The sequence below is a fragment of the Cereibacter sediminicola genome (genome assembly GCF_007668225.1).
GTDB lineage: Bacteria > Pseudomonadota > Alphaproteobacteria > Rhodobacterales > Rhodobacteraceae > Cereibacter_A > Cereibacter_A azotoformans.
In genome coordinates, this window is sequence record NZ_VDEK01000022.1 from 1 (window position 1) to 54,740 (window position 54,740).

Sequence of the window (54,740 nt, forward strand, 5' to 3'; positions counted from 1 at the left end):
AAATTGGACGCCGATCACCCCGCCTGGGGGGTCAAAATTGCACGCCGAAACACAGGCGAGGGCGAGCCTGCCGCGGCGCAACGGAACCCTGTACCTGCTCCACCGCCCGGAATCGTCGCGCTCGACGCGCCGCTGGACCAGGAGGGACTTGCCGCCATGCTCGCCGATCTCGACATGTCGTCCCTGAAGATCGTGGACACGGACGGAGATGCCGATGCCTGACGAGGTGGTCGTGGTCGCGCACGGGACGCCGAGGCCGCAACCGCGGCCTCGGATCTGCGGTCGTCGGGTCGTGTCCACCGCGAACCCTCTCGCGAAGGAGTGGCGGGAGGTGCTGGCGCTGGCCGTCACCCGCGCCATGCCCTCAGGCGGCGTCAGTTGGCCCTCCGGCGTCGATCTCGCGGCGACCTTCGTCTTCTCCACCCGCGACCGCAAGCGCCACGGCAGGCACCACCTCATGCGTCCGGACGCGGACAACCTCGCGAAACTGGCGATGGACGTTCTTCAGGACGGAGGCCTGCTTCCGGATGGGGACAGCGACGTCGCGAGCATGAGCGTCCGGAAGGTATGGGGTCGGCCGGGCGAGGAGGGGGTCGTCCTGCGTCTCCGCCCTTCTCCCGAGACCGCCGAATGTCCGGCCGAACTTTGCCTTCCGTGTTGATCGTGCCTTGCAGGTTTGCGGAAATACTTTATGTGTATCCCATGAAATGTTGGCCGCGGAGACAACGACATGGGATCGACCCCTTACTATTCACCGCCTCCGGCTGACGGCACTCCGCAGGAGTGGGACCCGGCGGCGGGCTACCCCCCGGAGTATGTGCGGGTCGCTATTGGCCGCCGCATTCAAGCGGCCCTGGATGAAAAAGGCTGGAAGCAGTCGGAGTTGGCGAAGCGGGCGGGCGTCGGCCGGGACTCAATCTCTCTGTATATCAGGGGCAAGAACTCCCCCACCCACGCCAGCCTCGTCAAAGTGGCAAGAGCCCTCGGCAAGGACATCGGGGACATCGCCCCCGAGCTCAAATTGGCTACGGTCGAGCGGATCCGCGCCGCCGGCACCCGCGAGGCAGACGTCGAGCTGACCTCCATCGGGGATGGCCGGGCCCGCCTCCGCATCGATCGCATCGTGTCGATGTCCGACGCGGCTCGCATCCTGGCCATCCTTGAGAAGGTGGAGCAGTAGGTCACCCCGACCGACGCTTCCTCGTCTTCGGCGGCAGTTCGTCCCCCTCGTCGGTCGGCACGTCATGGTCGGAACCTGGGGCTGGCGGCGGCGCGAGCCGGTCGAGCCAGTCCCAGCCGGACCACTTGTCCCCCGTCTGCCTGAGGTGCGAGTAGCGCTGCAGGGACTGCCATGAGCGGTGTCCCGACACGCCGGCCACCCTGGGAATATTCCAGCCCATCTCGAACAGGCGCGAGACGCCCTCGTGCCTCAGGTCATGGAAGTGCATGTCCTGGATCTCTAGGAAGGCACAAGCCCTCGTGAAGGCAGCGCTGACCGCGTCTGTCGAGTAGGGAAGGATCCTCGCGTCAGTCTTCGGCAGCGTCTCGATGATCCGCAGCGCTTCCGGAGGCAGGTCGCACCATGTGTGGTTGCCAACTTTCGCACCCGGATGCTTCATGTCGCGGACGAGGATCCGCGAGTGCTTTACGTCCAGGTCATCCCAGCGCATCTTCAGGAGTTCCTCCTGCCTGCGGGTCGAGAACATCGCGATGGCGCAGATGATGTGCATCGGGTTGCTGGCTGGCCGGCGATGTTGGATTCCAGCGAAGTGCTCCATGATCCGGTCCATCTCATCAGCGGACGGCCGCCGGTCCCGCTTCGCGCTCTTCCGCGTGAGGCCAAGCCGCCTGGTCGTCTCGATCGCCGAATTCACGGTGTCGGCGTCGACGTCGTAGCCGTATGCGCTCCTCGCAATCGAGAAGATCCCTCCGAGGTGGCTGAGGTAATTCTGAACGGTCTGGGGCTTCCTGTTGTCGCCCGAGAGCTGGCGAGCCAACTCGACGACGTGGTGCGCGCGGATTTCGCTCATGGCCATCTCGGCGATCGGGAAGTCTTTCAGCGACCGAAGCACCTGCGCTTTCGTCCGGCCGATCGCCGTCACATCGCCGGTGTAGAGGTCGATGGCGTCGGAGAGCGTGCCATTCGGCGCCGTGGCCCTCTCGAGCGCGCCAGGCTGGTCGAGTTCGTGGCGCCGGCGGGCGAGCCAGCCCTTCGCGACGGACTCGCGCTCGAACGTCTTCGATTCCGAGAAGACCGTCTTGCCCCCTCGCTTGATGCGGACTTGCGCGGTATAGGATGCGCTGCCGTCGGCCTTCACGTGCTTCCGGATCATCTGGGACTACAAACCTCGGGTCGGGACTACATTGTAGGCCGACCCTACCCGGAAGGGTCGCAAACAGGCAAGAACCGACTGGAAACAGGACTACAAGGCGTGTGGACAAGCCATTGAGCGGAAACAAAATGACCGAAAATTCAACTGGTTGCGACCACCATCGTTTGAGCGTCGCCCCGATGCTGGACTGGACGGACCGCCATTGCCGGTTCTTCCACAGGCTCATGACCCGGCGCGCGATGCTCTACACCGAGATGGTGACGGCTCCGGCCGTCATCCACGGTCCGCGTGACCGGCTGCTCGGCTTCTCGCCCGCCGAGCATCCGGTGGCCCTGCAACTCGGCGGCTCCGACCCGGCCGAGCTTGCGCAGGCGGTGCGGGTGGCGGCGCCCTACGGCTATGACGAGATCAACCTCAATGTCGGCTGCCCGTCCGATCGGGTCCAGTCCGGCTGCTTCGGCGCCGTGCTGATGGAGCGCCCGGCTCTGGTGGCCGACTGCGTGGCCGCCATGATCGCGGAGAGCCCGGTGCCCGTCACGGTCAAGTGCCGGATCGGTGTGGACGAGCAGGAGCCGTCCGAGATCCTGCCCGCCTTCCTCGAGACCGTGGCCGCCGCCGGCGTCCGCCATTTCGTGATCCATGCCCGCAAGGCCTGGCTTCAGGGCCTCAGCCCGCGCGAGAACCGCGAGATCCCGCCGCTCGACTATCCGCTGGTGATCGCCATGAAGCGGCGCTTCCCAGAGCTGACCATCTGCCTCAACGGGGGCGTGGCGAACCTCTCGCAGGCCGAGGAGCTGCTGGCGCAGGGTCTGGACGGGGTGATGATCGGGCGCGCCGCCTACAACGAGCCCGAACTGCTGCTCGGTGCCGACAGGCTCTGGGGATGCGAGCCGCCGCGGGATCTGGACCGGGTGCTGGCCGACATGCGGCCCTACATCGGCGAACATCTGGCGGCGGGCGGACGTCTTCACCAGATCACGCGGCACATGCTGGGTCTCTTTGCCGGCCGCCCCGGCGCGCGGCACTGGCGGCGCATCCTGTCCGAGGGCGCCTCGCGGCCCAGGGCGGGACTGGACCTCTTCGACGAGGCGCTCGAGGCGGTGCGGCCGCAGGCGGCCTGACCCCCCGCGCCTCTGGCCATCGGGACGTTCTGGCGCTATGGCGGGGTGCTTCCTTGCGAAAGGCCTGACATGCCGGATCCCTCGCTCCTGCTGCCGATGCTGGCGCTCCTCCTCGCCATCGGCGCCTTCGCCGGCATCATCGCCGGGCTCCTTGGCGTGGGCGGCGGTCTGATCCTCGTGCCGGCCTATCTCTACGCCTTCGAGGCGCTGGGCTATGGCGGCCCGGGCCTGATGCGCGTCTGCCTCGCAACGTCGCTGGCCACGATCATCGTGACCTCCTTGCGGTCGGTTCATGCCCATCACGGCAAGGGCGCCGTAGATCTCGGGATCCTGCGCCAGTGGGGGCCCTGGATCGCGCTGGGCGCGGTCGCGGGCACCCTCGCGGCCTCCGGCCTCCGCTCCGGCGTGCTTCAGGCGATCTTCGGCACCGTCGGCGTGGCGGTCGGCCTCTACATGGCCTTCGGAAGGGCCAGCTGGCGCCTTGGCGAGCACATGCCGCGCGGTGCGGCGCGCGGCGCCACCGGCACCGGGATGGGCTTTCTCTCGGTGCTCATGGGGATCGGCGGCGGCACCTTCGGCGTCCCGCTCATGAGCCTCTTCAACGTGCCGATCCACCGGGCGGTCGCCACGGCCGCAGGCTTCGGGGTGATCATCGCCCTGCCGTCCGCCCTGCTCTTCCTGCTCACACCCACCGATGCCGCCCCGCCCTGGACGGTGGGATCCGTGAACCTGCCGGCCTTCGGCATCACCATCGCCACGACACTCCTGACGGCGCCGCTCGGCGTGCGCCTCGCCCATGCGATGGACCCCAAGCCCCTCAAGCGGGTCTTCGCCGTCTTCATCATGATCGTGGCGCTGAACATGCTGCGCAAGGCTGCGGGCTACTGACGGGCCCGCCATCCGGCCCCTTCATTCTCGCACAAATATCCCCGCCGGAGGCGCACGATTCCTCCGGCGCAACCTTGCCCATCCGCAGGCGGCCCGTGGCCTTCCTCCGCGGCAGCGCCGGCGAGCGGGGGCTCGATGCCCCCCGAGCCGGCACCTCCCGGAGCGTCAGTAGGCCTCGATCCCCTGCTGCCAGGGCCGGACCAGATTTCCGAACCGGGTGAAGCGGCCCTCGAAGCTCAGTTCCACCGAGCCGATCGGCCCGTGACGCTGCTTGCCGATGATGACCTCGGCCTTGCCGTGCACCTGCTCCATGATGGCCTGCCACTGGGCCATCTTCTCCATCTCGTGGTCGCCCGGCTTCTCGCGCTCGCGGTAATATTCCTCGCGGAACACGAACATGACCACGTCCGCGTCCTGCTCGATCGAGCCCGACTCGCGCAGGTCGGACAGCTGCGGCCGCTTGTCGTCCCGGCTTTCGACGCTCCGCGACAGCTGGCTCAGCGCCACCACCGGGATGTTCAGCTCCTTGGCGATTGCCTTCAGGCCTTGCGTGATCTCGGACACTTCCTGCACCCGGTTGTCGCGCGACCCGCCCGAGCCCTTCAGGAGTTGCAGGTAGTCCACCATCAGCACATCCAGCCCATGGGTCCGCTTCAGCCGCCGCGCCCGTGCTGCGACCTGGCTGATCGGCAGCGCCGGCGTGTCGTCGATGTAGAGCGGGCAGGCCTCGAGCGCCTTCGCCGCCTCGACAAAGCGGCGGAACTCGGCCTCGGTCATGTCGCCGCGGCGGATCTGTTCCGAAGGCACTTCGGCCGCCTCCGACAGGATCCGCGCCGCCAGTTGCTCGGCGCTCATCTCGAGGCTGAAGAAGCCCACCACGCCACCTTCGACCGCCCCTTCGGTCCCGTCCGGCAGCCGGCCGCGCCGGAAAGCCTTGGCGATGTTGAAGGCGATGTTGGTGGCCAGCGAGGTCTTGCCCATCGAGGGCCGGCCCGCAAGGATCAGAAGGTCCGACGGATGCAGCCCGCCCAGCTTCTTGTCGAGATCGGCGAGGCCCGTCGAGATCCCGGCCAGGCCCCCGTCGCGCTGGTAAGCGGCGTTGGCCACGTTCACCGCATCCGTCACCGCCTTCAGGAAGCTCTGGAAGCCGCGCTCGGCATGGCCCTGCTCGCCGAGGCGATAGAGCTTCTGCTCGGCCTCGACGATCTGCTCCTTCGGCTCCGAGGCCACATCGACCCGCGCGGCCTTGGCGGCGATGTCGCGCCCCAGCCCGATCAGCTCGCGCCGCACCGCCAGGTCATAGATCATCTGTGCATAGTCGCGCGCGGCAAAGGCCGAGATCGCGGCACCCGCCAGCCGCACCAGATAGGCCGGCCCGCCCAGTTCCTTGAGCCCCGCATCCTCCTCCAGAAACGCCTTGAGCGTCACGGGCGAGGCGAGCGCGTTCTTCTGGATCCGCGCCGCCGCGATTTCGAAGATCCGCTGGTGGACGGGATCGAAGAAATGCTCGGCCCGGATCACCGAGGCAATGCGGTCGAAGATGTCGTTGTTGGTCAGGATCGCGCCAAGCAACTGCTGCTCGGCCTCGATGTTGTGGGGAAGAACTTCCGGAGTCTTCTCCGGCTGCGACTCACGTAGCGCCCTGACCTCGTTCACGGATCTGCCCTCTGCTCTCGTTTGCGGGCGCCACCTTCAGCGGGCGCCCTTGGATGCGCGGTGCCACCTGATACCCCCGAACGGCGGCGCCGGGCAGGGGGTATAGTCCTGGGGGCGAACCGGCCCGAACCCTGTGGAAAGGCTGTGGATCGTTTCTGCGCCCCGAAACCCTACCATATCTCGCGGAAGGTGCAGCCGGAAAACGCAGCCGGTGGCCTGCGCCCGGCGCGCCGCGCGGATTCGTCCCCAGACCGGTTCCGACGGCCGGTCAGAGGCGGGCAGCCGGATCGGCTGGTTTCCGCGCGTCCTGCCAGTCCCGCGGGTTCGACAGGAAGCACTCGACCTCGGCCAGCGTGCCGGCGTCGAACGCATCCGAGGCCCGCGCCTCCGCCAGCACGTCCCACCAGGTGCACAGATGGTGCAGCGTCACGCCGTGGGCCTGAAGCCGCCCGATGGTCTCGGGGAAGATGCCGTAATAGAAGATCACCGCCGTGTGGGCGCAGCTCGCCCCGGTCTCGCGGATCGCATCGACGAAGGACAGTTTCGATCCGCCGTCCGTGGTCAGATCCTCGATCAGAAGCACGCGCTGGCCTTCCGTCATCACGCCCTCGATCCGGGCGTTGCGACCGTAGCCCTTGGGCTTCTTGCGGACGTAGGTCATCGGCAGGGCCAGCCGCTCGGCCACCATCGCCGCGAAGGGAATGCCTGCGGTCTCGCCGCCCGCCACATTGTCGAAGGCCTCGAAGCCCGCGTCGCGTAGCAGCGTGACGGTCAGGAAATCCATCAGCGTCGCGCGGATGCGCGGATAGGAGATCAGCTTGCGGCAGTCGATGTAGGTGGGCGAGGGCAGACCCGAGGCCAGGGTGAACGGCTCGTGCGGGCGGAAATGCACCGCCTGGATCTCGAGCAGCATCCGCGCGGTCAGGCGAGCGATCTCCTCGCGGGGCGGGAAGGAGGTGGGGATCATCGGGATCGTCCTTTCATCGGGGGCCGCCGGGGCGGGAAGGGGTCAGCTCTCGACGTGCCACAGCAGCGGAAAGCCGGGATCGAAGAGCGTCACGGGGCCGGCGCCGGTCTCGATCCGCGCGGGCAGCACGAGCGGTTCGCCCTTGCGCAGCGTGATCCGCTCCTCGTTCGGCGGCAGGCGGTAGAAGGCGGGCCCATTGAGCGCGACGAAGCCCTCCAGTCGGTCGAGCGCGCCCTCCTCTTCGAACACATGGGCCAGGATCGAGAGCGTGTTGGTCGCCGTGAAGCAGCCCGCGCAGCCGCAGGCGGACTCCTTGGCTGCGTCCACATGGGGGGCGCTGTCGGTTCCAAGGAAGAAGCACGCCTCGCCGCCGGTCGCCGCCTCACGCAGCGCCAGCCGGTGCGTTTCGCGCTTCGCGACCGGCAGGCAGTAGTAGTGCGGCCGGATGCCGCCCGCGAGGATATGGTTGCGGTTGATGATGAGGTGATGCGTTGTCAGCGTGCCCGCCATGTCCGGCCCGCCGCCGCGCACATAATCGAGCCCATCCCGCGTGGTGACATGCTCCAACACCACCCGCAGCCCCGGCGTCGCCCGCCGGATCGGCTCGAGCACCCGCTCGAGGAACACCGCCTCGCGGTCGAAGATGTCCACCGCCGGGTCCGTCACCTCGCCATGCACGCAGAGCGGCAGGCCGAGCTCGGCCATCGTCTCCAGCACGCCGCGCACCCGGTCGAAGTCGCGCACCCCCGAGGCCGAGTTGGTCGTGGCCCCCGCCGGATATAGCTTGACCGCCTTGACCAGCCCCGAGGCCGCGGCCGCGCGCACATCCGCAGGATCGGTCGTCTCGGTCAGGTAGAGCACCATCAGCGGCTCGAACCGGGCGCCCGCGGGCAGGGCGGCCATGATGCGCTCGCGGTAGGCCGCGGCCTCGGCGCCCGTCACCACCGGCGGCACGAGGTTCGGCATGACGATGGCGCGGGCGAAATGCCGGGTGGTTTCGGGCAGCACCCCCTCCAGCATCGCGCCGTCGCGCAGGTGGAGGTGCCAGTCATCGGGGCGGCGGATTGTGAGGCTCTGGGTCATGCCTGCCGCCTACTGCAAAGGACGCACCTTTTCCAGTGAGTCGAGCCCCGGGAACGTGCGGCCCTGCCGCACGTTCGCCCCGGAAAGGAGACGCCATGCACAGACTGCTCGAAGCCTGCGCCTTCGCGGCGCGCCTGCACGCCAGCGCGCGGCAGAAGGGCCATGCCGCCCATCCCTACATCAACCACCCTATCGATGTGGCGCTTCGGGCGTCCCGCAGCCCCGCCGCCGACGAGGTGCTGGTGATCGCGGCCCTCCTGCATGACACGGTCGAGAAGGCCGGCGCGACGCAGGAGCAGATCGAGGCGCTCTTCGGGCCCGAGGTGGCGCGGCTGGTGGCCGAGGTGACCGATCCGCCCGAGGAGGACGCCCGCGGCCTCTCACCGTCCGCGCAGCGCCTGAGGCTCGCGGACAAGGCGTCGAACCTCGCGGCCCTCACCTCCAGCGGGCCGGGAGAGTGGGACCCCGAGGCGCTGGCGGCCTATCTGTCGCGCGCGGATCAGGTGGCCGGGGCCTGCCGCGCCGCGGATCCGGTGCTCGCCGCCGCCTATGACGAGGCCGCCGCGGCGGCCCGTGCGGCCCTTGCCCGCCCCGGACCGGACAGCCCGGCCTGACCGCACCCACGGGCCTGCGGCGGGCACCCCCGCCCGCCGGTTCGGACTTAGGAAGGCGCCGCCCGCTTCCCTCCGGCCGTGCCCCCACCTTGGTCGCAGAGCCGCGGCCGGCGCTTGACCGCTCCGGGCCACCTCGGCCAACCTCGCGCCTGCAACCGGAGTGCCGTCTTGACCCAACCTCTGCCCGCCTCGATCGACGCCGCCGCCGCTCTCCTGGCCGAGCAGGGCTACGTGAGCGACCGTGCCCTCGCTACGGTCGTATTCCTGGCCCTCCGGCTTGGCCGACCGCTGTTCCTCGAGGGCGAGGCCGGCACCGGCAAGACCGAGATCGCCAAGGCCCTCGCCGCCGCGCTGGGCCGCCGCCTGATCCGGCTTCAGTGCTACGAGGGGCTCGACGCAGCCTCGGCCGTGGCCGACTGGAACTTCGCCGCGCAGATGATCGCGATCCGCGCCGCCGAGGCGTCGGGGGGCGCTGATCGCGACAGCCTGCGCACCGAGCTTTTCACCGAGGCCTATCTGATCGAGCGCCCGCTCCTGCAGGCCATGCGTCCCCAGCCCGGCGGCGCCCCCGTCCTGCTCATCGACGAACTGGACCGCACCGACGAGCCCTTCGAAGCCTTCCTGCTCGAGGCGCTCTCGGACTTCCAGGTCACGATCCCCGAGCTTGGCACCATCCGGGCCCCCGAACCGCCCATCGTGATCCTCACCTCGAACCGGACGCGCGAGGTGCATGACGCCCTCAAGCGCCGCTGCCTCTATCACTGGGTGGACTACCCCGACTTCCCGCGCGAGGCCCGCATCCTCGCCGCGCGCGCCCCCGAGGCGCAGGAGGCGCTCAGCCGCGAGATCGTGGCCTTCGTCCAGCGTCTGCGCCGCGAGGATCTCTTCAAGCGCCCCGGCGTGGCCGAGACGATCGACTGGGCCAAGTGCCTGCTCGCGCTCGACGTGATCGAACTCTCGCCCGAACTCATCGCCGACACGCTGGGCGCGCTCCTGAAATACCAGGACGACATCCAGAAGATCCAGGGCTCCGAGGCGCGCCGCCTCCTGGACGAGGCCCGCCGCGACCTCGCCCCGGCATGAGCCTCTTTCAGTCTCGTCCAAATATCCTCGGGGGGGCCTCCGGCCCCGGCCGGAGGCGCGGGGGGCAGACAGCCCCCCGGCGCCCGCTCCACCGGGCCTGAGCGATGGAACTCCAGGCCCCCGCCGACGGCAGCCTCACCCGCAACATCCTGTGGTTCGCCCGCGCGCTCCGCAAGGCGGGCCTGCCCATCGGCTCGGGCCGCGTGGCCGATGCCGTCCGCGCGGTCGAGGCCACCGGCTTCACCTCGCGCGAGGATTTCTACTGGACGCTCCACGCCTGCTTCGTCTCGCGCCCCGAGCACCGGGCCACCTTCGCGCAGGTCTTCCGCCTCTTCTGGCGCGACCCGCAGTTTCTCGAGCAGATGATGAGCCTCCTCCTGCCGCAGCTGCGCGCCGCGCCCGAGGATCGCCCGCCCGATCCCGCCGAGAAACGCGCGGCCGAGGCGCTGCTCGATGGCGCCCCGCGACCCGAGCGCGCCGCGCCGGAGCCTGAGGGCAGCCTCATCGAGATCGACGCCGCCGAGACCGCCTCCGAGCAGGAGCGGCTGAAGCGGCTCGATTTCGAGCAGATGTCCACGGCCGAGATGGACGAGGCCCGGCGCATGCTCGCACGGCTGTCGCTGCCGGTGCCGCCGATCCGCTCGCGGCGTCTGGTGGCCGCCGCGGGCGGGCCGCGGGTCGATCTGCGCCGGACCCTTGCTCGGGCGCTGCGGCAGGGCGGCGAGATCCCCGCGCTCGCCCGCCGCCGTCCGGCGCTGCGCTGGCCGAACCTCGTCGTGCTCTGTGACATTTCCGGGTCCATGTCGCGCTATTCGCGGCTGGTTCTCCACTTCATCCACGCGGTGGCCAACCGGAAGGGGCAGGGCTGGGCGCGGGTCCATGCCTTCACCTTCGGCACGCGGCTCACCGACATCACGCGCCACCTGCGCCGCCGGGACGTGGATGCCGCTCTCGCCGCCGCAGGGGCCGAGGCGCAGGACTGGTCCGGCGGCACAAGGATCGGCGACTGTCTCCACGTCTTCAACCGGGACTGGTCGCGACGGGTGCTGGGGCAGGGGGCCGTGGTGCTTCTCATCACCGACGGGCTCGACCGCGGCGACCCGGCCGACCTTGCCCGCGAGATGGAGCGTCTGCATCTCTCGGCCCGGCGGCTCATCTGGCTCAACCCGCTCCTGCGGTGGGAGGGCTTTGCCCCACGGGCGGGCGGAATCCGCGCCATGCTGCCCCATGTGGACAGCCTGCGTGCCGCCCATTCGGTGGCCTCGCTCGAAGCCCTGGCCGAGGCGCTCTCGCGGCGCTGACCATCCGGCGGACGCGTCTCCTTTCACACATCTGTTATCCGCCCCCGTCAGCCCGGCTGGAACGCTCCGGTCCTCGGCCGGTTGAGGCGCCATGCAGATCCGGGCCCGACAGGCCGGGATCACAGACAGAAAGGAACGACGATGAGCTCCAGACTGCTCCAGACGACCGCCGCCCTGTCGCTTGGCCTTTTCGCGCTTCAGCCGCTGGCCGCCGCCGCGCAGACCACGACCACGGACGAGTGCATCCCCTCCGCGACCGTGACCTGCCCGCCGGGAGCCGCTTCGGTGCCGGGCGCCGAGTCCCCGGACGGAACGGATGATTCCACGTCCGCGCCTCCGGTCGATCCGACCGGCTCGACCGGCGGAGGTGTCTCGGGCAATACCGAGATGACGCCGATGGTTCCGGGCTCCGAGACGCCCGGTGGCGCGGATGACTCGCAGTCTGCCACTCCGGTCGATCCGTCCTCCACCGGGGGTGGTGTGGTGACCGATGGCAATGCCCCGGCGGTTCCGGGCGCCGAGCAGCCCGACGGGACGGACGACTCGCAGAGCGCGGTTCCCGCCCAGTAATCGGTAGGGTCCGCCCGAAAAGCCGCCGCTCGGCAAGAGCGGCGGCTTTTTTCATGGCTGTGACAACAGCCGGTGGCGCAAGAGGCCGGTCAGGCGCGGGAACAGGCAGCGCCTGTTGAGGCGGCTCGGGAACGAAACGACGGGATCGAGGGTTTTTCAGCAGCACGAACGGTCCGGCTCCTGACGCCGGATCAGGAATGAAAGGAATTTCCGATGAAGAGCCGTCTTTTGACCACAACGGCCGCCCTGTCGGTGGCGCTTTCGACGTTCCAGCCGCTGCCGCTCGTCGCGCAGGAAGATGCGGCCGCGCGCTGTGCCGCCAACCCCGAGGAGTGCCCGCCGGGGCTGGAGCCCGCCGAAGATGCTGAGGCACCGGCCGGGGAGGACTCGCCCGAGGATGGCGCCGACGAAGCGGAACCCGCCGCTCCTGCAGCCGAGGAGGGAGCCGAACCTGCGCCAGCGGTTGAGGACGCGCCGCCCGCTGACGCTGAAGCCGCAGGGCAGGCCGAGGATGCAGGGCCTGCCGGGGCCGCAGACGATGCGGCCGACCAGCCCGCCGAGCCAGCGCCGGATGCGGATGCCGCAGACCGGCCGGATGCAGCCGTGCCGGAGGGGGCTGAAGCGGACGGGGCCGAGACGGAAGCCGAGGCCGAAGGCTCGGGCTTCAGCCGCATCCTGAACAGCCCGGAGGAAGCGGCGCCCGCAGCGGAAGAAGAGGCTCCGGCCGGGGCCGAACAGGCGGGCGAGGATCCTCAGCCCGCCGAGGGCGCGGCGCGCAGCCCGGATGCGCCTGAAGATGCGGCGGCCGACGCCGAACCCGTGGGCGAGGCCGATCAGGAGCGTGCGGTCGAGCAAGAGGCCGCGCCGGATGCGGACGAACTTCGCCGCCGTCTCGAGGCGGATGCCGAGCCTCCGGTCGATGCGGCGCAGGACGAAGGTCAGGACGGTGCCGCCGCCGCCACGGCGGGTGCGACCGCGGCCGGCGAGGATGACGGAGCCGCCGAAACCGCGCCCGGGGCCGAGGTTGAGGCCGAAGGCGAGGGCGCCGGGCAGCCCGGCGGTCAGGCCGAAGCCGAAGACCCCGAGGCCGCGCCTGCGGCCGACGCGGACCGTGCCGCGACCGACGACGAAGGCGGGGCCGGTGCGGACCGTGCCGGCGCCGAGGCCGACGCGGCACGCACGGACGGCGACGCGGCCGCCGAGGCCGATCAGACGGCCGCCGGGGCCGAGGAGGCGGAACGCTCTCCGGCCGATCAGGAAGAGGCGCGCAGCCTCCTGTCGCGCATCCTCGAGAGCGAGGAAGCCGGTGCCGAGGCCGCCGCCGCGGCCGCCGCCTCTGCCGATGATGCCGGCGATGCCGCCCGCGAGGCGCGTGAGGCCGCGGGTCGTGCCGAGCAGATCACCGAAGACAACAGCCGCTCGAGCAACGAGGAGTTCCGCACGCTGCTGGATACCAACCGCGAGCAGACCGAAACCGGGGGCGACCGTGACAGCGGATTGTCGAACTTCGAGAAGTTCGGCCTGCTGGCGCTGGGTGGCCTCGCGGTGGGGGCGCTGCTCAACAACCGCGACGAGGTGGTGTCCAACAGCGGCGACCGTGTCGTGGTCCAGCGTTCGGATGGCACCTATTCGGTGCTGAAGGATGACGACACGCTGCTGCGCCGGCCGGGGTCCGAAGTCGTGACCCAGAGCTTCAATGACGGCTCGACGCGGGCGGTCGTGACGCGCGCCGACGGAACGCAGATCGTCACCATCCGCGATGCGGCCGGCCGGGTGCTGCGCCGGACCGCGATCGACCGCGACGGACGCGAACTTCGGCTGATCGACGATCTGGCTCCGGTGGAGCGGGTGGATGTCTCGCGCCTGCCCGAGCCTGCGCCGGTCTTCAGCTTCGTCGAGACCACAAACGAGCGCGAATTGCGGCAGGCGCTGGAACAGGCCCGGAGCCGGAACCTCGACCGGACCTACAGCCTGCGCCAGATCCGGGAATACCGCGAGGTCCGGGCCCTGGCCCCGGCCATCGACGTGGACCAGATCACCTTCGCGACCGGCTCTGCCGCCATTGATCCGGGACAGGCGGAACGGCTTGCCGTGCTCGGGCAGACCATCGCCGACATGGTGGCCGAGCGTCCGGGCGAGGTGTTCCTCATCGAAGGGCACACGGATGCCGTGGGCGATGAGGCCTCGAACCTCGCGCTCTCGGACCGTCGGGCCGAATCGGTGGCGCTGGCGCTGACCGAGTATTTCGACGTTCCCCCGGAAAACATGGTGGTCCAGGGCTACGGCGAAGGCGATCTGCGCATCGACACCGACGGGCCGGAGCAGCGCAACCGTCGCGTGGCGGTGCGCCTGATCACGCCGCTGATGCAGACGGCCTCGAACTGATCCGGGGCACTCGATCGGGCCGCCATGCCACCTTTTGGCAGTGGCGGCCCCGGCATCGACCGTCGCATGATCCGCCCAAGCGACGGGAGATGCCCTTGACCGGCCATGATGACATTCCGGAGACCGCCCTCGACTGGCACCGCGCGCGCAGGGGGGCTGTCCTTGCGACCGTGATCGAGACCTGGGGCTCGGCGCCGCGCCCTGCGGGCAGCCAGCTTGTGGTGGCCGGGGACGGCGCGATGATGGGCTCGGTCTCGGGCGGCTGTGTCGAGGGCGCGGTCATTGCCGAAGCCGCCGCCGCGCGCGAAGATGGGCGCCCGCGGCTGATGACGTTCGGCGTGTCGGACGACGAGGCCTTTGCCGTGGGCCTCGCCTGCGGCGGCACGATCCGCGTGCTGGTCGAACCCATCGGCACGGCCCTGCCCGAGGCGCTGCTGGCCGATCTCGTGGCGGCGCGCGCCGCCCGGCGGCCGATCGCGCTGCTGGTGCATCCCGAGAGTGGCGCGCATCGGCTGGCGGGGCCCGAGGAGGCCCGCGTGGCCACGCGCCTGCGCGCGGACCGCTCGGGTCTCGAGGAGGATGGCTGGTTCATCGGCATCCACAACCCGCCCTTGCGGATGATCGTGGTGGGCGCGGTCCACATCGCCCAGCCGCTTCTGGCGATGGCCCGGATCGCCGGCTTCGAGCCGACCCTCATCGACCCGCGCAGCGCCTTCGGCTCTGCCGCGCGGTTCCCCGGCGAAACCATCCTTGAGGATTGGCCGGACGAGGCGCTTGCCCGCCTTGAGCCGGATGCCCGCACGGCGGTGGTGACGCTGACGCACGATCCAAAGCTCGACGATCCGGCCATCCTCGCCACCTTCGCCACGCCGGCCTTCTACCTCGGTTGCCTCGGCTCGCCCCGCACCCATGCCCGGCGCGTGGAACGGCTGCGGGCGGCGGGCGTGGCCGAGGATCAGATCGCGCGCATCCATGCGCCGGTCGGGCTCGACATCGGCGCGCGCAGCCCGGCCGAGATCGCGATTTCGATCCTCGCCCAGATCACCGAGCGGCTGAGGCGGGGCTGATGCGGTTCGGCGCGGTTCCGCTGGACGAGGCCGAGGGCGCGATCCTCGCCCATTCGCTCGTCCTGCCCGAGGGGCGGCTGCGCAAGGGTCTCGTGCTGGGGCCGGCCGAACTCGCGCGGCTGCGGGCGGCGCAGGTGGCCGAGGTGACGGTGGCGCGACTGGCCGCGGGGGATGTGCCCGAGGATGCCGCCGCCGCGCGTCTTGCGGCCGCGCTGGTGCCCGACGAGGACGAGGCCCGCTTGCGCCGTTCGGCGGCCTTCACGGGGCGGGTGAACCTGAACGCCGCGGCGCCGGGGCTGGTGGCCCTCGACGTCCCGCGCATCCATGCGCTGAACCGGATCGATCCGGCGCTGACGCTCGCCACGCTCGCGCCGCTCACGCGGGTCGAGCCGGGAATGCTGGTGGGCACGGTGAAGATCATCGCCTATGCGGTGGAGGAGGCGGCGCTGGCGCGGGCCGAGGCGCTGGCGCGGGCCGCGATCCGCATCCTGCCCGTGGTGCGCAAGAGCGCGGGGCTGCTCTGCACCGAGGTGCCGGGGCAGGAGGCGAAGCTGACCGCCAAGGGCCGCCGCTCGGTCGAAAAGCGGCTGTCGGCGCTGGGGATGGAGCTTCTGGCCTGCGAGGTGACGCCACACGAGGCCGGCGCCATGGCCGACGCCCTCCGGCGCCTGCCGGGCGAGATGCTTCTGATCCTGACGGGCTCGGCGACCTCCGACCTGCACGACACCGCGCCCGAGGCGCTGCGGCTGGCGGGCGGGCGGGTGGCCCGGTTCGGGATGCCGGTCGATCCGGGAAACCTGCTGTTTCACGGCAGCCTCGGCGCGCGCCCGGTGATCGGCCTGCCGGGGTGCGCCCGGTCTCCGGCGCTGAACGGTGCGGATTGGGTGCTGGAACGGCTTGCCTGCGGGCTCGAGGTCGATGACGAGGCCATCGCCGCGATGGGCGTGGGCGGGCTTCTGAAGGAGATCCCGCTGCGCCCGCAACCGCGCGAACGGCGGGAGCGGACCTGAAAAAGGGGGCCGATGGCCCCCCTGTTCCGCCGTGCGAGGCGCCCTTACTTCGGGGCGATCATCATCACCATCTGGCGGCCTTCGAGCTTCGGCATGGCCTCGACCTTGCCGGCCTCGGCCTCCGACACCTGCGCGGCGACCCGGTTCAGAAGCTCGAGCCCGAGTTCCTGGTGGGCCATCTCGCGGCCGCGGAAGCGCAGGGTGACCTTCACCTTGTCGCCCTCGCCGAGGAACTTCAGCACCGAGCGCATCTTCACGTCGAAATCGTGGGTATCGGTCCCGGGGCGGAACTTGATCTCCTTGATCTCGATGATGTGCTGCTTCTTGCGGGCCTCGGCCTCGCGTTTCTGCTGCTCGTACTTGAACTTGCCGAAGTCCATGATCTTGCAGACCGGCGGTTCCGCGTTCGGCGAGATCTCGACGAGATCAAGCCCCGCCTCTTCGGCCATCGACATGGCGCGCGAGGGGGTGACGATCCCGATGTTCTCGCCATTGGCGCCGATCAGACGGATCTCGGGGCAGCGGATGCGCTCGTTGACACGGGGGCCCGTTTCGCGTTGCGGCGGGGCGTTGTGGGGTCTGCGGGCTATGGTGGCGTTCCTTGTGCGGTTAACAAATGTGCGGCGCAAAATAGTGTCCCTACCGCTCCCTTTCAACCGGATTCGGGGCTTTTCGCGGTGTCTTGTGGGGGAACGGCCTGCGGCATCGCGACGTTGCCACGGTGGCAGAGGTGCCGCAGCGTGAAGGACAGGGAATGAACAGGATTGCGATCATCGTCGGGCTCGTGCTGCTCGCGGCGGCGGGCGTCGGCTGGTACCAGTATGGCTACCTGCCGCAGCAGGAGGCGGCCGAGACGGCCCGGTCCGCCGAGGATGAGGCGACCCGGGCGGCCGAAGAGGCCCGTCTTGCCGCCGAGGCGGCGCGCGAGGAGGCCGCCGAAGCCGCCCGCGCCGACGAGAATGCCGCCGCCGAAGCGGCCGCCGCCGCTGCCGCCGCGGCCGATGCGGCGACCGAGGCCGCTTCGGATGCCGCTGCCGCCGCCGCCGCCGCGACCGAAGAGGCGGCGCGCACGGCCGGAGAGGCGGCCTCTTCCGCGGCCGATGCGGCGGTCGAGGCCGCGCGTCAGGCCGCCGCCGCCGCGACGCTTGCCGCGCGCAACGCGGCCGACGCGGCGGGTGAGCTGCTTCCCGAAGACCTGCTGCGGGTCGAGACCTATGACCGCGCCCGTGTCGATGCCATGATCGACTCCTCGGATCTGGACCCGGCGACCAAGGAGCGGCTGAAGAACACGATCGAGGCGGCCGAGGCGACCCCCGAACTGCTTGGATCGGCGCTTGAAACGGTGCGGACATCGCTGGGGGTGGGGGCGCCCGCGGCCGACGCGCAGTAAGGGGCGAACCCGGCCGCGTCCTTCACGAAGCGCGACATGCAGTAACGCCGCGCGGGGGCCGCGCGGCGTTCCGACAGCGGTTGCCGTGGTCAGATCCCGTCGCCCACGAAGGCCTTCTCGACCACATATTCCAGCGGCTCGGAGTTGGCGCCCTCGCGCAGGCCAAAGCCCTCGAGCACGGTCTTGACGTCGAGGTTGAACTGGAGCGAGCCGCAGACCATCGCGCGGTCCTCGTCCATGTTCATCTGCGGGATGCCGAGGTCGGCGAACACCTTGCCCGAGGTCAGGTTGTCGGTGATCCGGCCCATCCGGTCCGACGTCTCGCGCGTGGTGGTGGGATAGTAGAGCAGCTTGTCGCCCACCATCTCGCCGATCAGCGGATCGTCCTTCAGGCTCTCGACCAATTGCCGGCCGTATTCCAGCTCGGACTTCTCGCGGCAGGTGTGCATCATGATCACCTGCTCATACCGCTCGTAGGTCTCGGGATCGCGCATCAGCGAGGCGAAGGGCGCGAGGCCGGTCCCGGTCGCCAGGAACCAGATCCGCTTGCCGGGAAGAAGCGCGTCCAGCACGAGCGTGCCCACCGGCTTCGGGCGCAGGATGATCTGGTCGCCCGGCTGGATGTGCTGGAGGCGCGAGGTCAGCGGCCCGTCCGGCACCTTGATCGAGTAGAACTCCAGCTCTTCGTCCCAGTTGGGCGAGGCGATGGAATAGGCGCGCATGATCGGCTTGCCGCGCTCGTCGAGCAGCCCGATCATCACGAACTCTCCCGAGCGGAAGCGCAGCGACTGCGGGCGCGTCACGCGGAACGAAAAGAGGCGGTCCGTCCAATGCTGCACCGTGGTCACGGTCTGCGCATCGGGCAGGGTCTTCACAATGGCGGCATTCTGGTTCATGGCTCGGTCCCCTTGGTCCGCTCTTTCAGTAAATCTTCGCACCCTGCGAAGAAAGGCCGGAATCAGCCTTTAAGCTGCGACTGATAGTCATGGTTTTGCCAGTTGGCGCGGAAGAGCCACTGATCCTCGGGCTGGCGGGCGGCAAGATCGTCCGGGATTTCCACCTCGTCGAAGCCGGAACGGCGGGCCATGGCATATTGATCCGCGATCAGCGGCCCGAAGGCGCGCAGTCGCCCGCGGTAGCCCATCCGGCGCAGCCGCCTGGCCAGCGTGAAGCCGCGCCCGTCGCTGAAGGACGGAAAGACGATGCGGATGAGGCCGAGCCGCTCGAGCCGGTTGCCCAGCCGCGCCGGATCGTCGGTGTTGGCCAGATCCACCGCCTCGGCCCCGTCGGCCAGCGCCTCGAGCGGGGCGATCTCGCCCGGCCAGTCGTCCGCCACGAAACCCTTGTCGGTGACGATGACGCTCATGCCGCGTCCTCCTTGTTCACGGGCCCGCGCACCGCACGGCCGTCGATGAAATGGATGCCGCACTCGGTCTTGGCGCTGCCGCGCCAGCGGCCCGCGCGCGGGTCCTCGCCCTCGGCCACCGGCGAGGTGCAGGGCTCGCAGCCGATGGACGGGTAGCCCTTCGCCACCAGCGGGTGCCGGGGGAGGTTGTTGTTGGCGATGTAATCCTCGAGATCCTCGCGCCCCCAGTGGGCCAGCGGATTGACCTTGATGCGCCGGTCGTCCTCGGCCTCGAAGAAGTCCACCGCCGCGCGCGTGCCGCTCTGGTAGCGTTTGCGCCCCGTGATCCAGCCGTCGAAATGCCGGAGCGCCCGCTCGAGCGGCTCGACCTTGCGGACCGCACAGCAGGCGTCGGTGTTGTACTGGTTCAGCGTGCCGTCCGGGTCCTCGAACGAGATCCGCGGCTGGGTGGCGCGGATCGTGCGGATGTCGCACAGATGCAGCGTGTCAGCCAGCTGGCGCTGATAATCGAGCGTCTCCTGAAAGAGCATCCGCGTGTCGATGAAGATCACCGGCGTCTCGGGCGCGATGACCGAGACCAGATGCAGCAGCACGACCGACTCGGCCCCGAAGGACGAGACGAGCGCCACCCGGCCCAGATCCGCATCCTTCAGCGCATGTTCGAGCACCGCGGTCGCGCCGTGGTGCCTGTAGCGGGCATTCAGCGCCGCCACACGCTCGGCGACGGTGCCGTGGGGAACCTCACGCAGCATCCTTTGTGCCTTCCGCGTCATAGAGGGCCGCCTTGAAGGGCGCATGCCCCAGACGGCGCACGGTTTCGAGAAAGGTCTCGGACGGCCCGCTGCGCACCCGCAGATAGGCCCGCACGATCCGCTCGATCGCGGGCACGATCTCGTTGTAGGCAAAGCCCGGGCCCGTCTTGTCGCCGATCGCGGCCGTTTCGGTGCCGTCCCCGCCCAGCGTGATCTGGTAGTTCTCGACCCCCGCCCGGTCGAGGCCGAGGATGCCGATATGGCCGACATGGTGATGGCCGCAGGCGTTGATGCAGCCCGAGATCTTGATCTTCAGCGGTCCGATCTCATGCTCGAGGTTCAGCTCGTCAAAGCGGCTCGCGATCTCCTGCGCCACCGGGATCGAGCGGGCCGTGGCCAGCGCGCAGTAATCCATGCCGGGGCAGGCGATGATGTCCGAGATCAGCCCCACGTTGGCGGTGGCCAGCCCCGCCTGCGCCAGCGCCGCATGGACCGCCGGCAGATCCGACTTGTGGACATGCGGGAGGATCACGTTCTGCTCGTGGCTGATGCGCAGCTCGTCATGGCCGTAGCGTTCGGCGAGGTCAGCCATCACCCGCATCTGCTCGGCCGTGGCGTCGCCCGGAGTGGCGCCATGCGCCTTCAGGCTGATCGTGACGATGGCGTAGTCCGCGTGCCGGTGCCGGGCGAGGTTGGTGTCGGCCCAGGACCGGAAAACCGGATCGGCCCTGTAGAAGTCGTCGTAGGCGTCGGTCGGCGCGTTGCGGAACGCCGGCGGGGCGAAGGCCTTCTCGATCTCGGCCAGAAGCGCCTGGTCGTTGCCCCCGAACTCGGCGCGGGTCTCGAGGAACCTCTCCTCGATCATCCGGGTGATCTTCTCGACGCCCGTCTCATGCACGGTGATCTTGATCCGCGCCTTGAACTTGTTGTCGCGTCGGCCAAGCTCGTTGTAGACGCCGAGGACCGCCTCGACGTAGGGCAGCAGGTCCGCCTTCGGCAGGAACTCCCGCACGGTATGGCCGATCATCGGCGTCCGGCCGAGGCCGCCGCCCACGATCACCTCGAAGCCCGGCTCTCCGGCCGCGTTGCGCACCATGCGCAGGCCGATGTCATGCGCGCGCGTCACCGCCCGGTCGCTGGGCGAGCCGGTGATGGCGATCTTGAACTTGCGCGGCAGGAACTGGAACTCGGGATGGTCGGTGGACCATTGCCGGAGCAACTCCGCCACCGGGCGCGGATCCTCGATCTCGTCGGCGGCGGCGCCGGCGAAATGGTCGGCCGTCACGTTCCTCACGCAGTTGCCCGAGGTCTGGATCGCATGCATCTCCACATCGGCCAGCGCCGACAGGATGTCGGGCACGTCCGACAGCTTTGGCCAGTTGAACTGGATGTTCTGGCGCGTGGTGAAATGGCCATAGCCCTTGTCCCACCGCTCGGCGATCATCGCCAGCTGGCGCATCTTGCGGCTGTCGAGCGTGCCATAGGGTATCGCCACCCGCAGCATGTAGGCGTGAAGCTGCAGGTAAAGCCCGTTCATCAGGCGCAGCGGCTTGAACTCGTCTTCGGTCAACGAGCCGTCGATGCGGCGGCGGACCTGTTCGCTGAACTGCGCGACACGGGTGCGGACGAAAGCCTCGTCGAAGTCATTGTAGCTGTACATGATCGCTTCCCTCCGGCGTCAGCGCGCCGCCAGTTCCTGCTTGCCGTGGCGGTAGTTCGAGGGGCCGCGCGTGCGGAACACCTCGCGGAAATGGACGGGCTCGGGACCCGATGCGCCCGGCCGGGCATCGGCGAGATAGGCGCCCACCACCTCGGACTTGCGCGCCGCGGCGTGCAGCAGCCGAAGCTGGCCGTGGGCCTCGTCCTCGATCAGCTCCGCCTCGTGGTGATGGCGGGTCCAGCGGTCATCGGCCGTCAGATAGACGACATCGCCCTCGAGCAGCGCGTTGGCGGTCACGACCTTCGGAATGAACGGACGGCTCATGCGGTGGCTTCCTTCAGTTGGGGCAGCACCGCCGCGGCGCGGCGAGGCGCGAGCCCGTAGAGCACGATAGCCGGGCCGGTCAAACCGGCAACGGCCTCGGCAAGGGTGGCAAGGGTGCCGGCAACGATCCGCTCGTCGGCGCGGCTGACATTCTCGATCACGGTGACGGGGGTTTCGGGGCTCGCGCCATGCATCATGAGCCGGCCCTGGATGAACCGGGCGGACTTCTTGCCCATGTAGATCGCGGCGACCTCGCCGGCGCGGGCAAGTCCCCGCCAGTCCTGCTCGGCAAAACCCGCCATGTCATGTCCCGTCACGATGCGGAGCGCGGCGTTGCGCCCGCGCTTCGTGAGCCCCTGGCCGATGGTCGCGGCGGCGGCGGCGGCCGTGGTCAGCCCCGGCACGATGCGCCAGGGGATGCCCGCCTCGTCCAGCGCCTCGATCTCCTCGTCGAGCCGGCCGAAGATGCCGCTGTCGCCCGACTTCAGCCGGACGACGCGACGGCCAGCCCCGGCATGGTCCACGATCAGGGCGTTGATCTCGCCCTGCGGGGTGGAGGGGCCAAAGCCTTCCTTGCCGGCCTCGATCCGAAGCGCCTGTGGCGGGATCAGCTCGAGGATCTCGGGGCCTACCAGCCGGTCATGGATCACCACCTCGGCCTGCGTCAGCGCCCGGCAGGCGCCCATGGTCAGATGATCGACCGAGCCGGGGCCGGCGCCGACGAAGATGACCTGTCCGGGGGCGGTGGGGGCGTGCAGCATCCTTGCCATCCATTGCTGGGAGTTCGCCCTGCAATCTAGGACAGTTTCCCCGTGTGGCGCCATATCCCCTTGCAGATAAGGAAGATTGTTCCCTATGGTGCGCGGGATGGAACGGGGTTCCGCGGAAAGGGGAGTTGCGCGGATGGCAGTCCGGCTGGACGAGATGGACAGGAAAATCCTTGCCGAGCTGCAGGCGGACGCCAGCCAGTCGCTCGACGAGATCGCGCGCAAGGTGGGCTCATCCAAGACACCCGTGTGGAATCGGATCCGGCGGATGCGCGAGGCGGGCGTCATCCTCAGGCAGACCGCCCTGCTCGATGCCGAGGCGCTGGGGCTCGAAGCCTGCTTCTTCGTGCTGATCCGCACCTCCGAGCACGAGGCCGAATGGCAGCGCAAGTTCCTCAAGGCGCTGCGCGAACGGCCCGAAGTGCTCGAGGCGCACAGGCTGGCTGGGGACATCGACTATATCCTCAAGGTCCGCGTGGCCAATGCGCGGGCCTACGACACCTTCTACCAGGCGCTCATATCCGAGGTGCGTATCTACAATGTGACGGCGCTCCTCTCGATGGAGGAGATCAAGGCCACCACCGTCCTTCCCGTCTGACCCGGCCGCCGCCGCCGCCGACAGCGCCCCCCTCCTCCTGTCCCACTTTCACTCTTGCGGAAATATCCCGCGGGGGTGCGGGGGCGCGAAGCCCCCGTCGCCGGCCGGCTCAGGGCGCCACGATCAGCCGCTCGAGCCCGCGGAAATGCCAGCTGTCCGACCAGCGCGGCGGCTTGACGAGGCGCAGGCCAGGCAGACGGGTGAAGAGCACGGGCAAGGCCGTGGCCAGTTCGAGCCGCGCAAGCGCCGCGCCCAGGCAGAAGTGCAGGCCGGCTCCGAAGGCCAGATGGGGCTTCTCGGGCCGGTTCCAGAGGAAGCGGTCGGGTCGCTCCCAGGGGCCGGGATCGCGGTTGGCGGCCGCCAGGAGCAGCGCCACCTCCTCGCCTTCGGCAAAGGTCCGGCCCATGATCTCGACCGGCGCGTAGGCCATGCGCCGGAAGAGATGCAGGGGCGGATCGAACCGGAGCAACTCCTCGACGGTGGCCGCGACACGGGCCGGCGCGAGCGCCTCGGGCGGCGTCCGATGCTGCAGGAGCGTCGCCACCGCGTTGCCGATCGCATGGACCGCCGCCTCGTGGCCTGCGTTCAGGATCAGGATGCAGGTCGAGACGATTTCGTCGGTCGAGAGTTGTTGTCCCTCGGCTTCGGCCGCGATCAGGTGGGTCAGCAGGTCGTCGGCGGGCCGATCGCGGCGATCCGCGATGTGAAGCCTCAGGAAGTCCGAAAAGGCGGCGGCGGCCTCTGCGGCGCGCTCTTCCGTCTGCCGGTTCCGCCCGGCCTGATACATGGCGACCATCGCCGAGGACCAGCGCAGGAGCTCGGGGGCGAGCGCCTCGGGGATACCGATCAGCCGCGCGATGAGGGTGATGGGCAGGCGCTGGCTGAAGGCCGGCAGCAGGTCGAACGGCCCGTCCGGCATCTCGTCGATGAGCCCGTTTGCCAGCCGGGCGATCTGGGGCTGCATCGAGCCGAGCCTTCGCGTGGTGAAGGCGCGGAGCACGAGGTTGCGCAGCCGCGTGTGGCGTGGCGGCTCGAGCTCCAGCATCGAATGCTCGGCCACGGCCGCGAAGGGGGCCAGATGCTCGGGCACGGGGGCGCGTCGCTCCGGCGGCACCTCGCGCCCGAATCGCCGGTCGCGCAGGATCGCGTTGGCCGCGGCGTGCGAGGTGGTGCAGACGACATCAAGCTCTTCCCACCGGAAGAACGGTCCGGCCGCGCGCGCCTGCCGGTAGAAGCGGTAGGGATCGCGGAGGAAGCGTCGGTCGTGGGGCGATTGGCTCAGGGTCTTCATCGGCCGGGCGAGGGTTCCGCACTGTCGGCGGAGCCTGGCCACCGACCGGGCTCCGCTCGGAAAGGATGACCGACGGGCCGCTGGCTGTCCAGTTCGCCGGCGGGTGGTCGGTCCCGGCCGGCGGTGTTGTATCCCGGGGGGGGAGGCGCGGTGGGTGGCTCAAGAGGGCCAGCCGCCGGGGCGCTGCCCCGGACCCCGGGATATTTGAGCGAGAATGAAAGGGCGCCGGATGCGCGCTTGCCTCCTGCGCATTGCGGGAGGGGCGCGCCCGGACGTCAGGCGGCCGAGAGGGCGGCGACGATGCCGCTGAAATCCGCGGCCTTGAGGCTCGCGCCGCCGACGAGCGCCCCGTCCACGTTCGGCACCGCGAAGATCTCGGCCGCGTTCGAGGGTTTCACCGAGCCGCCGTAGAGCAGGCGGAAGCCGGCCGCATCCGCAAAACGCTCGGCCAGGCGGGCACGCAGGAAGCCATGCACTTCGGCGATCTCGGCGGTGGTTGGGGTGCGCCCGGTGCCGATCGCCCAGACCGGCTCGTAGGCGATCACCGTCTGGAGGGCCGTGGCGCCGTCGGGCACCGAGCCTGCGAGTTGCGCCCCGATCACGTCGAGCGTCTGGCCCGCGTCGCGCTGCGCCTCGGTCTCGCCGACGCAGATGATCGCCACGAGCCCCGCGGCATGGGCCGCCTCGGCCTTGAGCCTGACGAGCGAGTCGCTCTCGCCGTGATCGGCCCGGCGCTCCGAATGGCCGAGAATCACATGGCTGGCCCCGGCATCGGCCAGCATGGCGGCGGAAATGTCGCCGGTATGGGCGCCCGAGACCTTGGGGTGGCAGTCCTGACCGCCCACCATCAGGTCCGACGTTGCGCGCGCCGCCATGCGCGACAGCAGCGTCGCGGGCGTGCAGATCAGCATCTCGCAGTGCGGCGCCGGATGGGCGGCCATCAGGGCATCGATCTCTGCGAGATCGGCCTCGGTTCCGTTCATCTTCCAGTTCCCCGCTGCAAGCTTGCGCATGTCCGTCCCCTTGTGCGTTTCCGTTGAGGACTTGTTATGCCAAGCAGGCCGGCGGGAAAAGCCTTGCCTCAGGCTTCGGCGTCGCGGAACTTGATCGATTCGCCGCAGCCGCAGGCATCCACCACGTTCGGATTGCGGAACTTGAAGCCGGATTCGATGAGCCCCGTCTCGTAGTCGATCTCGGTTCCGAACAGGAACATCTGCGCCATCGGGGCGATCATGACCCGTGCGCCCTCCTGCTCGACCGTCTCGTCCATCGGGTTGATGTCCGTGACGTAATCCATCGTATATTCCATGCCCGCGCAGCCGCCCTTCTTCACGCCGATGCGCAGCCCCTTGGAGCCCTGCTTCTGCATCAGCCGCGCGATCTGGCGGGCGGCGGCGGGGGTGAGGGTGACGGCCTGCTTGCCGGGGATGGAGAACATCGGAAGAACCTCTCGCTTGTCGGGCGGATATGGGAGGAGGAAGGGCAGGTCTCAAGTCCCGGAGACGGGCTGCCGGCGCGTCCCGTGCCGGCCGGAGAGCCGCATCCTGCCCGGACGCCCTTACATGAAGCCGAGTTCGAGGCGCGCCTCGTCGGACATCATGTCCATGCCCCAGGGCGGATCGAAGGTCATGCCGACGGCGACGGATTTCACCCCCGCGACCGGCTCGACCGCATCCTGCAGCCAGCCCGGCATCTCGCCCGCCACCGGGCAGCCCGGTGCGGTGAGCGTCATGATGATCTCGACATCGTTTTCGGGCGAGATGTCGATCGTGTAGATCAGGCCGAGGTCGAAGATGTTCACCGGGATCTCGGGGTCGTAAACCGTGCGGCAGGCCTCGACGATGGTCTCGTAGAGCGGGTGGTCGGTCGTCGACGGCTTGATGAGGGGGGCGCCCTCGATCATGTCCTGTTGCTGGTTCATGGGAGCCTCGCGCGTTTCTGACAGTTTATATAAGGAAAGAAGGCCGCGAGGTCCAGTGGCGACGAGCCCGGCGGCGACAGGGAGGTCCGCCCACGTCTGGCGCGTTTGCGGAAAATCCGCGACAAGGCGGACTTGCGGGGCGAACGTCCCGCGCTCCATAGTCGCGAGCCTGATCCGATGGGTATTTCTCGTTGAGCTTTCGCTTCGTCCACACGGCCGATCTGCATCTCGATGCGCCGCTGAAGGCCATCGCCTTCCGAGACGCCGCCCTTGCCCGCGAGGTCGCCGGCGCGTCCCGCGCGGCCTTTTCGCGCATCGTCGATCTGTGCATCGGTGAGGGCGCGGCCTTCCTGCTGATCGCGGGCGACCTGTGGGACGGGGACTACAGCTCCACCAAGACGCCACGCTTCCTCAAGCAGGAGCTCCTGAGGCTGCATCGCGCGGGCATCCGCTGTTACATCATCCGGGGCAACCATGACGCGATGGCCCGCCAGACCGGAGAGCTGGAGGCCCCCGACAACACGCTCGTGTTCGGTGGGCGCCCCTCGACGCAGGAGCTGGAGATCGACGGCGACCGGATCGCCATCCACGGCCTCAGTTTCCGCGAGGTCCACGCCGCCGAGAGCCTGCTTCCGCGCTATCCTCCGCCGAAACAGGGCGCCTTCAACATCGGCATGCTGCACACCAGCCTGAACGGCAGCCCCGGCCACGATCCCTACGCGCCCTGCAGCCTCGCCGAGCTGGAGGCGCATGGTTACGACTACTGGGCCCTCGGCCATATCCACCGCCGCTCCGAGCATGTGGGACGGGCGACCATCGTCATGCCCGGCATCCCGCAGGGCCGCGACATCGGCGAGGCCGGGCCGATGTCCGTCACGCTGGTCACCGTGGCCGATGACGGAAGGGTGACGACAGAGCCGCGGCAGGTCGCGCCTCTCCGGTTCGACCGGATGGCGATCGACTGCGGCACGGTCGAGGACTGGCCGGAGCTGCTGACGCACCTCGAGGCCGAGATCCACCGCATCGGCCGCGCCCCGCGCTTCGAGGATCACCTCGTCCTGCGGCCGGTCCTGCAGGGCGTCTCGCCGCTTGCCTGGAGGGTGCGGCGCGATCTCGACCGGCTGACCGAGGAGGCGCGGGCCTTTGCGGCCGATGCCGGTGTCTGGATCGACAAGCTCGAATGCCAGCTTGCCGACGGGCAGGCGACCGCGATCGAGGCGCAGCTGCCCGCGGATCTGGTGCGGATGGTGCGGCACGACCTTCCGGCCGATCCGGGCCTTGCCGCGGCCCTTGCCTCGGCCGCGCAGGATCTGGCGCGCGATCTTCCGCCCGAGTTGCGCGACATGCTGGGCGCGGATGAGGCAGAGCTTGCCGCGCTCTGCCAGCGCCTGCTGGCCGAGGGCTCGCCGGCCATTCTTGCCCGCCTCGCCAGCGACCGGGCCGCGTGATGCGTCTCGACCGTCTCGACCTGACCCGCTACGGCCGGTTCACCGACAAGCGTCTGGACTTCGCCGCCCCCGCGCCCGGCGGGCCGGACCTGCATGTGGTCTTCGGACCGAACGAGGCGGGAAAGTCCACGCTCTTCTCGGCCTGGCTCGACCTGCTGTTCGGCATCCCGCTCCGCAGCCGCTACGACTTCCTCCACCGCGGCCCGACCATGCAGATCGGGGCGCAGCTCAGCCATGCGGGGGGGCGGCTCGATCTCAGGCGGCTCAAGCGCAACAACGCGAGCCTGCTCGACGGCCATGACGCCGTGCTGCCCGAGACCGTGGTGCAATCGCTGCTCGGCGGCCTCTCGCGCGAGGGCTATTCGGCCATGTTCTCGCTGGATGATGACACGCTCGAGAAGGGCGGCGACAGCATCCTCGCCAACCGGGGCGATCTGGGCGAGATGCTCTTCTCGGCCAGCGCCGGCCTTTCCGACCTCGCGCCCCGGCTCGAGAGCGTGCGGGCCGAGCTTGACGGGTTCCACCGCACCGGCAAGCGGAGCGGCTGGCTCTGCGACGCCCGGCGGCAGCTGGCGGATCTCGACGCGCGCCGGCGCAAGACCGAGGTGACGGCGGGGGCGTTGCAGAGACTCACGCGCGAGGCGGCGGCGGCCGAGGCGGCCTGGCGCGAGGCGCGGGCCCGCGAGGATGCCCTTCAGGTCGAGTTGCTGCATCTGCAGGACCTTGCCGCCGCCGTCCCGCTGCGCAGCCAGCGCGCAGGGCTCGCGCTGCGGCTTGCGCCGATCCGTCATCTTCCCGATGCCGATCCGGCGCTGCGGGAGCGGGTCGAGGCCATCGAACGCGACCGCCTGACGCTGGAGGCCCGGATCTCGGATCGGGGGCTGCGGCTTGAGGCGCTCGACGCACGGGTGGCCGCGTTGGCCACCGATCCGGCGGTGCTCGGGCAGTCCGAGGCCATCGACGCGGCCGAGGCGCTGCGGCCCGAGCATGAGGCGGCGCTCAAGGATCTGCCGCGCCGCCGGCAGGAGGCCGATGAGGCGCTTGCGCGGCTCAAGGCGCTGCAGTTCGAGCTGGGCCGCCCCGAAGGTGCCGCGGGCGATCTCGTGCTGCCCGCCGCGACGCTGGGACGGATGCGGGCGCTGCTGGCCGAACGGTCCGGGCTTGCCGCCGCCGCCAGCGCCGCCGCCGCCGAGCGGCGCAAGGCGGCCGACCATCTGGCGCGCGAGCGCGACCGGCTGGGCGATCCCAGCCCGGACGAGGATGAGGCGATGCTGTCGCCGCTTCTCGCCCGCCTGCGCGCGCAGGACCCCGCCGACGTCCGCCTGCGCGCGCTGCGCGACCGCGATCAGGCGCGGGAGCGGCTCGGGGCTGCGATGGCACGGCTGGCTCCGTGGAGCGGCGACGGCGAGAACCTTGCGGCGCTCGCCGTCCCTTCGCCCGCGCAGATCGCCGGGTGGGAGACCGGTCTGGAGGCCGCCCGTCAGGAAGCGGCCGATGCCGCCCGAGAGGCCGAGGCCGTCGGCGCGGATCTGGACCGTGTCCGGTCTGACCGGGTGCGGCGCGTGTCGGCCGGGACGGCCGTCGGCGCCACGCTGGCGGATGCGGCCGCCGCGCGAAGCCGGCGCGAGTCGCTCTGGGCCGCCCATCTCGTGGCGCTCGACGCGGACAGCGCGCAGCGATTCGAGCAGGCGATGCGCGAGGACGACCGCCTCTCGTCCCTGCTGGCCGAGGCCATGGCCGAAGCCCGGCGCGAGGCGCTCGATCAGGCCGATGAGGACCGGCTTTCGGAAAGATTTTCCGCGGCCCGGACCCGGCAGCACAGCGCGGCCGCGGCGTCGGCCGACATTCAGGGTGCGGTCGCGGAGACATGCGCCCGGCTGGCCCTTGGACACACGTCCCTTGCGGATCTGAAGGCGTGGCTCGAGCTGCGGCAGGTGGCGCTCGAGGCGCTCGCCGCCTGCCGCGAGGCCGAGGCCGGCCTCCGCCGCGCCGATGAGGCCGTGGCCACGGCCGCGCAGGCGCTTGCCGCGGCGCTCGGCCAGTCGGAGGGCACCTATGAGCCGCTTCTGGCCCTTGCGGCCGCGCGCAACGAGGCGGCCGAGCGGCGGCGCGAGGCCCGGCGGCATCTCGCCGCGCTGCTCTCCGACCTGCGCGAGCGGGAGCAGGCGGACCAGGAGGCCGCTGAGGGCCTCGCCCGCTGGCAGCGGGAGTGGGTGGACGCAAGCCGCGGCACCATCCTCGCCGACAATCCCGACACGTCGCCCGAGCTGGGCCGGATGCTCGACCTGCTCGACGAGCTGGGGGCGACCGGCCGCACCCTTGCCGGGCTCGAGGACCGGATCTCCAAGATGGAGGCGAACCGGGACCGCTTCCGCCGGGCGCGGGCCGAGGTGCTGGCGGGCCTCGATCTGGACGAGGCGACGGCATGGCCCGAGGTGCTGGCGCGGCTGCGCCGGGCGCAGGACGCGCTCCGCGACCGGCACCAGCTGGCCACGCAGATAGCGGACGAGCGGCGCCAGGATGCCGAGGATCGTCGCGCCCTTGCGGCCCGGCAGCAGGAGGCCGCGGCGCTGGGCGCCTCGCTGGGCTGGGAGGAGGGCAGCCTTTCGGACCATGTCGCGGCCTGCCTCGAGGCCACGACCCTGCGCCGGGAATTGGCCGCGCTGGATGCGGCTCTTGCGGGACGGCCCTGTCCGGCCGAGGGGGACGATCCCGACACCCTCCGCCAGCGGATCGAGACGCTGAAGGCGGATCAGCAGCTTCTACGGGCCCGGACCGAGACCTGTCTGGCCGCCCATCTCGAGGCGGCGCGCCAGATCGAGGCGGTGGGGGGCGATGACGCCCTTGCCCGTCTGGCGTTCGAGCGGGAGAACCTGCTGCTCGAGATCCGCGACCGGGCGCGGGAGCATCTGGCCGCCCGCTTCGGGCTGATCGCGGTCGAGGCCGGGCTCCGCCGCTACCGGGACCAGCATCGCAGCGCCATGCTCGCCCGCGCCGCCGCCGCCTTCCGCCTGCTGAGCCGGGGCGCCTATTCGGGCCTCGCCGCCCAGCCGGACGGCGCGCAGGAGGTGCTGGTCGCCCTGTGCGCGGACGGTGGCACCAAGCTTGCGACGGATCTTTCCAAGGGCACGCGGTTCCAGCTCTATCTGGCGCTGCGGATCGCGGGCTACCACGAGCTTGCGCAAAGCCGGCCGGCCGTGCCCTTCATCGCCGACGACATCATGGAGACCTTCGACGACGACCGCTCGGCCGCGGCCTTCTCGCTGCTGGCCGAGATGTCGCAAGTGGGGCAGGTCATCTACCTCACCCACCACCGCCACCTGTGCGAGATCGCCCGCGACGCCTGCCCCGGCGCCAACATCATCGATCTGCAGCAGGCGTGACGCCCCGTCCTTGCGGCGGCCCCGGCGCAGGTCGAGGAGTTTCCCTCAGGCGTTGAACAGGAAGTGCAGCACGTCGCCGTCCTGCACCTCGTAGGTCTTGCCCTCGATGCGGAACTTGCCGGCCTCCTTGGCGCCCGCCTCGCCCTGGCCTGCGACATAATCCTCGTAGGCCACGGTCTCGGCGCGGATGAAGCCCTTCTCGAAGTCGCCGTGGATCACGCCGGCGGCCTGCGGAGCGAGCATCCCCTTGGTGATCGTCCAGGCGCGCGCCTCCTTGGGCCCGACGGTGAAGTAGGTCTGCAGCCCCAGAAGCTGGTAGCCCGCACGGATCAGCCGGTCGAGCCCGGCTTCCTCGAGACCCATCTCCTCGAGGAACATCGCGGCCTCCTCGGCGGGAAGCTGGGCGATCTCCTCTTCGATGCGGGCCGAGATCACCACGGTGGCCGCGCCCTGCGCCTTGGCCATTTCGGCCACCCGCGCCGACTGGGAATTGCCCTGGGCCGCCGAGGATTCCTCGACGTTGCAGACATAGAGGACGGGCTTGGCGGTCAGCAGTTGCAGCATCCGCCAGGCGCGCTGGTCGTCGGCCGAGACGGTCACCGTCCGGGCCGGCTTGCCCGCCTCGAGCGCCGCCAGCGCCGCGCGCAGCAGGCGATCATGGTCGGCGGCCTCCTTGTCGCCGCCCTTGAGCTTGCGCGAGAGGTTCGCCAACCGCCGCTCGATCGAATCCATGTCGGCGAGCATCAGCTCGGTCTCGATCGTCTCGGCATCGGCCACGGGGTCGATGCGTCCCTCGACGTGGGTGATGTCGCCGTCCTCGAAGCAGCGCAGCACATGGGCGATGGCGTCGCATTCGCGGATGTTGGCGAGGAACTGGTTGCCGAGGCCCTCGCCCTTTGAGGCGCCGCGGACGAGACCCGCGATATCGACGAAGGTCATCCGCGTCGGGATGATCTGCCTGGAGCCTGCGATCCCTGCCAAGGTCTCAAGCCGCGCGTCGGGAACGGCGACCTCGCCCACGTTGGGCTCGATGGTGCAGAAGGGAAAGTTGGCCGCCTGCGCGGCGGCGGTGCGGGTGAGGGCGTTGAAGAGCGTGGATTTGCCCACGTTCGGCAAGCCGACGATCCCCATGCGGAAGCCCATGATCCACTCCTTGAAAGCTTTGCCGCTTCATAGGCAAGCGCCCCACCCAAGGCAAGCGGGGCGGCGGAGGGCAGGGAGCGCCGCCCGGCCGCGGCCGCGACGCCGCGAGCGGGGGGCGGCCGCGACCGCGCGGGTGGATATGGCACCGGCCGGCGCCGGCCGGACGGTCCGCGCCCTTACGCCCATTGATTTTCCCGCGCCGGTGACGCAAACCGGCAGCCGACACGGGCGAGGGCAGGGCAATGACGCGGATCGATGACACCTTCCGGCGGCTTCGGGCCGAGGGGAAGAAGGCCTTCGTGGCCTATATCATGGCGGGCGATCCCGATCTCGAGACCTCGCTGGAGGTGATGAAGGGCCTGCCCGGCGCGGGCGTGGACATCATCGAGCTGGGCATGCCCTTCACCGATCCGATGGCGGACGGGCCGACGATTCAGACGGCGGGGCAGCGGGCGCTCGAGGGTGGGCAGACGCTGGCACGGACGCTCGGGATGGTGCGCGACTTCCGCAAGGACGATCCCTCGACCCCCATCGTCATGATGGGATACTACAATCCGATCCATGCGCGGGGCGTGGACCGCTTTCTGGCCGAAGCGCAGGAGGCCGGGATCGACGGGCTGATCGTGGTGGATCTGCCGCCCGAGGAGGATGCCGAGCTGTGTCTGCCCGCGCAGGCGGCAGGGCTGAACTTCATCCGGCTGGCCACTCCCACGACCGACGACCGCCGCCTGCCCAAGGTGCTGCAGAACACGTCGGGCTTCGTCTATTACGTCTCGATCACCGGGATCACCGGGGCGGCCGCCGCGCAGGCGGTGGATGTGGCGCCCGAGGTGGCGCGGCTGAAGGCGGCGACGGACCTGCCGGTGATCGTGGGATTCGGCATCACCTCGCCCGAGGCGGCGCGGGACATCGCGGGCGTGGCCGACGGCTGCGTGGTCGGCTCGGCGATCGTGAAGCTGGTGGCGGAGGGCCGTCCGGTCGCGGAGGTGCTGGACCGGGTGGCGGCGCTCGCGGCCGGCGCTCACGCCGCCTGACGGGGAAACGGCCGGGGGAGGTGCCGTCGCCGGGGGCATCGAACCCCCGCCGACGGCGTTGCCACGGAACGAGCGGACGCGGGGTCTCTGGCGGCCATCCGCGACCGCCGGCCCCTGCCGGGAGTTCGGCCCGCGGCGCGGGAGGTGCCCGTCGGCGCTGCATCATGCGTTGATCTGCTGCGGCATGGCCGGTAAGGAAACATGACCAGTTCCAGCCGGAGAGCATCATGCCCGTCATAACCTGCATCGAGGATCTGAAGCGGATGCACCGCCGGCGCACGCCGCGCATGTTCTTCGACTATTGCGAGTCGGGCAGCTACTCCGAGCAGACCTTCCGCGACAACTGCTCGGACTTCCAGCAGATCCGGCTCCGCCAGAAGGTCGCCGTGGACATGCTGGGCCGCTCGACCCGATCCACGATGATCGGGCAGGAGGTGGCGATGCCGGTCGCGCTGGCCCCGGTCGGGCTGACCGGGATGCAATGCGCCGATGGCGAGATCAAGGCGGCTCGCGCGGCCGAGGCCTTCGGCGTGCCCTACACGCTGTCCACCATGTCGATCTGTTCGGTCGAGGACGTGGCGGCGGCCACCACGAAACCCTTCTGGTTCCAGCTTTACGTCATGAAGGACGAGGAGTTCGTCGATTCGATGCTCGAGCGGGCGAAGAGGGCGGGCTGCTCGGCGCTGGTGCTGACGCTCGACCTGCAGATCCTCGGCCAGCGTCACAAGGATCTGAAGAACGGCCTCTCGGCTCCGCCGAAGATGACGCTGCCGGTGATGATGGATCTGGCGACGAAATGGGGCTGGGGCCTCGAGATGCTGAGGACCCCGCGGCGCACCTTCGGCAACATCGTGGGCCATGCCAAGGGGGTGGGCGACACGACGAGCCTCGCAAGCTGGACCGCCGAGCAGTTCGATCCGCAGCTCGACTGGGGCAAGATCGCGCGGCTGCGCGACAAGTGGGGCGGCAAGCTGATCCTGAAGGGCATCCTCGACGAGGAGGATGCGCGCCGCGCCGCGGATTTCGGGGCCGATGCGATCATCGTCTCGAACCACGGCGGGCGGCAGCTGGACGGGGCGTTGTCGTCGATCCGCATGCTGCCGCCGATCGTTCGTGCGGTGGGCGACCAGGTCGAGATCCACATGGACGGGGGCATCCGGTCGGGACAGGACGTGCTGAAGGCGCTCGCGATGGGGGCGAAGGGCACCTACATCGGCCGCTCCTACATCTATGGCCTTGGCGCCATGGGCGAGGCGGGCGTGCGCCGCGCGCTCGAGGTGATCTGGAAGGAGCTGGACATCTCGATGGCTCTGTGCGGCGAGAAGGACGTCAAGGCGCTGGGGCCGCACAACCTGCTGGTGCCGCAGGACTTCGAGGGCCGCTGGGCCTGAGCCCCGGCCGGACCGCCCGCGGGGTGCGCGGATTCCGCACGCGGGGCCTTTCCTTCCGGGCGAGGATCGTCTAAGGCGGCGCCTTGCGACCCCATGCACCCTTGGAGGATGGGGCGTTTCACATATGGAGAACCTCAATGGCTGGTGAAATCCCGGATTTTCAGGCTGAGGTACGGACGGGGACAGGCAAGGGGGCCGCTCGTCAAGCTCGTCGTGAGGGCTACGTACCCGGTATCGTTTACGGCGGCGGTCAGGAACCGCTGTCGATCAACGTCAAGTACAACGAGCTGCTGAACCGGCTGAAGAAGGGCCGCTTCCTGCAGACGCTGTTCAACCTCAAGGTCGAGGGCCAGGAAGACGTCCGCGTGATCTGCCGCGGCGTGCAGCGCGACGTGGTCAAGGACCTGCCGACGCATGTCGACTTCATGCGCCTGCGCCGCACGAGCCGGATCAACCTGTTCATCCACGTCACCTTCGAGAACCACGACCAGGCCCCGGGCCTGAAGCGTGGCGGCACCCTGACGGTGGTGCGCCCCGAGGTGGAACTGGAAGTGACCGCGGGCGACATCCCCGATCACATCACCGTGGACCTGACCGGCAAGCAGATCGGCGACGTCATCCACATCCAGGACATCGCGCTGCCGGAAGGCGCCGTTCCGACGATCAACCGGAACTTCGTGATCGCCAACATCTCGGCGCCGTCGGGCCTGCGCTCGTCGGACAACGAGGAAGAAGCCGCCGAGGCCTGAGCCTCGAGCGAGCGGATTGCGGGGGCGGGGGCAGGTTGCCTCCGCCCTTTGCGTTCCGTCCTATGGCCGTCGCGCGCGCGCCCCGAAGGGTTGCCGGATGGCCCCTGCGACCGTAAACAGGCCCGGTCCCGAAAGGAGCCTGCCCATGAAGCTGTTCGTCGGTCTCGGCAATCCCGGTGCGCGCTATGCGGGCAACCGGCACAACATCGGCTACATGGCGGTCGAGGCCATCGCCTCGGCTCATGGGTTCGGTCCGTGGCGCTCGCGCTTTCAGGGCGTGACCTCGGAGGGGCGGCTGGGCTCCGAGCAGGTGCTGCTTCTGAAACCCGAAACCTTCATGAACCTCTCGGGGCAGTCGGTGGGCGAGGCGATGCGCTTCTACAAGCTGTCCCCCGCCGATCTGACGGTCTTTCATGACGAGCTGGACCTTGCGCCGGGCAGGCTGCGCCTGAAGCAGGGCGGGGGACACGCGGGTCACAACGGGCTGCGCTCGATCCATGCCCATGTCGGCGAGGCTTACGGGCGGGTGCGGCTGGGGATCGGCCATCCGGGGCACAAGGATGCGGTCGCCTCCTATGTGCTGAACGATTTCGCCAAGGCCGATCAGGGCTGGCTCGAGGATCTTCTGCGCGGGATCGCCGACGGCGCCGAGGCGCTGGCGCGGGGGGACGGGGCGCGGTTCCAGAACGCCGTGGCCTTGCGGATGCAGCCGCCGAAGCCCGAGAAGCCGAAGGTCGAGGCGAAGCCCGCCGCGGCCGAGGCGCCCGAGGCCGCCCCCGACACGCGCAGCGCGCTGCAAAGGCTGGCTGACCGTTTCCGCTGAGGCCGGCCGCTAGACGAACTGCTCGCGGATCAGCCGCTCCTCGAGCCCGTGGCCGGGGTCGAACAGCAGCCGGTGCCGGATCGCCGGCTCGCTGCGCACCTCGACCGAGACCACATCGCGCACCGAGCGGCCGTCGGCATCCGCCATCACCGGCCGCTTCCCCGCATCGATCACGTCAAAGCGCACGGTCGCCGTCTTGGGCAGCAGCGCCCCGCGCCAGCGGCGCGGCCGGAAGGGGGCGATCGCGGTCAGCGCCAGCACGTCGGCGCCGATCGGCAGGATCGGCCCGTGCGCCGAGTAGTTGTAGGCGGTCGAGCCGGCGGGCGTGCAGACCAGCGCGCCGTCGCAGACCAGCTCTTCCATCCGCACCTTGCCATCGACCGAGATCTTCAGCCACGCCGCCTGCGGCCCGGCCCGCAGCAGCGAGACCTCGTTGATCGCGATCCGGTGGAAGACCTCGCCCGCCTCGGTCACGGCCGTCATGACCAGCGGGTTGAGGATCTCTTCCTCGGCCTCGGCCAGCCGCTCGCGCAGGCCGTCCCCGGCATAGCCGTTCATCAGGAAGCCGACCGTGCCGCGGTTCATTCCATAGACCGGGATGTCGAGGCTCTGCGTCTCGTGCAGTGTCTGAAGCATGAAGCCGTCGCCGCCGAGGGCCACGATCACCTCGGCCTCCGGCAGGGGGCACTGGCCGTATCGGGCCTCCATCGCCACCAGCGCCTCTTGCGCGACAGGGGCCGGGCTCGCCACGAATCCGATGCGCTGTGGCGTCATGTCCCCCTCCGGCTGCCGTGGCGGCCAGTGTTGGACCCGCCGTGCCGCAAACTCAACCCCTCGCGCGCCACCGCTTCGCGCAATCCCGGCCATGCGTCGTTTTCCTGACTTTCTGTCGCGGCTTCGATGTTCTAAATGGGCGCAACCCTTTCCACAGGAGACGCCCATGAACGCCCCGCACCGCGACGACGGCTTCTTTACCGAAAGCCTGTCCTCCCGCGACCCCGAGCTTTTCGCCTCAATCACCGGTGAGCTTGGCCGCCAGCGCGACGAGATCGAGCTGATCGCTTCGGAGAACATCGTCAGCCGCGCCGTGATGGAGGCGCAGGGCTCGGTCATGACCAACAAGTACGCCGAGGGCTATCCGGGCAAGCGGTATTACGGCGGTTGCGATTATGTGGACGTGGCCGAGACGCTGGCGATCGAGCGGGCGAAGCAGCTCTTTGGTTGCGCCTTTGCCAACGTCCAGCCGAACTCGGGGTCGCAGGCCAACCAGGGCGTGTTCCAGGCGCTGATCAAGCCGGGCGACACGATCCTCGGGATGGAGCTGGCCTCGGGCGGGCACCTGACGCATGGGGCGGCGCCGAACCAGTCGGGCAAGTGGTTCCATGCGGTCCAGTATGGCGTGCGCCAGCAGGACCAGCGGATCGACTATGATCAGGTCGCGGCGCTGGCCCGCGAGCACAAGCCCCGGCTCATCATCGCCGGCGGCTCGGCCATCCCGCGCCAGATCGACTTTGCGAAGTTCCGCGCCATTGCCGATGAAGTCGGCGCCTGGCTGATGGTGGACATGGCCCATTTCGCGGGCCTCGTCGCGGGCGGCGCGCATCCCTCGCCCTTCCCCTACGCCGATGTGGCCACCACCACGACGCACAAGACCCTGCGCGGTCCGCGCGGCGGCATGATCCTCACGAACAACGAGGAGATCGCGAAGAAGGTCAATTCGGCGATCTTCCCCGGCATCCAGGGCGGCCCGCTGATGCATGTGATCGCGGCGAAGGCCGTGGCCTTCGGCGAGGCGCTGCGGCCCGAGTTCAAGGCCTACGCCGCGCAGGTGGTGAAGAACGCGCAGGCGCTGGCGGACGAGCTGATGAAGGGCGGGCTCGACATCGTGACGGGCGGCACCGACACGCATGTGATGCTGGTGGACCTGCGCCCGAAGGGCGTGAAGGGCAACGCGACCGAGAAGGCGCTGGGCCGCGCGCACATCACCTGCAACAAGAACGGCATTCCGTTCGACCCCGAGAAGCCGATGGTGACCTCGGGCGTGCGTCTCGGCACCCCGGCCGGCACCACCCGCGGCTTCGGCGAGGAGGAGTTCCGCGAGATCGCCCGCCTGATCGTCGAGGTCGTGGACGGGCTCGCCGCCAATGGCGAAGAGGGCAATGCCGCGGTCGAGGAGGCCGTCAAGGCCAAGGTCGCGGCGCTCTGCGCCCGCTTCCCGCTCTACCCGACGCTCTGAGACCGGCGTGGCGCGCGCTCGTGCAGGGCGCGCGCCCCGTCAGATCAGGCCGCGCAGACGGGCCACGGCGAAGGCCGCACCTCCGGCCAGCAGGCCCGCCGCCAGCAGGACGCGGACGAAGGCCAGCGCCCGGCCCATGATCCGCGTTCGGGCATCGACCGATACGAGATGCCGCACGCAGAGGTCATAGTCGGCCGAGATCTTCTCGAAATCCATCTGCATGAGCAGCCGCGGATCGCGCGCCATCTCGCCCGCCCGCGCCAGATCCCGCGCCGCGGCCCGCACCCGGCGGGGCAGGCGGCTTGCCCCGCGCTGCAACTTGGCCGTCAGGCCCTGCCCGCGCACATGGAGCCGCTCCTCCATCAGGGCCGCCACACGATCCACCATCTGCCTGATCGCCAACGCACTCATGCTCATCCCTCTGCCACGGCGCCAGATTAGGAAGCGGAACCACAGCGATCAACCGCTCTGGAAGGCGGTGCGGCAACGGGCTAGAACCGCCCCATGCTGAACATGACCCTCTACCGGGCGGAGCAGCCGTCCGACGCACCGCCGCTTCTGATCGCGCATGGGCTCTTTGGCTCGGCGCGGAACTGGGGCGTGATCTGTCGCCGCCTTGCCGAGACGCGCAAGGTGATCGCGGTGGACATGCGCAATCATGGCGACAGTCCCTGGACCGAAACCCACCGCTATCCCGACATGGCCGCCGACCTCGCCGAGGTGATCCGGGCGCAGGGCGGGCAGGCGGATGTGCTGGGGCATTCCATGGGCGGCAAGGCCGCGATGATGCTTGCGCTGACCGAACCCGAACGGGTGCGGCGGCTGGTGGTGGCCGATGTGGCGCCGGTGGCCTATGACCATGACCAGACGCGCAACGTGGATGTGATGCGCGGGCTCGATCCGGCGACGGTCGCGACGCGGGGTGACGCCGACCGCAAGCTTTCCGAGGTGCTGCCCGACGCGGGCCTGCGCGCCTTCTTCCTGCAATCGCTGGATCTGAAATCCGACCCGCCGCGCTGGCGGCTGAACCTCGACCTGCTGGCCGCCGAGATGCCCCACATCGTTGGCTGGCCCGCGGTCGAGGGCCGGTTCGAGGGGCCGACGCTGTTCCTGACCGGCGAACTCTCGACCTATGTCGGGCCCGAGCACCGCGAGACGATCCAGCGGCTCTTTCCCGCCGCGCGCTTTGCCGAGCTGAAGGGGGCAGGGCACTGGCTTCACGCCGAGAAGCCCCGCGCGTTCGAGGATACGGTTCGGGTGTTCCTCGACGCCTGAAGGCCGCGGGGCGCGCCCACAGGCGCGCCCCCGCAGGATCAGTCGCGGATCTTCCGCATCCGCTCGAACGCGCCGTCGCGCAGCACGAACTGGTGGAAGAGCGAGATGGCGACATGCACCGCCACTACCAGGATCAGCAGGTATTTCATGCTGGCATGGGCCGAGGCGGCGACCCCGTTGCCGTAGAACCAGCCGATCGCGCCCAGAATCGGCATGGCGAGAATGGCGAGATAGAGGAAGAACGTCAGCTCGTGTGTGACGAAGGCCAGAAAGCCCTGCTCGGGGGTTTTCGGCTCGAAGGCGGGGGCCGGCACGCCGCGCGCAAAGCGCAGGCCCAAGCGCCAAAAGGCCAGAAGCAGCACTGCAATACCCAGCACCACATGCACCCAGGCCAAGGCCGCCACGCCTTGCGGGCTGCCGGTCTGCATCCCCTCGAACACGGTCGCGATGGCAGGACCGAGCAGGAACTGCACCACGATGAGCACCACCACCGCCCAATGCAGGATGACCTGCATCCTCGAATATCCTGCGGGTGCTTCCTTCTTCATCGCGATCTCCTTGTCTGGCTGGCCGGGAATCAGGCGAGCTTGCGCGCGATGATGAAGCTCGCGGGGACCGCCGCCACGAAGCCGATTGCCGCAGAGACCACGATCGGCGTGAGCGTGTCATTGCCGGTCACGAGGGCAATCACCATGCAGATTCCCATGAGAGTGACGGAAATGAACGAGAACAGGATCATCATCAGGCGGGTCATGGCAAGGATCTCCGGGGGACGGGAAAACGTGTCCGCCGGCAGTCTGCCGCACAGCCTGTCCCGATCGCCTTGATCCGCATCAAGCGGCCCGGCGGACCAGCCGGCGCGTCATTCGAGAAGGGGGGAGGGGCGGATCTGCAGCGAAGGGTTGCCCGGCAGGCGGGTGGCGCTGCCACCGGCATCTGCCGGGCCCCTTCGCGCAATGCGTGATTACTCGTAAGGCAAACCCCCGGCGCTGCAGTCGCCGGATACTCGTTACAACTCCGGCTCACCGGAGCTTCATTATGCGCGATCCTGAATGCCGGCGCCCGCCGGAATCGCAGCCTGCGTCACCAGGAAGCAGGCTGCTCTGGATGTATCTTTTCAGCCGCGAGCGGCTTCGCTGCGACGCGGACCGCGCTGGGGACGCTTGGGCGCCGCCTGTCCACCGGGCACACCCGAGGCACGTCCGGCCCGCGGATGCGCCTTCGCCTGACCCTGCGGCTTGCCCTGAGGCTTGCCGGCGGCCCTCGGACGGCCGCCCTGCCGCGGCTTCTGCCCCGGACGCGGTGCGGCGGCCACGATGTCGGCCGCCCAGGCCGCGCCACCGAGAACTGGGATCGGCTGCTTCAGCAGCTTCTCGACCGCGCGGAACTCATCCATCTCGGCCGGGGCGACGAAGGCCACGGCGCTGCCCTCGGCGCCGGCGCGGGCGGTGCGGCCGATCCGGTGGACGTAGTTCTCGGGCACGTTCGGCATGTCGTAGTTGTAGACGTGGCGCACGCCCGGAATGTCGATGCCGCGGGCCGCGACATCGGTCGCCACCAGCACGTCGAGCGTGCCGTCGCGGAACTCGGTCAGGGTGCGGTCACGCTGGTTCTGGCTCTTGTTGCCGTGGATCGAGCCCGCCTTGAAGCCCCAGCTGACCAGCAGCTTCATCAGCTTTTCCGATCCGTGCTTGGTGCGCCCGAAGACCAGCGCCTGTTCGCCCGGATGCTTGAGCAGGTAGCTCTCGAGCAGCTTGGCCTTGTCGCCCTGCGGGATGAAGTGCACGCCCTGCGCGATCTTCTCGACCGGCTTGCCGGGCGGAGCCACCTGCACGCGGACCGGCTCGCGCAGGAAGGTGTGGGCCAGTTCCTCGATCAGCTTCGGCATGGTGGCCGAGAACAGCAGCGTCTGCCGCTTGAGCGGCAGGAAGCGCGCGATCTTCCGCAGGGAGTGGATGAAGCCCATGTCGAGCATCTGGTCGGCCTCGTCCAGCACCAGATAGCCCGTATGATCGAGCACCACCGCGTTGCGGTCGAGCAGGTCGATGAGGCGGCCCGGCGTGGCCACCATGATGTCCGCCCCGCGCGCCAGCCGCTCGGTCTGGCGGTTGATCGAGGCGCCGCCGGTGATGGTGACGACCTTGACCGGGGTGCCCTTGGTGAACAGCTCGAGGTTGGCGGCGATCTGGCTCACCAGTTCGCGCGTGGGCGCAAGGATCAGCGCGCGGATGGTGCGCGGCGGCGGCGGGTGGCCGACGCCCAGCAGGCGGTGCAGGAGCGGCAGCCCGAAGGCCAGCGTCTTGCCGGTGCCGGTTTGGGCCAGGCCCATCAGGTCGCGCCCCTGCATGACATGCGGGATCGCCTCGACCTGGATCGGGGTGGCTTTGGTGAACTGGGCCTTGGCAAGGCCCTGGAGAATCTTCTCGGACAGCCCGAGCGTGCTGAAATCAGCCATGGTCATCTTTCGGCAGGCGGGCATCGGCCCGCGGAATGGGAGTGTCTCCCCTTCAGGGGAGGCGGGAGGCGGGGCGGCACGGAATATGCCGCGGTGCCCCTGCGTGACGGTGGGAACCTGTCGGCCCGACCCTGGCCCCCGACGGGGAGCGGCTGCTCACGCGGCAGCGGGTCTTGGGCGTCTTGGCGGAGATGGGGGTTTTTCGGCTGCAAGTCAAGCGAAAGCTGCCCCGCGCCGCGCCGCGCCGGACGACGGGGCGGCCTGCACGCCGCCCCGTCGTGCTGCGTCAGAGGATGAAGTCGTCGCGGTCGAGATCGCTGCGCGACGTGTCCTCGATCCGCAGGGAATGGGCGCCGATGCGGATCAGCACATCCTCGCCTTGCTGGACGGTCCGGTTCATCACCTGCGCATAGGTGAGCCCGAAGGAGGACAGGTCGATCGTGTCGTCGTCGTCGTCGAAATCGCGAATCACATCAGCGCCGAAGTTGAACACGAAGCGGTCGTCGCCTTCGCCGCCCCACATCACGTCGTTGCCCCGGCCGCCGTTCAGCACGTCATCGCCCTCGCCGCCCCACATCCGGTCGTTGCCGGCGCCGCCGCTCATCCGGTCGTTGCCCTCGCCGCCGTGCAGCCGGTCAGACCCGTCGCCGCCGCGCAGCGTGTCGTTGCCGGAGCCCGCGACAAGCAGATCGGCCCCGGTGCCGCCGTCGAGCAGGTCGTTGCCCTCGCCGGCGCGGATCGTGTCGTTGCCCGCGCCGCCGAAGAAGCGGTCGTTGCCGCTTTCATCGGTCATCAGGTCGTCGCCGCCCTGACCGTAAAGCCGGTCCTCGCCCTTGCCGCCGAGGATCGTATCCGCGCCGGTGCCGCCATAGAGCAGGTCGTCGTCGTCGTTGCCCTCGATGCGGTCGCGCCCGCCATTTCCAAAGATGGTGTCCTCACCATCCAGGCCCCGAATGATGTCGTTGAGGTTGCTGCCGTTCAGCCGGTTGGCCGAGCCGTTTCCGATGATCGTCGGCATTCCGTTGGTCTCCTTGACTGGGCGCCCTGCGGCGTCGCAGGACTGCAAGGAAGGACGTAGCGCGCGGCCGGATTAGTCCCGCAGCGGCGCGCGCGACCGGCGCGCTGCGCAGGGTTCCGCCGATGAGGAGGGGGAAAAGGGCCGTCCCCCGGCCGAGCGCAGGCGGCCGGGGCCGGGTGGCGTCAGCCCTGAAGGGTGCGCACGCCGTAGCCTTCGCCGCGGGCCTGCATCGCCTCGACCGCGGCGATGGAGGCGGCGGCGGTGGTGAAGTAGGGGATCTTGTCCATCAGCGCGACGCGGCGGATGTCGCGGCTGTCGCTGATGGCCTGCGCGCCTTCGGTCGTGTTCATCACCAGCGTGATGTCGCCGTTCTTCAGCCGGTCCACGATGTTCGGGCGGCCCTCATAGACCTTGTTGACCGAGGTCGCCTCGATGCCCTGCGCGCTCAGCCAGGCGGCGGTGCCTTTCGTCGCCACGATCTCGAAGCCCATTGCGGTCAGCCCGCGCGCCGCACCGGCCAGCGCATCGGTCTTGTCCTGATCCTTGACCGACAGGAACACGCGGCCGCCCTCGGGCAGATGCGTGCCGGCGCCCATCTGCGCCTTGAGGAACGCGAGCGCGAAGTTGCGGTCCCAGCCCATCACCTCGCCGGTCGAGCGCATCTCGGGGCCGAGGAGCGGGTCCACGCCGGGGAAGCGGGCGAAGGGCAGCACCGATTCCTTCACCGAGAACCAGGGCGTGATCGGATCGGCCAGCGTCAGCGGATCGGCCAGCGGCAGGTCAGTGTCGGGGCCGACGCCCGCCGGATAGGCCGGGCGCAGCGGGAACGCGGACAGCGGCTCGCCCGCCATCAGCCGCGCCGCGATGGACGCGATCGCGCTGTCGGTGGCCTTGGCCACGAAGGGCACGGTGCGCGAGGCACGCGGGTTCACTTCCAGAACGAAGATCACCCCGTCCTTGATCGCGAACTGCACGTTCATCAGGCCCACGACCTTGAGCGCGCGGGCCATCTCGACCGTCTGGCGCTTCAGCTCCTCGATGGTCTCGGCCGAGAGCGAATGCGGCGGCAGGCAGCAGGCCGAATCGCCGGAATGGACGCCCGCTTCCTCGATATGCTCCATGATGCCCGCGACATGCACGCTCTCGCCATCGCAGAGCGCGTCCACATCGACCTCGATGGCGCCGGCCAGATAGCTGTCGAGCAGCACGGGCGAGCTGCCCGAGACCTGCACCGCCTCGCGGATGTAGCGTTCGAGCTGGGCATCGTCGCGCACGATCTCCATCGCGCGGCCGCCGAGGACGTAGGAGGGGCGAATGACCAGCGGATAGCCGATGCGGCCGGCGATGGCGAAGGCCTCGTCGCGCGACCGCGCCATGCCGTTGATCGGCTGTTTCAGGCCCAGATCGTTCAGCAGCTTCTGGAAGCGCTCGCGGTCTTCGGCAAGGTCGATGGCGTCGGGCGTGGTGCCGAGGATCGGGATCCCCTCATGCGCCAGTGCCTGCGCGAGCTTCAGCGGCGTCTGCCCGCCGAACTGCACGATCACGCCGTGCAGCGTGCCGTTCTCCTGCTCCACCCGCAGGATTTCCAGCACATGCTCCAGCGTCAGCGGCTCGAAATAGAGCCGGTCCGAGGTGTCGTAGTCGGTCGACACTGTCTCGGGGTTGCAGTTGATCATGATGGTTTCATAACCGGCGGCGGTCAGCGCGAAGCAGGCATGGCAGCAGCAGTAGTCGAACTCGATGCCCTGCCCGATCCGGTTCGGCCCCCCGCCGAGGATCACCACCTTCTTCGCCGCCGAGGGGCGCGCCTCGCATTCCACATCGCCCATCGCGGGAGCTTCATAGGTGGAATACATGTAGGGCGTCTGGGCCTCGAATTCGGCCGCGCAGGTGTCGATCCGCTTGAAGACCGCCTTCACGCCAAGGTTGCGGCGGGCGCGGCGCACCTGGCCTTCCTCGCGGCCCGTGAGCTTGGCCAGCCGGGCGTCGGTAAAGCCCATCATCTTCAGTTTGCGCAGCGGCTCCTCGGCCAGCGGCAGGCCGTTCGCGCGGATCTTCGCCTCGGCGTCGATGATCTCGCGGATGCGGGCCAGGAACCACGGGTCGAAGGAGGTGGCGGCCTGGATCTCGTCGTCCGACAGCCCGTGCCGCATCGCCTGCGCGATCAGCCGCAGCCGGTCGGGGGTCTGGGCCGAGATCGCCTTGATGACCGCGGCCTTGTCCGGCGCACCGGGGATCTCGATCTCGTCGAAGCCCGAAAGGCCGGTCTCCAGCGAGGCCAGCGCCTTCTGCATCGATTCGTGGAACGTGCGACCGATGGCCATGACCTCGCCCACCGACTTCATCGCGGTGGTCAGTTCCGGCTTCGAGCCGGGGAACTTCTCGAAGGCAAACCGCGGGATCTTCGTCACCACATAGTCGATCGACGGCTCGAACGAGGCAGGCGTGACCTTGGTGATGTCGTTGTCGAGCTCATCGAGCGTGTAGCCCACCGCCAGCTTCGCCGCGATCTTGGCGATGGGGAAGCCGGTGGCCTTGGAGGCCAGCGCCGACGAACGCGACACGCGCGGGTTCATCTCGATCACCACCATCCGGCCATCCACCGGGTTGATCGCCCATTGCACGTTCGACCCGCCGGTTTCCACGCCGATCTCGCGCAGTACGGCGATCGAGCCGTTGCGCATGATCTGGTATTCCTTGTCGGTCAGCGTCAGCGCCGGGGCGACGGTGATGGAATCGCCGGTGTGCACGCCCATCGGGTCCACGTTCTCGATCGAGCAGACGATGATGGCATTGTCCGCGCGGTCGCGAACCACCTCCATCTCGTATTCCTTCCAGCCGAGAAGGCTTTCATCGACCAGGATCTGCGCCACCGGCGAGGCATCCAGCCCCGAGCGGCAGATGGCCTCGTAGTCGTCGCGGTTGTAGGCCACGCCGCCGCCGGTGCCGCCGAGCGTGAAGGCGGGGCGGATGATCGCCGGCAGGCCCACATACTCGATGGCGGCCATCGCCTCGGCCACGCCCGCGTTGATGTCGTAGCGGCCGTTCTCCAGCTTCGGGGCGGCGATGATCGTGGCCTTGGGGTTTTCCAGCCCGATCCGGTCCATCGCCTCGCGGAAGAGCTTGCGGTCCTCGGCCATCTCGATGGCCTCGCGGTTGGCGCCGATGAGTTGCACGCCGAACTTTTCCAGCACGCCCATGTCGGCGAGCGCCAGCGCGGTGTTCAGGCCGGTCTGCCCGCCCATCGTCGGCAGAAGCGCATCAGGACGCTCCTTCTCGATGATCTTGGCGACGACTTCCGGCGTGATCGGCTCGATATAGGTGGCGTCGGCCAGACCGGGGTCGGTCATGATCGTCGCGGGGTTCGAGTTCACCAGCACGACGCGGTAGCCCTCTTCGCGCAGCGCCTTGCAGGCCTGGGCGCCGGAATAGTCGAACTCGCAGGCCTGCCCGATGACGATGGGCCCGGCCCCGATGATCATGATCGAGCTGATATCGGTTCTTTTCGGCATTCGGGGGCCCCATGTCTCTGGTCCCGCGCCCGGTTCGGGCGGGGATGGTCGGATTCTACGCTCTGCGCAAATTGGCGCGGTTATAGACCTGCCGCCGCGCGGCGCAACCCTCTTGCATCATGTCGCGGGCGGGCTGTCACCGGGCGGGGCAAGCGTGCTAGATGCCCGCCATCAGAAGGGGGAAGAGCGTGTTCCTGTGCGAGAACGGACCCGAGGGCGGTCCGGCCCTGTTTGGGGACGCCGTCGAGACGGTGATCGTGGACGAGCCGCAGGCGCTCCGCCCGGCGCTGGCGCGGCTTGACGAGTTGCGCGCGAAGGGGCTCTGGATCGCGGGAACGGTGGCCTATGAGGCCGGGCTCGTGTTCGAGCCGCGCCTGGCTCCGCTCATGCCCGCGCGGCGCGACGAGCCGCTGCTGACCTTCGGCGCCTTCCGTGGACCCGATCCGGGTGGGCCCATGCTGGCCCGCGCGGCGGCCGAGGCGGCCGAGGTGAGGCTTGCGCCCTTCCGCCCGCGCATTGGCCGCGCGGACTATGACGCGGCCTTCGCCCGGCTGATGGCCTATATTGCCGCAGGGGACTGTTATCAGGTGAACCTGACCTTCCCCTTCGACGGACGGCTTGTGGCGGGCAGCGCGCTCGGGCTCTACGGCGCGCTTCGGGCGCGGCAGCCGGTGGGGCAGGGCGCCTTCTGCGCGCTGGGCGGGCCGGTCGCGATCTCGGCCTCGCCCGAACTGTTCTTCGACTGCGACGCCGAGGGCCGGATCTCGACCCGGCCGATGAAGGGGACGGCGCCCCGCGACCCCGATCCGGCGCTCGATGCCGCCCTCGCCCGGGCGCTGCGCGACAGCGAGAAGGGGCGCGCCGAGAACCTGATGATCGTGGATCTGTTGCGCAACGACATCGGGCGGATCGCCGAAGTGGGTTCGGTCCGGGTGCCCGAGCTGTTCGCCATCGAGAGCTACGCGACCGTGCACCAGATGGTGAGCCGCGTGACGGGCCGTCTCAGCGGGCGGCCGGGGATCGCGGAGCTACTGCCCGCGCTCTTTCCCTGCGGATCGGTCACCGGGGCGCCCAAGATCCGCGCCATGGAGATCATCTCGGAACTGGAACCTTTTCCCCGCGGCCTCTATTGCGGAGCGATGGGCTGGATGGCGCCGGACGGGCGCGCGGCCTTCAATGTGGCGATCCGCACGCTGCGTCTGTTCGCGGACAGCAGGCTGCGGCTCGATGTCGGCGGAGGAGTCGTGCAGGACTCGACCGCCGGGGGCGAATGGGAGGAAGCCTTGTGGAAGACCCGCTTCGCGGAGCTGCCGACGATCCCGAGCTGAGGCTGATCGAGACGCTGCTGTGGGACGGAAGCCGCCTCTTGCGGCTTCGGCGCCATCTGAGGCGCCTCGAGGGGGCCGCGGCCCGGCTGGGCTGGCGGTGCAGGGGGGCGGGCGATGCGCTGAAGGCGGCCGTGCCCGAGGGACCCGCCCGGATGCGCCTCACGCTCGACCGCGAGGGGCGGATGGCCGTCGAGGTCGTGCCGCTGCCGCCAGCGAAGCGCGTCTGGCGCGTGGCGCTGGCCGATGAGCGGCTGAGCTCGGCCGATCCCTGGCTGCAGGTGAAGTCGAGCCGTCGGGCGGCCTATGACGGCGCGCGGGCGGCGTTGCCGGAGGGGATCGACGAGCTTCTCTTCCTCAACGAGCGCGGCGAGGTCTGCGACGGAACCATCACGACCGTCTTCTTCGACGCGGGCGAGGGGATGCGGACGCCGCCCCTGTCGTCGGGCCTGCTGCCGGGGGTCCTGCGCGAGTCGATGCTGGACGCTGGCCGCTGCCGCGAGGCGCCGTTGCCGGGTGAGGCGCTGCCCCGCGTGCGGCTGTGGGTCGGCAATTCGTTGCGCGGGTTGATGGTGGCGGAATGGGCGGGAGACCGCTTCTGAAGGAACCGGCGCCCTCCTGAGCGGTTCGCAGGGGATCACCTCGAACGGATCATGCGGACATGCCGGCCACCTCTTCATCGCGAACAAGGCTCTGGGCCGAGTTCGTCGCCTTCTACCTGTTCGTGCCGGTGGTGATCGCGCTTTTCCTGCCGCCTTCGCAGATGTTTCTGGCGCTGTTTGCCTTCACGGCGCTGGGCCTCGTGCTGCTCGGTCTGACGCCGGACTTCGACTGGTCGCACCTCGTGCGCGGCTGGCGGGCGATCGACGGGCCGCTGGTGGCGGGCTTCGCGCTCGCCACGCTGGCGGGGGCGGTGGCGATCGTGCTGGCCACGCGACCCGAGCGGCTGTTCGATCTGGCGCGCGACCATCCGGCGATGCTGGCGGCTGTGCTTCTGCTCTATCCCTTCCTGTCGGTCCTGCCGCAGGAGGTGATCTTCCGGCCGCTGTTCTTCCGCCGCTACGGGGTGCTCCTGCCGCCGGGATGGGCGCGTATCGTCATCAACGCGGCGCTCTTTTCTCTGGTCCACCTGATGTACTGGAGCGGGCTTGTGGCGCTGCTGACCTTCTGCGGCGGGCTGGTCTTCGGCTGGGCCTACGAGATGCGGCGGAGCTTTCCGATGGCGGTGGTCCTTCACGCGGTGGCGGGCGGGATCATGTTTGCCGCGGGGCTCGGCGCGCATTTCGTTGCGGCCAACGCGGTCCGGCCCTTCTGAGCCGCAAGGAGGCGGTTCCCGCCAAGCCTTCTGCCTCGCCGCAGCGGCGGGGCCGCCGCGGCTCAGGCGTCGCTCCGCGGGGGATATTTGTGCCAGAGTGAAAAGGCGGGCGGCTTGACTTCCCCTTCGGCAGGGAGTGTATCGGCGCGGACAAACCAGAGCCTCGGGAAGGGGAGCCGAATGCACGCCTATCGCAGCCACACTTGCGCGGAACTGAGCGCCGGGCACGTCGGTCAGGAGGTGCGGCTTTCGGGCTGGGTCCACCGCGTGCGCGACCATGGCGGGGTGCTCTTCATCGACCTGCGCGACCATTACGGCATCACCCAGGTGATCGCCGACGCCGATTCGCCCGCTTTTGCCGAGCTCGAGACGGTGCGCGCCGAATGGGTGATCCGCATCGAGGGCCGCGTGAAGGGCCGCGACGCGGCGCTGGTGAACCCGAAACTCGCCACCGGCGAGATCGAGGTCTATGCCACCGGGCTGACCGTTCTGGGCGCGGCGGACGAGTTGCCGATGCCGGTCTTCGGCGAGGTGGACTATCCCGAGGAGACGCGGCTGACCTACCGTTTCCTCGACCTGCGGCGCGAGAAGCTGCACGCCAACATGATGCTGCGCTCGAACGTGGTGCGCAGCTTGCGCAACCGGATGTGGGACGCGGGCTTCAACGAGTTCCAGACACCGATCATCACGGCCTCGTCGCCCGAGGGGGCGCGCGATTTCCTCGTGCCCTCGCGCCTCCATCCGGGCAAGTTCTACGCGCTGCCGCAGGCGCCGCAGCAGTTCAAGCAGCTGATCATGGTGGCGGGCTTCGACCGCTACTTCCAGATCGCGCCCTGCTTCCGCGACGAGGATCCGCGCGCCGACCGCTCGCCCACCGACTTCTACCAGCTCGACGTCGAGATGAGCTTCGTCGAGCAGGAGGACGTGTTCCAGGCGGTGCAGCCGGTGATCCAGGGGATCTTCGAGGAGTTCGGCGGCGGGCGCCGCGTCGATGCTGACTGGCCGCGGATCGCCTGGCGCGACGCGATGCTGTGGTATGGCTCGGACAAGCCCGACCTGCGCAACCCGATCAAGATGCAGGTGGTGAGCGAGCATTTTCGCGGCTCGGGCTTTGCGATCTTTGCGAAACTGCTGGAGAACGAGGGGACCGAGATCCGCGCGATTCCGGCGCCGACCGGCGGCAGCCGGAAATTCTGCGACCGGATGAACGCCTTTGCGCAATCGCAGGGCCTGCCGGGGATGGGGTACATCTTCTGGCGCAAGGGTGACGACGGGGCGATGGAGGCCGCCGGGCCGCTGGCGAAGAACATAGGGCCGGAGCGGACCGAGGCGATCCGGGCGCAGCTGGGTCTGGGCGAGGGCGATGCGGCCTTCTTCCTCGGCGGCAAGCCCGAGAGCTTCGAGGCCGTCGCGGGGCGTGCGCGCAACGAGATCGGCCGCGAGCTGGGGCTGACTGAAGAGAATTGCTTCCGCTTCGCCTGGATCGTCGATTTCCCGATGTACGAAAAGGACGACGAGGGCAAGATCGACTTCAGCCATAACCCGTTCTCGATGCCGCAGGGCGGGATGGCGGCGCTCGAGGGCGATCCGCTGAAGGTGCTGGCCTACCAGTATGACCTCGCCTGCAACGGCTATGAGCTGATCTCGGGCGGGATCCGCAACCACAAGCCCGAGATCATGTTCAAGGCCTTCGAACTGGCGGGCTATCCGGCGTCGGAGGTCGAGAAGCGGTTCGGCGGCATGGTCAAGGCCTTCCGCTATGGCGCGCCGCCCCACGGCGGTTGCGCGGCGGGCATCGACCGGATCGTGATGCTGCTGGCGGACGAGGCGAACATCCGCGAGGTCATCATGTTCCCGATGAACCAGCGCGCCGAGGACCTGCTGATGGGCGCGCCCTCGGAGCCGATGAACGAGCAGCTGCGTGAATTGCGGCTGCGCGTCGTGCCGAAAGACTGACCGGTGAAGCGGTTCGGCGAGCCGGTTCCGGGCTGGGTCTCGGCCTCGCATCCCTCGGGCGAGGCGCTCGAGGGGCGCCATGCCCGGCTGGAGCGGCTCTCGGCCGACCGCCATGCCGCCGATCTGCACCGGGCGTTCTCGGGGGATGACACGCTCTGGGACTATCTGCCCTACGGTCCCTTCGCCTCGACGGCGGCCTATCACCATTGGGCGCGCGGGGTCGAGGAGGGCGGCGATCCGCTGTTCTACACGATCCGCGACCGCGCCACCGGCCATTGCGGCGGGGTCGCGAGCTTCCTGCGCATCGCGCCCGAGGTGGGCTCGATCGAGATCGGCCACATCTGCCTTTCGCCCGAGATCCAGCGCACGCCGGTGGCGACCGAGGCGCTGTTCCTGATGATGGCCTGGAGCTTTGCCGCCGGCTACCGGCGCTGCGAGTGGAAATGCGACGCGCTGAACCTCGCCTCGCGGCGGGCGGCGCAGCGGCTGGGCTTCAGCTACGAGGGCACGTTCCGTCAGGCCACGGTGGTGAAGGGGCGCAACCGTGACACCGCCTGGTTCTCGGTGATCGACAAGGAATGGCCCGCCCTGCGCGAGGCGTTCGAGTTCTGGCTGTCTCCGCGCAACTTCGACGGCTTCGGGCGGCAGATCGAGCGGCTGTCGGACCTGACGGGCCTTGTGCGGGGCGGGACCGATCCGCTGCTGTGACGGTGCGCCGTCAGAAGGCTGCGGCCGTGCCCCCCAGCCTCGCGGAGATCAGGCGCCGGAGGTTGTCGAGCGCCTCGGGGCTGTCCGGGGCGGCCACGGCGGCCTGTTCGAGCGCCTTGTCGCCGCAGCTGCGCGCGATGCCGGTCACGAAGCCCGAAAGATAGCGCGCCCGCGCCGTGCCGGGCAGGAGGGTTGCGGCCAGATCCGCCGCGCGATTGAGATCCTCGCGCAGCGAGAACGGGTCGGGCGGGGGCAGGGTCTCATCCTCGGCGAGGCGCGGGCGTCCCGGCAGATGGTCGAGCAGGACCTGCTGAAAGAGGGCGAGGCTGTCGAGCGGCTTTTCCAGAAAGGCGTGGGCCCCTGCGGCCAGGGCCGCCTCGCGCCGGGTGGGGTCGCCGCTTGCCGCGATGATCACCGGGCCGGGGCCCGCAGCCAGCTGGGCGATCAGCATCTCGCCCGAGCCGTCCGGCAGGCCGAGATCGACGATCACGGCGTCGGGCATGTACCGCTCGAGATGTTTCCGGGCGCCCTCGAGATCGTCGGCCCGTCTGAGGCGCGCGCCCGAGCGGTGGCACAGAAGCCGGATCGCTTCGGCCGCGAAGTGGCTGTCCTCGACCGCGAGGACGGTCAGCCCGGCGAGCGGCAGCGGCCCCCGCGGCCGGTGAGGGCCGGGGGACGGCGGCGGATCGGGCAGGAGGTGCAGATGGGGCATCGGGATCTTTCGGCAAGGGCGAGTCGCGCCAGTCAATCCGATCCGGGTCAAGATCCGGTTAAGCCGCTTGCGCCCCGCGCGACCGGCTGACCCCTTGCGCCAGGAGGGGGCCGCTTCCATAACGTCCCCAACGGACGCAAGGGAGAGATCATGATCGGACGCCTGAACCATGTGGCCATCGCCGTGCCCGACCTCGAGGCGGCGGCGGCGCAGTATCGCAACACGCTCGGCGCCGAGGTGGGCGCGCCGCAGGACGAGCCCGACCACGGCGTGACGGTGGTCTTCATCACCCTGCCGAACACCAAGATCGAGCTGCTCTATCCGCTGGGCGAAAACTCTCCGATCAACGGCTTCCTCGAGAAGAACCCCGCGGGGGGCATCCACCACATCTGCTACGAGGTCGAGGACATCATCGCCGCGCGCGACCGGCTGAAGGCCGCGGGCGCGCGGGTCCTGGGCTCGGGCGAGCCGAAGATCGGCGCGCATGGCAAGCCGGTGCTCTTCCTGCATCCCAAGGACTTCAACGGATGCCTCGTGGAGCTTGAGCAGGTATGAGCATCACCGGCGCCATCGTCCTCTATGCGGTGACCTGGTTCATGGTGTTCTTCATCCTGCTCCCCCTGCGGGTGCAGAGCCAGGACGAGGCGGGGGATGTGGTGCCGGGCACGCCGCGGGGCGCGCCCGCGGGCTATGTGATCCGGCGCAAGGCCTGGCTCACGACGCTCTGGGGCACGCTGATCTGGGCCGTGCTCTGCGGGATCATCCTGTCGGGCGTGATCAGCCTGCGCGACATCGACGTGATGGGGCGGATGCCCCCGCCTCCGCCGCTCTGAGCAGGGCCGGTCTGCGCCGGCCCGGCCGAGAGAGGGCGGTCAGGTCCGGCGGGCGCCGTCCAGCCGGTGGAAGATGTGGGTGAAGGTCGCCACCCCCAGCACCGGCACCACGAGGTTCAGGATCGGGATCGACAGCGGCGCCGCCATCAGCGTTCCCGCCAGCCAGATCTGCCCGGCGTGGCGCGCGCGCAGGGCCTTGGCGCCCGCGCGCCCCAGCCTGCGCATCGCCACCAGCGTGAAATATTCCCGCCCCAGCAGGAAGCCGTTCAGCGCCCAGAAGAGGATGGGCCCCACGGGCCCGGCGAAGATGAAGACCATCAGCGCGATCACGTTGACGAGGATCAGCACCGCAAAGAAATTTGCGCTGTCGATCAGCTGGTCCATCAGGGGAAGTGGCGTGGCCGGGGGCAACTGCGGATAGTGCCGTTCCTCGACGGCATCCACCACACTGTCGAGAAAGAGGCCGGTGAAGGCCGAGGCCACCGGGATCATCAGGAACACCGACAGGCCGAGCATCAGCACCGCAGATCCCCAGGAGAGGATCGTGTCGATCGCGCCCACCTCGCCGATCCAGGGGATCGTGACAGTGTCGGGCACGAACATGTTCAGCAGGAACAGGAAGCCGGCATAGACGGCCATCAGCAGCAGCAGCGCGAGCCCGATGCCCAGCAGGACGACGCGCCGGAAGGGCGGGTCGCCGATCTGGGCGATGGCGCGGAAGAAGTCGCGGATCATTCACTTACCCATGTGGTGAGACTGGCAATGTCGGGTCGCGGGCGGTCGGGCGGGGCGACGGTCTCGCTGCCGATATGGATGATGCCCGCGACAAACTCGTGATCCTCAAGGCCCAGACCCTCGCGCAGGAAGTCGCGGTCGTGGGCGGGCCACCCCGTCAGCCAGTTGGCGCCCCAGCCCGCCGCCTGAGCGGCGTTCAGCAGCCCGAGGCAGACTGCCCCGGCCGAGAGAGTCTGCTCGATCGCCGGCACCTTGTCGGACGGCTTGGGGCTGGCCACCACAACCACGGCCAGATGGCTCTGCTCGAACTGCGACCGGCCCTTGGCGCGCTTCTCGGCATCGAGGCCGAGCGCCTCCGCCCGCGCCTCGGCCAGCGCCACCAGCCGGGGCATGGCCCCCGCCTCGAGGACCAGCAGCCGCCACGGCTCGAGCTTGCCGTGGTCGGGCGTGCGCAGGGCGGCCGTAAGGATCGGGCCGAGCTGGTCCCGGCCGGGCACGGGCAGCGCCAGCGTCTTGGCGGGGCGCGAGCGGCGGCTCAGCAG

55 protein-coding genes (1 of these 55 running past the window's edge) are annotated in these 54,740 nt (G+C 69.5%); 29 read left to right on the forward strand and 26 right to left on the reverse strand.

The window, feature by feature from the left end:
• The 3 genes from FG154_RS21075 to FG154_RS13950 form a co-directional block, all read left to right on the forward strand.
• On the forward strand, positions 1-222 hold a 222-nt coding region (locus tag FG154_RS21075), incomplete at its 5' end, for a hypothetical protein (protein WP_186312374.1).
• Positions 215-661, forward strand: a complete 447-nt coding sequence (locus FG154_RS13945; protein WP_186312375.1) for a RusA family crossover junction endodeoxyribonuclease — start codon at positions 215-217, stop codon at positions 659-661. The genes FG154_RS21075 and FG154_RS13945, both read left to right, overlap by 8 nt.
• A 69-nt stretch (positions 662-730) precedes the next feature.
• On the forward strand, positions 731-1,180 hold the full coding sequence (locus FG154_RS13950) for a helix-turn-helix domain-containing protein (RefSeq protein WP_145109084.1): 450 nt from the start codon (positions 731-733) through the stop codon (positions 1,178-1,180).
• A 1-nt stretch (position 1,181) separates the two neighbouring features.
• On the opposite strand, the gene FG154_RS13955 is transcribed toward FG154_RS13950, so the two are convergent.
• The gene (locus FG154_RS13955) at positions 1,182-2,333 is read right to left on the reverse strand and encodes a site-specific integrase (protein WP_145109087.1); all 1,152 of its coding nucleotides are present in this window, start codon (positions 2,331-2,333) and stop codon (positions 1,182-1,184) included.
• Between the two features lie 128 nt (positions 2,334-2,461).
• Between FG154_RS13955 and dusA the strand changes: the two genes are divergently transcribed.
• Both dusA and FG154_RS13965 read left to right on the forward strand, forming a co-directional pair.
• Positions 2,462-3,454: a tRNA dihydrouridine(20/20a) synthase DusA gene (gene dusA, locus FG154_RS13960; protein WP_145109090.1), complete on the forward strand. Its 993-nt coding sequence runs from the start codon at positions 2,462-2,464 to the stop codon at positions 3,452-3,454.
• A gap of 69 nt (positions 3,455-3,523) precedes the next feature.
• Positions 3,524-4,342 (forward strand): sulfite exporter TauE/SafE family protein, encoded by an 819-nt coding sequence (locus tag FG154_RS13965; RefSeq protein WP_145109094.1) that lies wholly within the window; start codon positions 3,524-3,526, stop codon positions 4,340-4,342.
• A gap of 165 nt (positions 4,343-4,507) precedes the next feature.
• Here FG154_RS13965 and FG154_RS13970 read toward each other — a convergent pair whose 3' ends face one another.
• From FG154_RS13970 to pyrC, 3 genes are all read right to left on the reverse strand, one after another.
• Positions 4,508-5,998 (reverse strand): replicative DNA helicase, encoded by a 1,491-nt coding sequence (locus FG154_RS13970; protein ID WP_145109097.1) that lies wholly within the window; start codon positions 5,996-5,998, stop codon positions 4,508-4,510.
• A gap of 268 nt (positions 5,999-6,266) precedes the next feature.
• Entirely contained in the window at positions 6,267-6,965 is a 699-nt protein-coding gene (locus FG154_RS13975; protein WP_145109100.1) for an orotate phosphoribosyltransferase, read from the reverse strand.
• 42 nt (positions 6,966-7,007) lie between these two features.
• A complete protein-coding gene (gene pyrC, locus FG154_RS13980; RefSeq protein ID WP_145109103.1) occupies positions 7,008-8,048 on the reverse strand; it encodes a dihydroorotase in 1,041 nt (346 codons plus the stop codon).
• 95 nt (positions 8,049-8,143) lie between these two features.
• Between pyrC and FG154_RS13985 the strand changes: the two genes are divergently transcribed.
• From FG154_RS13985 to FG154_RS14015, 7 genes are all read left to right on the forward strand, one after another.
• On the forward strand, positions 8,144-8,662 hold the full coding sequence (locus FG154_RS13985; RefSeq protein WP_145109107.1) for an HD domain-containing protein: 519 nt from the start codon (positions 8,144-8,146) through the stop codon (positions 8,660-8,662).
• A gap of 168 nt (positions 8,663-8,830) precedes the next feature.
• On the forward strand, positions 8,831-9,745 hold the full coding sequence (locus FG154_RS13990) for an AAA family ATPase (protein ID WP_145109110.1): 915 nt from the start codon (positions 8,831-8,833) through the stop codon (positions 9,743-9,745).
• 104 nt (positions 9,746-9,849) lie between these two features.
• The gene (locus FG154_RS13995) at positions 9,850-11,046 is read left to right on the forward strand and encodes a vWA domain-containing protein (RefSeq protein WP_145109113.1); all 1,197 of its coding nucleotides are present in this window, start codon (positions 9,850-9,852) and stop codon (positions 11,044-11,046) included.
• Positions 11,047-11,187: 141 nt separating this feature from the next.
• The gene (locus tag FG154_RS14000) at positions 11,188-11,616 is read left to right on the forward strand and encodes a hypothetical protein (RefSeq protein ID WP_145109116.1); all 429 of its coding nucleotides are present in this window, start codon (positions 11,188-11,190) and stop codon (positions 11,614-11,616) included.
• A gap of 213 nt (positions 11,617-11,829) precedes the next feature.
• The gene (locus FG154_RS14005; RefSeq protein WP_186312376.1) at positions 11,830-14,001 is read left to right on the forward strand and encodes an OmpA family protein; all 2,172 of its coding nucleotides are present in this window, start codon (positions 11,830-11,832) and stop codon (positions 13,999-14,001) included.
• 95 nt (positions 14,002-14,096) lie between these two features.
• Positions 14,097-15,068 (forward strand): XdhC family protein, encoded by a 972-nt coding sequence (locus FG154_RS14010; protein WP_145109119.1) that lies wholly within the window; start codon positions 14,097-14,099, stop codon positions 15,066-15,068.
• Positions 15,068-16,078 (forward strand): molybdopterin-binding protein, encoded by a 1,011-nt coding sequence (locus FG154_RS14015; protein ID WP_145109122.1) that lies wholly within the window; start codon positions 15,068-15,070, stop codon positions 16,076-16,078. The genes FG154_RS14010 and FG154_RS14015 overlap by 1 nt, the downstream gene beginning before the upstream one ends.
• Before the next feature lie 44 nt (positions 16,079-16,122).
• Here the strand turns inward: FG154_RS14015 and infC are convergent, their stop codons facing one another.
• A complete protein-coding gene (infC, locus tag FG154_RS14020) occupies positions 16,123-16,707 on the reverse strand; it encodes a translation initiation factor IF-3 (RefSeq protein WP_186312377.1) in 585 nt (194 codons plus the stop codon).
• Positions 16,708-16,832: 125 nt separating this feature from the next.
• Here infC and FG154_RS14025 point away from each other — a divergent pair, with 125 nt between their 5' ends.
• The gene (locus FG154_RS14025) at positions 16,833-17,468 is read left to right on the forward strand and encodes a hypothetical protein (RefSeq protein ID WP_145109125.1); all 636 of its coding nucleotides are present in this window, start codon (positions 16,833-16,835) and stop codon (positions 17,466-17,468) included.
• An 89-nt stretch (positions 17,469-17,557) separates the two neighbouring features.
• Here FG154_RS14025 and FG154_RS14030 read toward each other — a convergent pair whose 3' ends face one another.
• The 6 genes from FG154_RS14030 to cobA form a co-directional block, all read right to left on the reverse strand.
• Complete coding sequence (locus FG154_RS14030) at positions 17,558-18,364, reverse strand: ferredoxin--NADP reductase (protein ID WP_011907396.1); 807 nt, start codon at positions 18,362-18,364, stop codon at positions 17,558-17,560.
• 62 nt (positions 18,365-18,426) lie between these two features.
• Complete coding sequence (locus FG154_RS14035) at positions 18,427-18,834, reverse strand: DUF934 domain-containing protein (RefSeq protein WP_145109128.1); 408 nt, start codon at positions 18,832-18,834, stop codon at positions 18,427-18,429.
• Positions 18,831-19,586 carry a phosphoadenylyl-sulfate reductase gene (locus FG154_RS14040; protein WP_145109131.1) on the reverse strand — a complete coding sequence of 252 codons (756 nt, stop codon included), beginning with the start codon at positions 19,584-19,586 and terminating at the stop codon, positions 18,831-18,833. Before FG154_RS14040 ends, FG154_RS14035 begins: the two co-directional genes overlap by 4 nt.
• Positions 19,576-21,246 (reverse strand): nitrite/sulfite reductase, encoded by a 1,671-nt coding sequence (locus FG154_RS14045; protein WP_145109134.1) that lies wholly within the window; start codon positions 21,244-21,246, stop codon positions 19,576-19,578. Before FG154_RS14045 ends, FG154_RS14040 begins: the two co-directional genes overlap by 11 nt.
• An 18-nt stretch (positions 21,247-21,264) precedes the next feature.
• Positions 21,265-21,570: a DUF2849 domain-containing protein gene (locus FG154_RS14050; protein ID WP_145109137.1), complete on the reverse strand. Its 306-nt coding sequence runs from the start codon at positions 21,568-21,570 to the stop codon at positions 21,265-21,267.
• A complete protein-coding gene (cobA, locus tag FG154_RS14055; RefSeq protein ID WP_145109140.1) occupies positions 21,567-22,331 on the reverse strand; it encodes a uroporphyrinogen-III C-methyltransferase in 765 nt (254 codons plus the stop codon). Before cobA ends, FG154_RS14050 begins: the two co-directional genes overlap by 4 nt.
• Before the next feature lie 142 nt (positions 22,332-22,473).
• Here cobA and FG154_RS14060 point away from each other — a divergent pair, with 142 nt between their 5' ends.
• Positions 22,474-22,935, forward strand: a complete 462-nt coding sequence (locus FG154_RS14060; protein ID WP_002722912.1) for an Lrp/AsnC family transcriptional regulator — start codon at positions 22,474-22,476, stop codon at positions 22,933-22,935.
• 109 nt (positions 22,936-23,044) lie between these two features.
• Here FG154_RS14060 and FG154_RS14065 read toward each other — a convergent pair whose 3' ends face one another.
• The 4 genes from FG154_RS14065 to FG154_RS14080 all read right to left on the reverse strand — a co-directional run bounded on the left by FG154_RS14065 (position 23,045) and on the right by FG154_RS14080 (position 26,147).
• The gene (locus FG154_RS14065; RefSeq protein ID WP_145109143.1) at positions 23,045-24,226 is read right to left on the reverse strand and encodes a cytochrome P450; all 1,182 of its coding nucleotides are present in this window, start codon (positions 24,224-24,226) and stop codon (positions 23,045-23,047) included.
• 275 nt (positions 24,227-24,501) lie between these two features.
• A complete protein-coding gene (gene tpiA, locus FG154_RS14070) occupies positions 24,502-25,239 on the reverse strand; it encodes a triose-phosphate isomerase (protein WP_145109146.1) in 738 nt (245 codons plus the stop codon).
• Between the two features lie 68 nt (positions 25,240-25,307).
• The gene (locus FG154_RS14075; RefSeq protein WP_145109150.1) at positions 25,308-25,664 is read right to left on the reverse strand and encodes a HesB/IscA family protein; all 357 of its coding nucleotides are present in this window, start codon (positions 25,662-25,664) and stop codon (positions 25,308-25,310) included.
• A 120-nt stretch (positions 25,665-25,784) separates the two neighbouring features.
• Entirely contained in the window at positions 25,785-26,147 is a 363-nt protein-coding gene (locus FG154_RS14080; protein ID WP_145109153.1) for an SUF system Fe-S cluster assembly protein, read from the reverse strand.
• A 191-nt stretch (positions 26,148-26,338) separates the two neighbouring features.
• On the opposite strand from FG154_RS14080, the gene FG154_RS14085 reads away from it, so the two are divergent.
• Together FG154_RS14085 and FG154_RS14090 are read left to right on the forward strand one after the other, a co-directional pair.
• Positions 26,339-27,595, forward strand: coding sequence for a metallophosphoesterase family protein (locus FG154_RS14085; protein ID WP_145109156.1), 1,257 nt, complete (start codon positions 26,339-26,341; stop codon positions 27,593-27,595).
• Entirely contained in the window at positions 27,595-30,978 is a 3,384-nt protein-coding gene (locus FG154_RS14090; protein WP_145109159.1) for a YhaN family protein, read from the forward strand. The genes FG154_RS14085 and FG154_RS14090 overlap by 1 nt, the downstream gene beginning before the upstream one ends.
• A 45-nt stretch (positions 30,979-31,023) precedes the next feature.
• Here the strand turns inward: FG154_RS14090 and ychF are convergent, their stop codons facing one another.
• On the reverse strand, positions 31,024-32,121 hold the full coding sequence (gene ychF / locus FG154_RS14095) for a redox-regulated ATPase YchF (protein WP_145109162.1): 1,098 nt from the start codon (positions 32,119-32,121) through the stop codon (positions 31,024-31,026).
• A gap of 242 nt (positions 32,122-32,363) precedes the next feature.
• Here ychF and trpA point away from each other — a divergent pair, with 242 nt between their 5' ends.
• The 4 genes from trpA (at position 32,364) to pth (ending at position 36,118) form a co-directional block, all read left to right on the forward strand.
• Positions 32,364-33,155, forward strand: coding sequence for a tryptophan synthase subunit alpha (trpA, locus tag FG154_RS14100; protein ID WP_145109165.1), 792 nt, complete (start codon positions 32,364-32,366; stop codon positions 33,153-33,155).
• A gap of 227 nt (positions 33,156-33,382) precedes the next feature.
• Positions 33,383-34,546 (forward strand): alpha-hydroxy acid oxidase, encoded by a 1,164-nt coding sequence (locus tag FG154_RS14105; RefSeq protein ID WP_145109168.1) that lies wholly within the window; start codon positions 33,383-33,385, stop codon positions 34,544-34,546.
• Between the two features lie 137 nt (positions 34,547-34,683).
• Entirely contained in the window at positions 34,684-35,295 is a 612-nt protein-coding gene (locus tag FG154_RS14110; RefSeq protein ID WP_145109171.1) for a 50S ribosomal protein L25/general stress protein Ctc, read from the forward strand.
• Positions 35,296-35,440: 145 nt separating this feature from the next.
• Complete coding sequence (gene pth / locus FG154_RS14115; RefSeq protein WP_145109174.1) at positions 35,441-36,118, forward strand: aminoacyl-tRNA hydrolase; 678 nt, start codon at positions 35,441-35,443, stop codon at positions 36,116-36,118.
• Between the two features lie 9 nt (positions 36,119-36,127).
• Here pth and FG154_RS14120 read toward each other — a convergent pair whose 3' ends face one another.
• Positions 36,128-36,892 (reverse strand): NAD kinase, encoded by a 765-nt coding sequence (locus tag FG154_RS14120; protein WP_145109177.1) that lies wholly within the window; start codon positions 36,890-36,892, stop codon positions 36,128-36,130.
• A 166-nt stretch (positions 36,893-37,058) separates the two neighbouring features.
• On the opposite strand from FG154_RS14120, the gene glyA reads away from it, so the two are divergent.
• Positions 37,059-38,354, forward strand: coding sequence for a serine hydroxymethyltransferase (gene glyA, locus FG154_RS14125; RefSeq protein ID WP_145109180.1), 1,296 nt, complete (start codon positions 37,059-37,061; stop codon positions 38,352-38,354).
• 39 nt (positions 38,355-38,393) lie between these two features.
• Here the strand turns inward: glyA and FG154_RS14130 are convergent, their stop codons facing one another.
• Positions 38,394-38,765 carry a hypothetical protein gene (locus FG154_RS14130; RefSeq protein ID WP_186312378.1) on the reverse strand — a complete coding sequence of 124 codons (372 nt, stop codon included), beginning with the start codon at positions 38,763-38,765 and terminating at the stop codon, positions 38,394-38,396.
• 93 nt (positions 38,766-38,858) lie between these two features.
• On the opposite strand from FG154_RS14130, the gene FG154_RS14135 reads away from it, so the two are divergent.
• Positions 38,859-39,629, forward strand: coding sequence for an alpha/beta fold hydrolase (locus tag FG154_RS14135; protein ID WP_145109187.1), 771 nt, complete (start codon positions 38,859-38,861; stop codon positions 39,627-39,629).
• Positions 39,630-39,667: 38 nt separating this feature from the next.
• Here FG154_RS14135 and FG154_RS14140 read toward each other — a convergent pair whose 3' ends face one another.
• The 5 genes from FG154_RS14140 to carB form a co-directional block, all read right to left on the reverse strand.
• Positions 39,668-40,177 (reverse strand): cytochrome b, encoded by a 510-nt coding sequence (locus FG154_RS14140; RefSeq protein WP_145109190.1) that lies wholly within the window; start codon positions 40,175-40,177, stop codon positions 39,668-39,670.
• Between the two features lie 29 nt (positions 40,178-40,206).
• Positions 40,207-40,383 (reverse strand): CTP synthetase, encoded by a 177-nt coding sequence (locus FG154_RS14145; protein WP_145109193.1) that lies wholly within the window; start codon positions 40,381-40,383, stop codon positions 40,207-40,209.
• 363 nt (positions 40,384-40,746) lie between these two features.
• The gene (locus FG154_RS14150) at positions 40,747-42,084 is read right to left on the reverse strand and encodes a DEAD/DEAH box helicase (RefSeq protein ID WP_484051828.1); all 1,338 of its coding nucleotides are present in this window, start codon (positions 42,082-42,084) and stop codon (positions 40,747-40,749) included.
• A 286-nt stretch (positions 42,085-42,370) separates the two neighbouring features.
• Positions 42,371-43,102, reverse strand: coding sequence for a calcium-binding protein (locus tag FG154_RS14155; protein WP_145109199.1), 732 nt, complete (start codon positions 43,100-43,102; stop codon positions 42,371-42,373).
• A 182-nt stretch (positions 43,103-43,284) separates the two neighbouring features.
• On the reverse strand, positions 43,285-46,614 hold the full coding sequence (gene carB, locus FG154_RS14160; protein ID WP_145109202.1) for a carbamoyl-phosphate synthase large subunit: 3,330 nt from the start codon (positions 46,612-46,614) through the stop codon (positions 43,285-43,287).
• A 188-nt stretch (positions 46,615-46,802) separates the two neighbouring features.
• Between carB and FG154_RS14165 the strand changes: the two genes are divergently transcribed.
• From FG154_RS14165 to FG154_RS14185, 5 genes are all read left to right on the forward strand, one after another.
• Positions 46,803-47,942 (forward strand): aminodeoxychorismate synthase component I, encoded by a 1,140-nt coding sequence (locus tag FG154_RS14165; protein ID WP_145109205.1) that lies wholly within the window; start codon positions 46,803-46,805, stop codon positions 47,940-47,942.
• Entirely contained in the window at positions 47,900-48,541 is a 642-nt protein-coding gene (locus FG154_RS14170; RefSeq protein WP_145109208.1) for an aminotransferase class IV family protein, read from the forward strand. The genes FG154_RS14165 and FG154_RS14170 overlap by 43 nt, the downstream gene beginning before the upstream one ends.
• 59 nt (positions 48,542-48,600) lie before the next feature.
• The gene (locus tag FG154_RS14175) at positions 48,601-49,254 is read left to right on the forward strand and encodes a CPBP family intramembrane glutamic endopeptidase (RefSeq protein ID WP_145109211.1); all 654 of its coding nucleotides are present in this window, start codon (positions 48,601-48,603) and stop codon (positions 49,252-49,254) included.
• Between the two features lie 180 nt (positions 49,255-49,434).
• Positions 49,435-51,210, forward strand: coding sequence for an aspartate--tRNA ligase (aspS, locus tag FG154_RS14180; protein WP_145109214.1), 1,776 nt, complete (start codon positions 49,435-49,437; stop codon positions 51,208-51,210).
• A gap of 3 nt (positions 51,211-51,213) precedes the next feature.
• Complete coding sequence (locus tag FG154_RS14185; RefSeq protein ID WP_145109217.1) at positions 51,214-51,918, forward strand: GNAT family N-acetyltransferase; 705 nt, start codon at positions 51,214-51,216, stop codon at positions 51,916-51,918.
• Between the two features lie 10 nt (positions 51,919-51,928).
• Here FG154_RS14185 and FG154_RS14190 read toward each other — a convergent pair whose 3' ends face one another.
• The gene (locus FG154_RS14190; protein ID WP_145109220.1) at positions 51,929-52,630 is read right to left on the reverse strand and encodes a response regulator; all 702 of its coding nucleotides are present in this window, start codon (positions 52,628-52,630) and stop codon (positions 51,929-51,931) included.
• A gap of 150 nt (positions 52,631-52,780) precedes the next feature.
• Between FG154_RS14190 and mce the strand changes: the two genes are divergently transcribed.
• Positions 52,781-53,185, forward strand: a complete 405-nt coding sequence (gene mce, locus FG154_RS14195; protein WP_145109223.1) for a methylmalonyl-CoA epimerase — start codon at positions 52,781-52,783, stop codon at positions 53,183-53,185.
• A complete protein-coding gene (locus FG154_RS14200; protein ID WP_145109226.1) occupies positions 53,182-53,463 on the forward strand; it encodes a DUF1467 family protein in 282 nt (93 codons plus the stop codon). The genes mce and FG154_RS14200 overlap by 4 nt, the downstream gene beginning before the upstream one ends.
• 39 nt (positions 53,464-53,502) lie before the next feature.
• On the opposite strand, the gene FG154_RS14205 is transcribed toward FG154_RS14200, so the two are convergent.
• Positions 53,503-54,198, reverse strand: coding sequence for an EI24 domain-containing protein (locus tag FG154_RS14205; protein WP_145109229.1), 696 nt, complete (start codon positions 54,196-54,198; stop codon positions 53,503-53,505).
• A protein-coding gene (locus tag FG154_RS14210) for a nitroreductase family protein (protein ID WP_145109232.1) crosses the window boundary here: on the reverse strand, positions 54,195-54,740 show its 3' portion. The gene runs 33 nt beyond the window's last position; 546 of the gene's 579 nt are visible here — the last part of the coding sequence; the start codon falls outside the window, past its right edge; it ends in the stop codon at positions 54,195-54,197. Before FG154_RS14210 ends, FG154_RS14205 begins: the two co-directional genes overlap by 4 nt.

What these genes read in the sequence shown, in the direction of transcription:
- FG154_RS13945 (WP_186312375.1), top strand. Translation starts at nt 215, where the DNA reads ATGCCTGACGAGGTGGTCGTGGTCGCGCACGGGACGCCGAGGCCGCAA.
- FG154_RS13950 (WP_145109084.1), top strand. Translation starts at nt 731, where the DNA reads ATGGGATCGACCCCTTACTATTCACCGCCTCCGGCTGACGGCACTCCG.
- FG154_RS13955 (WP_145109087.1), bottom strand. Translation starts at nt 2,333, where the DNA reads ATGATCCGGAAGCACGTGAAGGCCGACGGCAGCGCATCCTATACCGCG.
- dusA (WP_145109090.1), top strand. Translation starts at nt 2,462, where the DNA reads ATGACCGAAAATTCAACTGGTTGCGACCACCATCGTTTGAGCGTCGCC.
- FG154_RS13965 (WP_145109094.1), top strand. Translation starts at nt 3,524, where the DNA reads ATGCCGGATCCCTCGCTCCTGCTGCCGATGCTGGCGCTCCTCCTCGCC.
- FG154_RS13975 (WP_145109100.1), bottom strand. Translation starts at nt 6,965, where the DNA reads ATGATCCCCACCTCCTTCCCGCCCCGCGAGGAGATCGCTCGCCTGACC.
- pyrC (WP_145109103.1), bottom strand. Translation starts at nt 8,048, where the DNA reads ATGACCCAGAGCCTCACAATCCGCCGCCCCGATGACTGGCACCTCCAC.
- FG154_RS13985 (WP_145109107.1), top strand. Translation starts at nt 8,144, where the DNA reads ATGCACAGACTGCTCGAAGCCTGCGCCTTCGCGGCGCGCCTGCACGCC.
- FG154_RS13995 (WP_145109113.1), top strand. Translation starts at nt 9,850, where the DNA reads ATGGAACTCCAGGCCCCCGCCGACGGCAGCCTCACCCGCAACATCCTG.
- FG154_RS14000 (WP_145109116.1), top strand. Translation starts at nt 11,188, where the DNA reads ATGAGCTCCAGACTGCTCCAGACGACCGCCGCCCTGTCGCTTGGCCTT.
- FG154_RS14005 (WP_186312376.1), top strand. Translation starts at nt 11,830, where the DNA reads ATGAAGAGCCGTCTTTTGACCACAACGGCCGCCCTGTCGGTGGCGCTT.
- FG154_RS14015 (WP_145109122.1), top strand. Translation starts at nt 15,068, where the DNA reads ATGCGGTTCGGCGCGGTTCCGCTGGACGAGGCCGAGGGCGCGATCCTC.
- FG154_RS14025 (WP_145109125.1), top strand. Translation starts at nt 16,833, where the DNA reads ATGAACAGGATTGCGATCATCGTCGGGCTCGTGCTGCTCGCGGCGGCG.
- FG154_RS14030 (WP_011907396.1), bottom strand. Translation starts at nt 18,364, where the DNA reads ATGAACCAGAATGCCGCCATTGTGAAGACCCTGCCCGATGCGCAGACC.
- FG154_RS14035 (WP_145109128.1), bottom strand. Translation starts at nt 18,834, where the DNA reads ATGAGCGTCATCGTCACCGACAAGGGTTTCGTGGCGGACGACTGGCCG.
- FG154_RS14040 (WP_145109131.1), bottom strand. Translation starts at nt 19,586, where the DNA reads ATGCTGCGTGAGGTTCCCCACGGCACCGTCGCCGAGCGTGTGGCGGCG.
- FG154_RS14045 (WP_145109134.1), bottom strand. Translation starts at nt 21,246, where the DNA reads ATGTACAGCTACAATGACTTCGACGAGGCTTTCGTCCGCACCCGTGTC.
- FG154_RS14050 (WP_145109137.1), bottom strand. Translation starts at nt 21,570, where the DNA reads ATGAGCCGTCCGTTCATTCCGAAGGTCGTGACCGCCAACGCGCTGCTC.
- cobA (WP_145109140.1), bottom strand. Translation starts at nt 22,331, where the DNA reads ATGCTGCACGCCCCCACCGCCCCCGGACAGGTCATCTTCGTCGGCGCC.
- FG154_RS14060 (WP_002722912.1), top strand. Translation starts at nt 22,474, where the DNA reads ATGGCAGTCCGGCTGGACGAGATGGACAGGAAAATCCTTGCCGAGCTG.
- FG154_RS14065 (WP_145109143.1), bottom strand. Translation starts at nt 24,226, where the DNA reads ATGAAGACCCTGAGCCAATCGCCCCACGACCGACGCTTCCTCCGCGAT.
- tpiA (WP_145109146.1), bottom strand. Translation starts at nt 25,239, where the DNA reads ATGCGCAAGCTTGCAGCGGGGAACTGGAAGATGAACGGAACCGAGGCC.
- FG154_RS14075 (WP_145109150.1), bottom strand. Translation starts at nt 25,664, where the DNA reads ATGTTCTCCATCCCCGGCAAGCAGGCCGTCACCCTCACCCCCGCCGCC.
- FG154_RS14080 (WP_145109153.1), bottom strand. Translation starts at nt 26,147, where the DNA reads ATGAACCAGCAACAGGACATGATCGAGGGCGCCCCCCTCATCAAGCCG.
- FG154_RS14090 (WP_145109159.1), top strand. Translation starts at nt 27,595, where the DNA reads ATGCGTCTCGACCGTCTCGACCTGACCCGCTACGGCCGGTTCACCGAC.
- ychF (WP_145109162.1), bottom strand. Translation starts at nt 32,121, where the DNA reads ATGGGCTTCCGCATGGGGATCGTCGGCTTGCCGAACGTGGGCAAATCC.
- trpA (WP_145109165.1), top strand. Translation starts at nt 32,364, where the DNA reads ATGACGCGGATCGATGACACCTTCCGGCGGCTTCGGGCCGAGGGGAAG.
- FG154_RS14105 (WP_145109168.1), top strand. Translation starts at nt 33,383, where the DNA reads ATGCCCGTCATAACCTGCATCGAGGATCTGAAGCGGATGCACCGCCGG.
- FG154_RS14110 (WP_145109171.1), top strand. Translation starts at nt 34,684, where the DNA reads ATGGCTGGTGAAATCCCGGATTTTCAGGCTGAGGTACGGACGGGGACA.
- pth (WP_145109174.1), top strand. Translation starts at nt 35,441, where the DNA reads ATGAAGCTGTTCGTCGGTCTCGGCAATCCCGGTGCGCGCTATGCGGGC.
- FG154_RS14120 (WP_145109177.1), bottom strand. Translation starts at nt 36,892, where the DNA reads ATGACGCCACAGCGCATCGGATTCGTGGCGAGCCCGGCCCCTGTCGCG.
- glyA (WP_145109180.1), top strand. Translation starts at nt 37,059, where the DNA reads ATGAACGCCCCGCACCGCGACGACGGCTTCTTTACCGAAAGCCTGTCC.
- FG154_RS14130 (WP_186312378.1), bottom strand. Translation starts at nt 38,765, where the DNA reads ATGAGTGCGTTGGCGATCAGGCAGATGGTGGATCGTGTGGCGGCCCTG.
- FG154_RS14135 (WP_145109187.1), top strand. Translation starts at nt 38,859, where the DNA reads ATGCTGAACATGACCCTCTACCGGGCGGAGCAGCCGTCCGACGCACCG.
- FG154_RS14140 (WP_145109190.1), bottom strand. Translation starts at nt 40,177, where the DNA reads ATGAAGAAGGAAGCACCCGCAGGATATTCGAGGATGCAGGTCATCCTG.
- FG154_RS14145 (WP_145109193.1), bottom strand. Translation starts at nt 40,383, where the DNA reads ATGACCCGCCTGATGATGATCCTGTTCTCGTTCATTTCCGTCACTCTC.
- FG154_RS14150 (WP_484051828.1), bottom strand. Translation starts at nt 42,084, where the DNA reads ATGGCTGATTTCAGCACGCTCGGGCTGTCCGAGAAGATTCTCCAGGGC.
- FG154_RS14155 (WP_145109199.1), bottom strand. Translation starts at nt 43,102, where the DNA reads ATGCCGACGATCATCGGAAACGGCTCGGCCAACCGGCTGAACGGCAGC.
- carB (WP_145109202.1), bottom strand. Translation starts at nt 46,614, where the DNA reads ATGCCGAAAAGAACCGATATCAGCTCGATCATGATCATCGGGGCCGGG.
- FG154_RS14175 (WP_145109211.1), top strand. Translation starts at nt 48,601, where the DNA reads ATGCCGGCCACCTCTTCATCGCGAACAAGGCTCTGGGCCGAGTTCGTC.
- aspS (WP_145109214.1), top strand. Translation starts at nt 49,435, where the DNA reads ATGCACGCCTATCGCAGCCACACTTGCGCGGAACTGAGCGCCGGGCAC.
- FG154_RS14190 (WP_145109220.1), bottom strand. Translation starts at nt 52,630, where the DNA reads ATGCCCCATCTGCACCTCCTGCCCGATCCGCCGCCGTCCCCCGGCCCT.
- mce (WP_145109223.1), top strand. Translation starts at nt 52,781, where the DNA reads ATGATCGGACGCCTGAACCATGTGGCCATCGCCGTGCCCGACCTCGAG.
- FG154_RS14200 (WP_145109226.1), top strand. Translation starts at nt 53,182, where the DNA reads ATGAGCATCACCGGCGCCATCGTCCTCTATGCGGTGACCTGGTTCATG.
- FG154_RS14205 (WP_145109229.1), bottom strand. Translation starts at nt 54,198, where the DNA reads ATGATCCGCGACTTCTTCCGCGCCATCGCCCAGATCGGCGACCCGCCC.